At 71.9% G+C, this 55,649-nt stretch carries 57 protein-coding genes and 1 riboswitch (2 of these 58 cut by a window edge); of the genes, 20 read left to right on the forward strand and 37 right to left on the reverse strand.

What is annotated here, in order from left to right; all coding sequences use genetic code 11:
- Both FF100_RS01755 and FF100_RS01760 read left to right on the forward strand, forming a co-directional pair.
- Positions 1-794 carry the 3' portion of a tyrosine recombinase XerC gene (locus FF100_RS01755; protein WP_139033834.1) on the forward strand. Its footprint begins 184 nt before the window's first position, so only the last 794 of its 978 coding nucleotides appear in the window; the start codon falls outside the window, past its left edge; the stop codon is at positions 792-794.
- A 140-nt stretch (positions 795-934) separates the two neighbouring features.
- Positions 935-1,759: a response regulator gene (locus FF100_RS01760; protein WP_139033835.1), complete on the forward strand. Its 825-nt coding sequence runs from the start codon at positions 935-937 to the stop codon at positions 1,757-1,759.
- Positions 1,760-1,787: 28 nt separating this feature from the next.
- Here the strand turns inward: FF100_RS01760 and FF100_RS01765 are convergent, their stop codons facing one another.
- Together FF100_RS01765 and FF100_RS01770 are read right to left on the reverse strand one after the other, a co-directional pair.
- Positions 1,788-3,251, reverse strand: coding sequence for an MDR family MFS transporter (locus FF100_RS01765; protein ID WP_139033836.1), 1,464 nt, complete (start codon positions 3,249-3,251; stop codon positions 1,788-1,790).
- 125 nt (positions 3,252-3,376) lie between these two features.
- Positions 3,377-3,838: an Lrp/AsnC family transcriptional regulator gene (locus FF100_RS01770; RefSeq protein ID WP_048434174.1), complete on the reverse strand. Its 462-nt coding sequence runs from the start codon at positions 3,836-3,838 to the stop codon at positions 3,377-3,379.
- A gap of 144 nt (positions 3,839-3,982) precedes the next feature.
- On the opposite strand from FF100_RS01770, the gene FF100_RS01775 reads away from it, so the two are divergent.
- Together FF100_RS01775 and FF100_RS01780 are read left to right on the forward strand one after the other, a co-directional pair.
- Positions 3,983-4,228, forward strand: coding sequence for a DUF6356 family protein (locus FF100_RS01775; protein ID WP_139033837.1), 246 nt, complete (start codon positions 3,983-3,985; stop codon positions 4,226-4,228).
- 128 nt (positions 4,229-4,356) lie between these two features.
- Positions 4,357-5,358 carry an ABC transporter substrate-binding protein gene (locus tag FF100_RS01780; protein WP_139033838.1) on the forward strand — a complete coding sequence of 334 codons (1,002 nt, stop codon included), beginning with the start codon at positions 4,357-4,359 and terminating at the stop codon, positions 5,356-5,358.
- A 23-nt stretch (positions 5,359-5,381) separates the two neighbouring features.
- Here FF100_RS01780 and FF100_RS01785 read toward each other — a convergent pair whose 3' ends face one another.
- Complete coding sequence (locus tag FF100_RS01785) at positions 5,382-5,726, reverse strand: hypothetical protein (protein ID WP_139033839.1); 345 nt, start codon at positions 5,724-5,726, stop codon at positions 5,382-5,384.
- A 235-nt stretch (positions 5,727-5,961) separates the two neighbouring features.
- Positions 5,962-6,279, reverse strand: coding sequence for a hypothetical protein (locus FF100_RS01790; RefSeq protein ID WP_139033840.1), 318 nt, complete (start codon positions 6,277-6,279; stop codon positions 5,962-5,964).
- Between the two features lie 347 nt (positions 6,280-6,626).
- On the opposite strand from FF100_RS01790, the gene cysS reads away from it, so the two are divergent.
- Positions 6,627-8,006, forward strand: a complete 1,380-nt coding sequence (cysS, locus tag FF100_RS01795; RefSeq protein ID WP_139033841.1) for a cysteine--tRNA ligase — start codon at positions 6,627-6,629, stop codon at positions 8,004-8,006.
- 129 nt (positions 8,007-8,135) lie between these two features.
- Positions 8,136-8,342: a hypothetical protein gene (locus tag FF100_RS01800; protein ID WP_246101867.1), complete on the forward strand. Its 207-nt coding sequence runs from the start codon at positions 8,136-8,138 to the stop codon at positions 8,340-8,342.
- Positions 8,343-8,684: 342 nt separating this feature from the next.
- Here FF100_RS01800 and FF100_RS01805 read toward each other — a convergent pair whose 3' ends face one another.
- Positions 8,685-8,885 (reverse strand): DUF1737 domain-containing protein, encoded by a 201-nt coding sequence (locus FF100_RS01805; protein WP_139033843.1) that lies wholly within the window; start codon positions 8,883-8,885, stop codon positions 8,685-8,687.
- 106 nt (positions 8,886-8,991) lie between these two features.
- The gene (locus FF100_RS01810; protein ID WP_139033844.1) at positions 8,992-9,585 is read right to left on the reverse strand and encodes an LOG family protein; all 594 of its coding nucleotides are present in this window, start codon (positions 9,583-9,585) and stop codon (positions 8,992-8,994) included.
- A 219-nt stretch (positions 9,586-9,804) separates the two neighbouring features.
- Here FF100_RS01810 and FF100_RS01815 point away from each other — a divergent pair, with 219 nt between their 5' ends.
- The 5 genes from FF100_RS01815 (at position 9,805) to pssA (ending at position 17,784) form a co-directional block, all read left to right on the forward strand.
- Positions 9,805-11,271 (forward strand): LysM peptidoglycan-binding domain-containing protein, encoded by a 1,467-nt coding sequence (locus FF100_RS01815; RefSeq protein WP_139033845.1) that lies wholly within the window; start codon positions 9,805-9,807, stop codon positions 11,269-11,271.
- A gap of 316 nt (positions 11,272-11,587) precedes the next feature.
- Entirely contained in the window at positions 11,588-13,528 is a 1,941-nt protein-coding gene (locus FF100_RS01820) for an ABCB family ABC transporter ATP-binding protein/permease (RefSeq protein ID WP_246101868.1), read from the forward strand.
- Positions 13,529-13,858: 330 nt separating this feature from the next.
- Complete coding sequence (locus FF100_RS01825; protein WP_139033847.1) at positions 13,859-16,132, forward strand: fused MFS/spermidine synthase; 2,274 nt, start codon at positions 13,859-13,861, stop codon at positions 16,130-16,132.
- 84 nt (positions 16,133-16,216) lie between these two features.
- On the forward strand, positions 16,217-16,930 hold the full coding sequence (locus FF100_RS01830) for a phosphatidylserine decarboxylase (protein WP_139033848.1): 714 nt from the start codon (positions 16,217-16,219) through the stop codon (positions 16,928-16,930).
- A 17-nt stretch (positions 16,931-16,947) separates the two neighbouring features.
- Positions 16,948-17,784: a CDP-diacylglycerol--serine O-phosphatidyltransferase gene (gene pssA / locus FF100_RS01835; RefSeq protein ID WP_139033849.1), complete on the forward strand. Its 837-nt coding sequence runs from the start codon at positions 16,948-16,950 to the stop codon at positions 17,782-17,784.
- Between the two features lie 15 nt (positions 17,785-17,799).
- On the opposite strand, the gene tam is transcribed toward pssA, so the two are convergent.
- A complete protein-coding gene (gene tam / locus FF100_RS01840) occupies positions 17,800-18,573 on the reverse strand; it encodes a trans-aconitate 2-methyltransferase (protein ID WP_139033850.1) in 774 nt (257 codons plus the stop codon).
- A gap of 119 nt (positions 18,574-18,692) precedes the next feature.
- On the opposite strand from tam, the gene mscL reads away from it, so the two are divergent.
- Complete coding sequence (mscL, locus tag FF100_RS01845; RefSeq protein ID WP_139033851.1) at positions 18,693-19,103, forward strand: large conductance mechanosensitive channel protein MscL; 411 nt, start codon at positions 18,693-18,695, stop codon at positions 19,101-19,103.
- Positions 19,104-19,377: 274 nt separating this feature from the next.
- On the opposite strand, the gene FF100_RS01850 is transcribed toward mscL, so the two are convergent.
- From FF100_RS01850 to FF100_RS01930, 17 genes are all read right to left on the reverse strand, one after another.
- On the reverse strand, positions 19,378-19,632 hold the full coding sequence (locus tag FF100_RS01850; protein ID WP_139033852.1) for a hypothetical protein: 255 nt from the start codon (positions 19,630-19,632) through the stop codon (positions 19,378-19,380).
- 211 nt (positions 19,633-19,843) lie between these two features.
- Positions 19,844-20,254, reverse strand: coding sequence for a DUF1236 domain-containing protein (locus tag FF100_RS01855; protein ID WP_139033853.1), 411 nt, complete (start codon positions 20,252-20,254; stop codon positions 19,844-19,846).
- 150 nt (positions 20,255-20,404) lie between these two features.
- Positions 20,405-21,127, reverse strand: a complete 723-nt coding sequence (locus tag FF100_RS01860; protein ID WP_139033854.1) for a sigma-70 family RNA polymerase sigma factor — start codon at positions 21,125-21,127, stop codon at positions 20,405-20,407.
- Between the two features lie 158 nt (positions 21,128-21,285).
- Positions 21,286-22,077, reverse strand: a complete 792-nt coding sequence (locus FF100_RS01865; protein ID WP_139033855.1) for a class II glutamine amidotransferase — start codon at positions 22,075-22,077, stop codon at positions 21,286-21,288.
- 45 nt (positions 22,078-22,122) lie between these two features.
- Positions 22,123-22,422 carry a cytochrome C oxidase subunit IV family protein gene (locus FF100_RS01870; RefSeq protein ID WP_246101869.1) on the reverse strand — a complete coding sequence of 100 codons (300 nt, stop codon included), beginning with the start codon at positions 22,420-22,422 and terminating at the stop codon, positions 22,123-22,125.
- Between the two features lie 9 nt (positions 22,423-22,431).
- Positions 22,432-23,094 carry a cytochrome c oxidase subunit 3 gene (locus tag FF100_RS01875; protein ID WP_246101870.1) on the reverse strand — a complete coding sequence of 221 codons (663 nt, stop codon included), beginning with the start codon at positions 23,092-23,094 and terminating at the stop codon, positions 22,432-22,434.
- The gene (locus FF100_RS01880; protein WP_139033857.1) at positions 23,091-24,767 is read right to left on the reverse strand and encodes a cytochrome c oxidase subunit I; all 1,677 of its coding nucleotides are present in this window, start codon (positions 24,765-24,767) and stop codon (positions 23,091-23,093) included. Before FF100_RS01880 ends, FF100_RS01875 begins: the two co-directional genes overlap by 4 nt.
- Entirely contained in the window at positions 24,764-25,732 is a 969-nt protein-coding gene (gene coxB, locus FF100_RS01885; protein ID WP_139033858.1) for a cytochrome c oxidase subunit II, read from the reverse strand. The genes FF100_RS01880 and coxB overlap by 4 nt, the downstream gene beginning before the upstream one ends.
- The gene (locus FF100_RS01890; RefSeq protein ID WP_139033859.1) at positions 25,729-26,271 is read right to left on the reverse strand and encodes a hypothetical protein; all 543 of its coding nucleotides are present in this window, start codon (positions 26,269-26,271) and stop codon (positions 25,729-25,731) included. The genes coxB and FF100_RS01890 overlap by 4 nt, the downstream gene beginning before the upstream one ends.
- On the reverse strand, positions 26,268-27,326 hold the full coding sequence (locus tag FF100_RS01895; protein ID WP_139033860.1) for a hypothetical protein: 1,059 nt from the start codon (positions 27,324-27,326) through the stop codon (positions 26,268-26,270). Before FF100_RS01895 ends, FF100_RS01890 begins: the two co-directional genes overlap by 4 nt.
- Complete coding sequence (locus tag FF100_RS01900) at positions 27,323-27,874, reverse strand: c-type cytochrome (protein ID WP_205824728.1); 552 nt, start codon at positions 27,872-27,874, stop codon at positions 27,323-27,325. Before FF100_RS01900 ends, FF100_RS01895 begins: the two co-directional genes overlap by 4 nt.
- The gene (locus tag FF100_RS01905) at positions 27,871-29,865 is read right to left on the reverse strand and encodes a quinol:electron acceptor oxidoreductase subunit ActD (RefSeq protein ID WP_139033861.1); all 1,995 of its coding nucleotides are present in this window, start codon (positions 29,863-29,865) and stop codon (positions 27,871-27,873) included. The genes FF100_RS01900 and FF100_RS01905 overlap by 4 nt, the downstream gene beginning before the upstream one ends.
- Positions 29,862-32,837 carry a TAT-variant-translocated molybdopterin oxidoreductase gene (locus tag FF100_RS01910; RefSeq protein WP_139033862.1) on the reverse strand — a complete coding sequence of 992 codons (2,976 nt, stop codon included), beginning with the start codon at positions 32,835-32,837 and terminating at the stop codon, positions 29,862-29,864. Before FF100_RS01910 ends, FF100_RS01905 begins: the two co-directional genes overlap by 4 nt.
- Positions 32,834-33,493 (reverse strand): cytochrome c3 family protein, encoded by a 660-nt coding sequence (locus tag FF100_RS01915; RefSeq protein WP_139033863.1) that lies wholly within the window; start codon positions 33,491-33,493, stop codon positions 32,834-32,836. Before FF100_RS01915 ends, FF100_RS01910 begins: the two co-directional genes overlap by 4 nt.
- A gap of 247 nt (positions 33,494-33,740) precedes the next feature.
- Complete coding sequence (locus tag FF100_RS01920; protein ID WP_139033864.1) at positions 33,741-34,229, reverse strand: GNAT family N-acetyltransferase; 489 nt, start codon at positions 34,227-34,229, stop codon at positions 33,741-33,743.
- A gap of 11 nt (positions 34,230-34,240) precedes the next feature.
- Entirely contained in the window at positions 34,241-34,870 is a 630-nt protein-coding gene (locus FF100_RS01925; RefSeq protein ID WP_139033865.1) for a PRC-barrel domain-containing protein, read from the reverse strand.
- A gap of 62 nt (positions 34,871-34,932) precedes the next feature.
- Positions 34,933-35,289: a hypothetical protein gene (locus FF100_RS01930; protein ID WP_139033866.1), complete on the reverse strand. Its 357-nt coding sequence runs from the start codon at positions 35,287-35,289 to the stop codon at positions 34,933-34,935.
- A gap of 332 nt (positions 35,290-35,621) precedes the next feature.
- Here FF100_RS01930 and FF100_RS36850 point away from each other — a divergent pair, with 332 nt between their 5' ends.
- Complete coding sequence (locus tag FF100_RS36850) at positions 35,622-35,771, forward strand: hypothetical protein (protein ID WP_171070014.1); 150 nt, start codon at positions 35,622-35,624, stop codon at positions 35,769-35,771.
- 275 nt (positions 35,772-36,046) lie between these two features.
- On the opposite strand, the gene FF100_RS01935 is transcribed toward FF100_RS36850, so the two are convergent.
- Positions 36,047-36,892: a PIG-L deacetylase family protein gene (locus FF100_RS01935; protein WP_139033867.1), complete on the reverse strand. Its 846-nt coding sequence runs from the start codon at positions 36,890-36,892 to the stop codon at positions 36,047-36,049.
- Between the two features lie 5 nt (positions 36,893-36,897).
- Positions 36,898-37,827, reverse strand: a complete 930-nt coding sequence (locus tag FF100_RS01940) for a glycoside hydrolase 5 family protein (RefSeq protein WP_139033868.1) — start codon at positions 37,825-37,827, stop codon at positions 36,898-36,900.
- A 169-nt stretch (positions 37,828-37,996) separates the two neighbouring features.
- Here FF100_RS01940 and FF100_RS01945 point away from each other — a divergent pair, with 169 nt between their 5' ends.
- The 3 genes from FF100_RS01945 (at position 37,997) to FF100_RS01955 (ending at position 41,123) form a co-directional block, all read left to right on the forward strand.
- Positions 37,997-39,406 (forward strand): amidohydrolase, encoded by a 1,410-nt coding sequence (locus FF100_RS01945; RefSeq protein WP_139033869.1) that lies wholly within the window; start codon positions 37,997-37,999, stop codon positions 39,404-39,406.
- A gap of 172 nt (positions 39,407-39,578) precedes the next feature.
- On the forward strand, positions 39,579-40,352 hold the full coding sequence (locus FF100_RS01950; protein WP_139033870.1) for a ferredoxin--NADP reductase: 774 nt from the start codon (positions 39,579-39,581) through the stop codon (positions 40,350-40,352).
- A 48-nt stretch (positions 40,353-40,400) separates the two neighbouring features.
- Positions 40,401-41,123: an aspartate/glutamate racemase family protein gene (locus tag FF100_RS01955; RefSeq protein ID WP_139033871.1), complete on the forward strand. Its 723-nt coding sequence runs from the start codon at positions 40,401-40,403 to the stop codon at positions 41,121-41,123.
- 195 nt (positions 41,124-41,318) lie between these two features.
- On the opposite strand, the gene FF100_RS01960 is transcribed toward FF100_RS01955, so the two are convergent.
- Both FF100_RS01960 and FF100_RS01965 read right to left on the reverse strand, forming a co-directional pair.
- Positions 41,319-42,218 (reverse strand): polysaccharide deacetylase family protein, encoded by a 900-nt coding sequence (locus FF100_RS01960; RefSeq protein ID WP_139033872.1) that lies wholly within the window; start codon positions 42,216-42,218, stop codon positions 41,319-41,321.
- A gap of 10 nt (positions 42,219-42,228) precedes the next feature.
- On the reverse strand, positions 42,229-42,609 hold the full coding sequence (locus FF100_RS01965) for a hypothetical protein (protein WP_139033873.1): 381 nt from the start codon (positions 42,607-42,609) through the stop codon (positions 42,229-42,231).
- Positions 42,610-43,055: 446 nt separating this feature from the next.
- On the opposite strand from FF100_RS01965, the gene FF100_RS01970 reads away from it, so the two are divergent.
- The 3 genes from FF100_RS01970 to FF100_RS01980 all read left to right on the forward strand — a co-directional run bounded on the left by FF100_RS01970 (position 43,056) and on the right by FF100_RS01980 (position 46,623).
- On the forward strand, positions 43,056-43,667 hold the full coding sequence (locus tag FF100_RS01970) for a histidine phosphatase family protein (RefSeq protein ID WP_139033874.1): 612 nt from the start codon (positions 43,056-43,058) through the stop codon (positions 43,665-43,667).
- Positions 43,664-44,416: a TIGR04290 family methyltransferase gene (locus tag FF100_RS01975; protein WP_139033875.1), complete on the forward strand. Its 753-nt coding sequence runs from the start codon at positions 43,664-43,666 to the stop codon at positions 44,414-44,416. The genes FF100_RS01970 and FF100_RS01975 overlap by 4 nt, the downstream gene beginning before the upstream one ends.
- 107 nt (positions 44,417-44,523) lie before the next feature.
- The gene (locus FF100_RS01980; RefSeq protein WP_139033876.1) at positions 44,524-46,623 is read left to right on the forward strand and encodes an FUSC family protein; all 2,100 of its coding nucleotides are present in this window, start codon (positions 44,524-44,526) and stop codon (positions 46,621-46,623) included.
- A gap of 191 nt (positions 46,624-46,814) precedes the next feature.
- On the opposite strand, the gene FF100_RS01985 is transcribed toward FF100_RS01980, so the two are convergent.
- From FF100_RS01985 to FF100_RS02015, 7 genes are all read right to left on the reverse strand, one after another.
- Entirely contained in the window at positions 46,815-47,582 is a 768-nt protein-coding gene (locus FF100_RS01985) for an SDR family oxidoreductase (RefSeq protein WP_139033877.1), read from the reverse strand.
- The gene (locus FF100_RS01990; RefSeq protein ID WP_139033878.1) at positions 47,579-48,568 is read right to left on the reverse strand and encodes an ABC transporter substrate-binding protein; all 990 of its coding nucleotides are present in this window, start codon (positions 48,566-48,568) and stop codon (positions 47,579-47,581) included. Before FF100_RS01990 ends, FF100_RS01985 begins: the two co-directional genes overlap by 4 nt.
- 5 nt (positions 48,569-48,573) lie before the next feature.
- Positions 48,574-49,323, reverse strand: a complete 750-nt coding sequence (locus FF100_RS01995; RefSeq protein ID WP_139033879.1) for an ABC transporter permease — start codon at positions 49,321-49,323, stop codon at positions 48,574-48,576.
- Positions 49,320-50,090, reverse strand: coding sequence for an ABC transporter ATP-binding protein (locus FF100_RS02000; protein WP_139033880.1), 771 nt, complete (start codon positions 50,088-50,090; stop codon positions 49,320-49,322). Before FF100_RS02000 ends, FF100_RS01995 begins: the two co-directional genes overlap by 4 nt.
- On the reverse strand, positions 50,080-51,534 hold the full coding sequence (locus tag FF100_RS02005; RefSeq protein ID WP_139033881.1) for an acyl-CoA reductase: 1,455 nt from the start codon (positions 51,532-51,534) through the stop codon (positions 50,080-50,082). Before FF100_RS02005 ends, FF100_RS02000 begins: the two co-directional genes overlap by 11 nt.
- On the reverse strand, positions 51,531-52,661 hold the full coding sequence (locus tag FF100_RS02010) for a LuxE/PaaK family acyltransferase (protein ID WP_205824731.1): 1,131 nt from the start codon (positions 52,659-52,661) through the stop codon (positions 51,531-51,533). Before FF100_RS02010 ends, FF100_RS02005 begins: the two co-directional genes overlap by 4 nt.
- A gap of 50 nt (positions 52,662-52,711) precedes the next feature.
- Positions 52,712-52,810: riboswitch (TPP riboswitch) on the reverse strand.
- Positions 52,811-52,846: 36 nt separating this feature from the next.
- Complete coding sequence (locus tag FF100_RS02015; RefSeq protein ID WP_425463275.1) at positions 52,847-53,458, reverse strand: TetR/AcrR family transcriptional regulator; 612 nt, start codon at positions 53,456-53,458, stop codon at positions 52,847-52,849.
- Positions 53,459-53,547: 89 nt separating this feature from the next.
- Here FF100_RS02015 and FF100_RS02020 point away from each other — a divergent pair, with 89 nt between their 5' ends.
- Positions 53,548-53,952 carry a RidA family protein gene (locus FF100_RS02020; RefSeq protein ID WP_139033882.1) on the forward strand — a complete coding sequence of 135 codons (405 nt, stop codon included), beginning with the start codon at positions 53,548-53,550 and terminating at the stop codon, positions 53,950-53,952.
- A gap of 5 nt (positions 53,953-53,957) precedes the next feature.
- On the opposite strand, the gene FF100_RS02025 is transcribed toward FF100_RS02020, so the two are convergent.
- Positions 53,958-55,274, reverse strand: a complete 1,317-nt coding sequence (locus tag FF100_RS02025) for an AmpG family muropeptide MFS transporter (protein ID WP_139033883.1) — start codon at positions 55,272-55,274, stop codon at positions 53,958-53,960.
- Between the two features lie 105 nt (positions 55,275-55,379).
- On the reverse strand, positions 55,380-55,649 hold the end of the coding sequence (locus FF100_RS02030; protein ID WP_139033884.1) for a CobW family GTP-binding protein. The gene runs 771 nt beyond the window's last position; the window shows 270 of its 1,041 coding nt (coding positions 772-1,041); its start codon lies beyond the right edge, outside the window; its stop codon occupies positions 55,380-55,382.

A 55,649-nucleotide genomic window follows, 5' to 3' on the forward strand; every position in this document is an offset into this window, starting at 1 on the left:
AGAATCCCGACATCCCGTCCCTGATCGGGCTCAAGCCCCGCGACCTGCGCGCCTTCATGGCGGCCCGGCGCCAGGAGGGCGTGGGTGGGCGCAGCCTGATGCGGGCGCTCGCGGGCCTCCGCTCCTTCGCCCGTCACCTCGACCGCGAGGGCCATGGCAGCGTCGCGGCCCTCGCCGCCGTGCGCTCGCCCAAGGTCGAGCGGCGCCTGCCCCGCCCGCTGCCCGTCGCCGCCGCCGTGGCGATGGCGAGCCCCGACATCCGGGCCGGCGACGAGCGCCCGCCCTGGGTGCTGGCCCGGGACGCCGCGGTGCTGGCGCTGCTCTACGGCTCGGGCCTGCGCATCTCGGAGGCGCTCGGCCTCGCGCGCCGCGACGCGCCGGTCGACGGCATCGACGCGGTGACGGTGATCGGCAAGGGCCAGAAGACCCGCAGCGTGCCGGTGATTTCCCAGGTCCAAGCCGCGGTGGCCGAGTATCTGCGCCTGTGCCCCTACGGCCTGCCGCCCGAGGGGCCGCTCTTCGTCGGCGCCAAGGGCGGGCCGCTCTCGCCGCGCATCGTCCAGCTCGCCGTCGCCTCGATGCGCGGGGCGCTCGGGCTGCCCGACAGCGCGACGCCGCATGCCCTGCGTCATTCCTTCGCCACCCATCTGCTCGCCCGCCAAGGTGACCTGAGGGCGATACAGGAATTGCTCGGACATGCATCCCTCGCGACGACACAGGTTTACACCAAGGTCGATGCCGCTCGTCTGCTCGATGCGTTCGATTCTGCACATCCCCGGGCGCGTGCCTCGTGAACCGGGAGCAGCTCATCGTAATCCGGTGCTAATGTTTTCCAGTTAGGACTTTAACCCCCAGGTAGCCCGACCTGCGGCCTTGAACCGGAGGCCGGGCCGATCCTGACGTTGACCTGCGACTCGGACGAGGCACGATGCCGGTGAGCGACAAAGATGACCGCGGACCGGCCTCGGCCCTCGTCGCCGACCGCGATCCCGCCCTGCGCCGCAGCCTGGCGGCCCTGATCCGGGCGCACGATCCCTCGCTGCAGATCATCGAGGCGGAAACAAGCCGTGAGACCTGCGAGGCCTGCCTGATCCACCGGCCGGTCCTGGCCTTCGTCGGCCTGCAATTCGAGGACGCGACCGGCCCGGAGGCGGTCGCCCGGTTCAAGGCGCAAGGCTTCGTGGTGCCCTGCCTGATCCTGGTCGCGACGCAGATCTTTTCCCGCTGGACCGAGGTCTCGCAGCATCTCGATGCCCACGAGTTCCTGCGCCTGCCCCTCGACGAGGCCCATGTCGCCGGGCTGCTCCAGGCCCATGCCCGGCGGCGCCAGCCGACCCGCCTGCTCCTCGTCGACAGCGCCGCCCAGAGCCGCGCCCTGGTGCGCCGCATCCTGGCGACCTCGGGGTTCAACCTCGCGGTCGAGGAGATCGAGAGCGGCCCCCACGCCCTCAAGCTCGCCCGTCAGGCGGCCTGCGACGTCGCGCTGATCGATATCGGCCTGCGCGGCGGCGGGGGTGGGCTCGAACTCGCCTGCCAGATCCGCGAGGTGGCTCCCGGCACGCCGCTGGTGCTGATGACCGGGGGCGATGCCGCCAGCATGGCCCAGGCCTCGCGCCATTTCGGCATCGACTACGTGCTCAAGAAGCCGTTCTTCGCCCGCGACGTCGACCGGGTGCTCTACCACGTGCTCGGCCTGCGCCGGCCCTACCTGATCAACGCCACCACCGAGGCCCTGCCGGCCCAAGCCGCCGCGCGCTAGGACGCCGCCGCGTGCTCGGCCGGGCCGGTCACTCCGCCGGCACCTCGCGGGCGCGTCCGATCGCGACGTGCGGCACCAGCAGGGCGGTGGCGAAGGCCGCCGCGGAGATCACCAGCACGGCCCAGAAGGTCTGGTGCAGGGCGTGCTGGAGCACGAGGCGCACGGTCTCGACCTCCCCCGGCAGCCCGCCCGCGGCCAGCGCCTGCTGCAGCCCGTCGGCCGTGACGGGGCTGCCCGCGGCCGCGAGGCCGTGATTCAGCACCGCGCCGAACACCGTGGCGCCGAGCGTGCTGCCGAGGTTGCGCGAGAAGATGTTCGAGGCGGTGGCGCTGCCGCGCTGGGTCCAGGGCACGATCTCCTGGATCAGCATCAGGGCGGCGTTGCTGAGCAGCCCCATGCCGAAGCCCATGATCAGCGAGCCGGCCCCGGCCTGGGCCGGGTGGCTGCCGGGCTGCAGCGTCACGATCGCCAGCGCCCCGAGCGGCAGCAGCAGGCCGCCGGTGACCAGGATGCGGCGCAGGCCGAAGCGGTGGAGGTTGCGCGCCGCCAGCGTCGCGCCCATCGGCCAGCCGAGCACCATCACGGTGAGCGCCATGCCGGCGACGATCGGCGTCTGCCCGAGCACGCCCTGCACGTACATCGGCAGGAAGGTGGTGAGCCCGATCAGCGCCATGCCGGCGAGCAGCGAGGTGGCGTTGGCGGCGGCGATCGGCCGGCGCCGCCAGAGGGCGGCATCGATCACCGGTTCCGGCGCCCGGCGCTCCTGGAACGCCAGCAGCACGGCCGCGGCGAGACCGAGCGCGGCGGCGCCTGTCACGACCGGCCAGCGCGCCTCGCCGGCCTCGGTGAGCGCCACCATCAGGGCGGCGACCGTCACGGTGAACAGGGCCGCACCCTTGGCGTCGACCGGCCGGCGCTCGCGCCGCTCGCCCTCGTGCAGGAAGGCGACGAACAGCGTGGTCGCCACGAGCCCGACCGGCAGGTTGATCCAGAAGATCCACGACCACGAGGCGTGCGCGATGATGAAGCCGCCGGCCAGCGGCCCGACCACCGCCGAGACCGCCCAGACGCTGGCGAGAAAGCCCTGGATCCGCCCCCGCTCCTGGGCGCTGTAGAGGTCGCCCACGATGGTGAGGGAGACCGGCTGGATCGCGCCGGCGCCGATGCCCTGGATCAGCCGGAAGGCGATCATCGCCGGCATCGACCAGGCGAAGCCGCACAGGAGCGAGGCGGCGAGGAAGACCGCGATGCCGGCGAGCAGCACCGGCTTCCTCCCGTGGATGTCGGCGAGCTTGCCGAACACGATGGTGGCGGCGGTCTGGGTGAGGAGGAAGCCGGAGAAGACCCAGGCATAGAGCGACAGCCCGCCGAGCTCGCCGACGATGCCCGGCATCGCGGTCGAGATGATCGTCGCCTCGATCGCCACCATCGCCATCGCGGCCATCACGGCGGCGATCACGAGGGGACGGCGCGTCGTCCGGGAGGTCGTCATGGTCGCGGGCTTCGGGCAGGGGAGGGGGTGATCGGCGCAGCTAAACCGATCCGCCCGGAAAGCAACCGGCGCCCGGCGCAGGCCAGCCCCGCGCAAGAGCCGGACAAGCGCCGGCCACCCGTTTCTTACTCAGCGTAAGTCACCGGCAGGGCGGTCGTGTACTTGATCCGCTCCATCGCGAAGGCCGAACTGACGTCGTACAGGTCGACCGACTGGATCAACCGCTTGTAGACCCGGTCGTAGGCTGCGATGTCGGGTACGACGATGCGCAGCAGGTAATCGGTCTCGCCGCTCATGCGGTAGAACTCGACCACTTCGGGGATCGTCACCACCGCGGCGCAGAAGCGCTCGGCCCAGTCGGCGGTGTGGCGGTTGGTGCGCACCGACACGAACACCGTGACGCCCACCCGCATCCGGTCGGGATCGAGCAGCGCCACCCGGCGCTGGATCACCCCTTGCGCCTCCAGCTTCTGGATCCGCCGCCAGCACGGCGAGGCCGACAGGCCGACCCGCGCGGCGATCGCCTCCAGCGATTCGGCCGCGTTCTCCTGCAGGCACAACAGAATTTTTCGGTCGAACTCGTCCACGCGAAAATTTTCCAACCAACGGCGGCATGGCGCAAGACATTTGCGTGACCCTGCGATGATTCGAGAAAGTTCGCAATCCGGCTTCGCGGCTCCCGTGCGATCCTCAGCCCGTCCTTCAAGCCCATGAGAATCCCCGAGATCCCGATGTCGAAGCTGTCCTTCTCCGAGCACCCGGCCTCCGTCGGCGAGACCTACTTCGAGCATATGGGCGTCGCCACCGGCTTCGGCCTTCGCATGATCGCCGGGGGGCTGGCCTGCCTGGTGCACGGCTTCCTGCCCTTCGCCTTCACCTCGACCGGCTCGCGCACGGTCCTCAAGCTCCACGACCGCATGGTGGCGAACCGCGCGGCCCGGCACCGGTCCGAGGCGCCCGGCGCCGTCTCGGCCTGATCCCCCCTTCCTTCGTCGCGGCTTGACGTATCCGGAGCATTTCCGGACCCTGGTTCTCAACGGCCCGGCGGGCGCTCGCTGCCTCGAGCGTCCGGACACGGGCCGGGAAAACCAGGGAGCATTCGCCCATGCCGTTCCTCAGGCGCGCCGTCGGCGCGCTGGCCGTCGCCCTCGGCCTCGCCGCTTCTCCCGCGAACGCCGAGACCGGCGAGGTGCGCTTCACCCGCCAGCCCGGGCTGATCTACATGCCGATGGTGCTGGCCGAGCAGCAGCGTCTGGTCGAGAAGCACGTCGCGAGTGCCGGCCTCGGCGACGTCAAGGTGAGCTGGGTCACGCTGACCAGCGGCGGCGCTTCGGTCGACGCGCTGATCTCCGGCAACGTCGATTTCGTGACCAGCGGTGCCACCAACCTGCTCCTTGCCTGGGACCGCACCCGCGGCGAGGTGAAGGGGCTGGCGGCGTCGGCCGGCGCGCCGATGCTGCTCGTCACCCGCAACCCGGCGGTGAAGACGCTGGCCGACTTCTCGGCGAAGGACCGGATCGCGGTGCCGACCGTGAAGGTCTCGGCGCAGGCCGTGATGCTGCAGATCGCCGCCGAGCGCCAGCTCGGCGAGGCCGGCCGCAACAAGCTCGACCCGATCACCATCCAGCTCGGCCATCCCGACGCGGTCGGCGCGCTGTTGGGAGGCACCAGCGAGGTCAACAGCCACTTCTCGCTGCCGCCCTACCAGCAGATCGAGCTGAAGGATCCGAAGATCCACGTCGTCCTCAACTCCTACGACGTGGTCGGCGGTCCGCTCAGCAACGCCATCGTGTTCGGCCGCGGCAAGTTCATGGATCAGAACCCGAAGACCACCGCCGCGGTGCTCGCCGCCATCGAGGAGGCCAATGCGCTGATCCGCGACGACCCGAAGCGGGCGGCCGAGCTCTATCTCGGCGCCACCAAGGAGAAGTTCGAGCCCGACGAGCTCGTCGCGATGATGAAGCAGCCTGGCGTCGTGTTCTCGACCACGCCCTACGGCACGATGCTGCAGGCCGACCATCTGGCGAAGGCCGGTGTGCTGAAGAACCGGCCGAAGGAGTGGAAGGACTTCTTCTACAAGGCGGTGCATGGCCAGCCGGGCACGTGACTGAGCCGAGCGGGCATCCGGGCTCAGCGCGGCAGGATGTCCAGCCCGGCGCGGCCGAAGGTCAGCTCGCCGATGTCGCAATCGGCCACGCTGCGGCCCGGGAACGCGACGGCACCGGAGGCCGAGGCGCCCCCGGTGCCGTAGCCGTAGGCGGTGCGGCCCCAGCCGCTCGCCGCCCGCACCGGACGGGCACCCGGGCGCGGATACGGCCCGACGACGTCGTGGTCGAACGGGGTCCACATCCGGCAATCGTAGCCGGGCAGGCCGGCGATGACCGGGCCGACGGGAGCTGGCTCGCGGGTCCGCGGGCCGGCGGAGGCCAAGCCCGGCATCAGGACCGCGGCGAGGATGATAGCGTTTCGGATCATGCCCGATCTCCCGGCCGCCGCGGCTGTCGTCTCGTAGGGTCCGAGATAGGCGGATCCGCACGGTGCGCCAGCGGAGCGTGGCGGCGTTGGGCGAAGCGTGTCCGGGTAGTGTCGGCGATGTTCGGCCGGCGCCATCGCGGGCCGGCACGTCACCGACGCGTCCCGGGTCCCGCGATGCGGCCCCGGGGTGACGCGAGGGATGTCAGGTTCGCCGCGACGATCGCGGTCTGACAACTCAATCCCGGCAGGTGATCCGGATCGGGCGGTCCGAGGTCTTGACCGCCGGGGCGGCCTCGATCGCGCCGGTATACTCGTCCTGGGCGGCGATGCCGAAGGAGGCCGACTTGGCATAGCCCTGCGACTCGCACCAGGCATCCGCCACCACCTGGCCGCACTCGCCGCCGGTGGTCAGGCACTCGGCGACGCCGTAGCCGTCGCTCGACGGGATCAGGAAGGTCTTCTCCACGCCGGGCGTCTGCGATGCGGCCAGCGCCGGCACGGCGACGGAGACCAGGACACCGAGGGCGCTGAGGACGGCGAGGGTGCGACGCATGGGGCAAACCTTCTGAACGGAGCCGTCGGCATCCGGCTCCGGCCCGACACTGGGCGTGGGTGGTAAACAATCTCTCTACGCATCGTGCGAGCGGGGCGATTACGCAGGGTCCGGCCGGGGTTTGGCCCCGGCGGCGTCTGCCTTCTCGAATTGCTCACGGATTTGAGCTAACCCGGATCGGCCCGCCTGGGCGTCTCACCCGTGCAACAGGCGGCCGCCTCGGTCGCCGGCACGGACGGCGCCCGGGCCCTCAGCCGGACGGGACCGAGCCCGATCCGGCAACGACTTAGAACCTCGGCCGGAGCGCCCCGCGGCGACCTGGCCCGACCCCCTCCCGCAGGTGTTTCATGGCCTCGCTGTTGCGCCTCTACAACACGCTCTCCCGGGCCAAGGAGCCGCTCCGGCCGATCGATTCGGGCCGGGTGCGGATGTATGCCTGCGGCCCGACCGTCTACGACGCCGCCCATATCGGCAACGCCCGGCCCCTGATCGTCTTCGACCTGCTGTTCCGGCTTTTGCGCCACGTCTACGGCACGGGGGCGGTCACCTATGCCCGCAACGTCACGGACGTGGACGACAAGATCAACGCCCGGGCGGCTGAGCGCGGCATCACCATCCGCGAGCTGACCGACGGGACGCTGGCGCAGTTCCACGACGACATCCGCCGCCTCGGCATCCTGATGCCTCAGGACGTGAACGTTTCGGGCCTGCCCCCGGCGATGATCGAGCCGCGGGCGACCGACCACATCGTCGACATGACGGCGCTGATCGACCGGCTGGTGGCCGCCGGCCACGCCTACGTCGCCGAGGACCACGTGCTGTTCGACGTGCCCTCGATGCCCGATTACGGCGCCTTGTCGCGCCGTCCCCTCGACGAGATGGAGGCCGGCGCCCGGGTCGACGTCGCGCCCTACAAGCGCTCGCCCCTCGACTTCGTGCTGTGGAAGCCGTCGAAGCCGGGCGAGCCGTCTTGGGCCTCGCCCGGCGGGATCGCGGTGCCGGGGCGGCCGGGCTGGCACATCGAGTGCTCGGCGATGGCCTGGAAGCATCTTGGCGAGACCTTCGACATCCATGCCGGCGGCATCGATCTGGTGTTTCCCCACCACGAGAACGAGGTGGCGCAGTCGCGCTGCTGCTTCGGCACGCCGGTGATGGCCAACATCTGGCTCCACAACGGCTTCCTGCAGGTCGAGGGGGAGAAGATGTCGAAGTCCCTCGGCAACTTCGTCACCCTGCGCGAGGTGCTGGCGGACTGGCCCGGCGAGGTCGTGCGGCTGGCCATGCTGCGCACTCATTACCGCCAGCCGATCGACTGGACCCTGCGCGCCCTGGAGGAGGCGAGCCGCACCCTCGACCGCTGGTACGACGCCGCCGGCGACGCCGCCCCGGGCCCGGCGCCCGAGACGGTGCTCGAGCCGCTCCTCGACGACCTCAACACCCCGGCGGCTCTGGGCGAGGTCCATCGCCTCGCCGATCCGGCCTCGCTCAAGGCCGGCGCCGGCCTGCTCGGCTTGCTCGGCCAGACGAAGGCCGAGCGCGACCGGGCGGCGGTGGCCGCCTCCGGCGTCGACGCGGCGGCGGTGGAGGCGCTGATCGCCGAGCGCAAGGACGCCCGCGCCCGCAAGGACTGGGCCGAATCCGACCGGATCCGCGGCGCGCTGACGGCGCTCGGGGTCACGGTGAAGGACAACAAGGACGGGACGACGACCTGGACGGTGAACCCGTAGGGGAGGAGAGCGTGAGGACGATCGAGGAGGTTCTACGGCCGCCGACGCGCGCCGGCATTACGGGCCGCGCCTCCTCGATCTCCCCTTTTCGGCAGCCGCGCCCGGGGCGAGAGCGACGCCGATGTGGCGGTGGTCCTGGCTGATCGATTCTGGCGGATCATCGACGAGGCGCGCCGGCTGGCCGACCTCTCCGCCGACCGGCTGACCGAGTACGGCCTCGACATCCAGGCCCATCCGGTCCCGCGGAGCGCCTGGACCGATCCGGCCCTCCACCCCAACCCGGCCCTCGTCCGCGCGATGCGGCGGGATGCCAAGCGGACCGAGGGCTCCCGGTGACGGAGCTATGGATAAGAAGAAGCTCCGGCCGAGGCCAGAATCCTGCTTGCGACCGGGCGTCCAAACGGTGCCATCCGCCGCGCTTACTATGCCGCCGTCACGGCCGCCCGCGGGATTGCAGGATGTCCTCGGAGCATGGCATCGCTCCAGGCTTGATCGATCGGGAAGCCGGCCGCGGATTGCGGCATCTATCGGGCGAGCGCAGACTACGATGGGCCGCGCCTGACAGCCGAGGATGCCGACAAAGCCGTCGACTTTGCCGAACGCCTCCTCGCGCGACGTCGTCGGATTCCAGCCGCCCGGCCGGTGAACCATCGGTCTGATGGGACGCTTCGCCCAGCGTTACCCGGATGTCTCGACCACCGACGGCCACACCACCGCCTGCGCCACGATCACGTCCGTGCCGTTGAAGGTGCAGGACGGCGAGCCGTAGAGCTTGTAGCCGAGCGCCAGCGCCTCCGAGATCCGGCGGCAGAAATGGGCGTCGTCCTTGCCGGTGATCAGGCGGTAGGGAAGCATGTCGTTCGGGGGCTTCGTGTCCAAGGCAGGGTCCTCGCGAGTCTACGGACGTGTGTCAGGCACTCCGCGTCGGCCCAGGCTCCGCTGTCGCGGCCCTGGACCGACCGGAAGAGATGCGGAAGAGGCGGGCTTAGAACTTCTCGTCGATCAGCGCCTCGGCCTCCGGCCGCGGCTCCGCCACGCGGGTCGCGGCGCGCAGCATCGGCACCACCTGCCCGGGGTCCTCCGCGACGAGGTAGCTGAGATCCAGACCCTCGCGGATGAAGCCGGTGCGGCGCATGTGGTCGAGGAGGCCGAGGAACGGCGCCCAGAACTCCGCCACCGAGAGCAGCAGGATCGGCTTGGCGTGCTGGCCGAGCTGCGACCACGTCATCTGCTCGACCAGCTCCTCCAGGGTACCGATGCCGCCCGGCAGGGCCACGAAGGCGTCGGAGCGGTCGAACATCAGCTTCTTGCGGGTGTGCATGTCGGAGACGACGATGGTCTCCTGCACGTCGTCGAGCATCCGCTCGCGCGATTTCAGGAAGTCCGGGATGATGCCGGTGACGTGGCCGCCATGGTCGAGCACCGCCCGCGCCACCGTGCCCATCAGCCCGACATTGCCGCCGCCATAGACGAGCGCGATGCCGGCCTCCGCCAGATGGCGCCCCAGCGCCCGCGCCGCCGCCTCGAAGACCGGATCGGTGCCGAATCCCGAGCCGCAATACACGCAAACCGTCCGCATCGAGTCTCCGCACCGTTCGCAGCCGATACCGGCCGTTGCCACGCAAGTTTCCGGCCGAGCCGCGCGAGTCGCGCCGCGTGGTCTCGCCCCGCCAGTCCTGTTAATATGAGGGCGATGGCGCGGGCGTGTCGACCGGAGGCGAAAGGTCGCGCAGCCGGATGAGACGCCAGGAGACGGACGCCGAGACCGTGGGGGACCCGTGAGCGGGAGTGTTGCGCCATGACGACCGAGTTGCCGACCACCGAGTTGCGCCGGGGCCTCGTCCTCGCCTCCGTGGGCCTCGTCGCCGGGTTCGTGCTCATCGGCGTCGCGGCGAGCGGCACCCGGCTGTTCTCGCTGTCCGCGCCGGAGGATCCGCATCCGGCGACGGTTCATTCCTCGACCCCCGCCCCGACCCCCGCCCCGCCCCCTGCTGGCCCGACCCCTGCCGCCCCGGCCCCGCTCGCGGCCCTGCCGGCGGCGCCGCAGGCCACGAGGACCGAGCCGACCGGCATGCCGTCCTTCGACGTCATCCGGGTCGAGCCCGATGGGGCGAGCGTCGTTGCCGGGCGCGGCCGGCCCGGGGCCGAGATCGAGGTGCTGCGCGACGATGGGCCCTTCGCCCGCGCCAAGGCCGACGAATCCGGCAACTTCGCCGTGGTGCCCCCGGCCCTGCCGCCCGGCAGCCACGAGATCACCCTGCGCAGCACCGGGCCGGACGGCAGCACGGTGTCGGGCCCCGCCAGCGCCGTGGTGGTGGTGGCGCAGGACCGCCGCACCAAGCCCCTCGTCGCCGTGACGGCGCCCGGCCGGCCGACCGCGGTGCTGTCGCTGCCCGAGCCCGTCAAGCCCCCGGCAGGGGATGCCAAGCCGCCGGCAGGGGATACCAGGCTCGCGGCACGGGATCCGAAGCCGGATCTCAAATCGCCGGCCGACAACGCCAGGCCTCAGGGCAGGACCAGGGCCCAGGCCGCGGAGAGAGCCGACGCCAAGCCGGACGCCCCGCAGCCCGGCTCCGCGCCGGTCAAGGTCGTCGGCGTCGATGCCGAGGCGGGCGGGCGGCTCTACGTCACGGCGCAGGGAGCCCCGAAGGCGGACATGCGCCTCTACCTCAACGACACGCTGGTGGCGCCCGGGCAGGCGGGACCGGACGGGCGCGTCGCCTTCACGATCGGGCGCGGGGTCGCGCCCGGCGATTACCGGGTGCGGGTCGATCAGGTCGATCCCGCCTCCGGTGCGGTCAAGACCCGCGCCGAGACCGCCTTCGCGGTGCCGCCGAATCTCGGTGCGGCTCCCGCCGAGGTCCCGGGCCGTCCGTCCCCGACGCGCGCCGGCCCGGACCGGGCATCCGCGGCGCCTCCGAACGCCGGCGTTCCGGCCGCCTCCGTTGCCCCGGCCGCGACGGCCGCCGCCCCCGGACCGGCGCGGGCTCCGGGTGCGGAAGCGGCCCTCGCCGCCACCGATCCCGCCGCTACCGATCCCGGTACGGTCTTCGTGCCCGGCATCAGCACCGCGACGGTCACCCGCGGCGACAACCTGTGGAGCATCAGCCGCAAGACGTATGGCCGCGGCCTGCGCTACACCGTGATCTTCGACGCCAACCAGGGCCAGATCCGCGACCCCAACCGGATCTATCCGGGCCAGGTCTTCGTGCTGCCCGGCGACGCCCCGCTGGGCCAGCGGCCGGTGCCGGGGAGCCCGGGCTGACGGGGACGGGGTCCCCCACCCGCTGGATCGGCGTCGCGTAGATCGTCGGGGCCGCGCCACGTGTGACCGATCGCCCGGGCGTCGGGCCGCTCCACCACCCCCCGCACCGGCCGGGACGGCGCGGCGTCGCCGCTCTGGCCCGAGAGCCTGGTCCAGCCGCGCATCGCGCTGGAGCCGAGGCCGCTCCGGGCCTGGTCGCCCGCGAGCGCCCGCACCTTGCGGCGCCCGCGAAGCAGGCCCGGGCCGCGCCGAGCGCGCTGTCTCCCTGTCGCATCCTGGCCTATATGCGGCGCCGATCCCGTCCGGAACCGGTTCCTTGTCCATCACCCCGATCCCACCGGCCGAGCCCGAGCGGCCCGGCCTCGTCGCGACCTACCGCCGCCTCTGGCCCTATCTCTGGCCCCACGGCCGGCCCGACCTGCAGCGCCGGGTCTTCGTCGCCTTCGGCCTCCTGCTCGTCGCCAAGGTGGTCACCCTGGCGATGCCCTTCACCTTCAAGTGGGCGACCGACGCCCTGGTGGCGGTGGTCGGTGGCAAGGAGGAGACGGTCCCGACCGGGATCTGGGCCGTGCCGGCCCTGATGATTCTGCTCTATGCCGCGGCCCGGATCGCCATGTCGCTCCTGACCCAGGTCCGCGACGGGCTGTTCGCCAAGGTGGCGATGCACGCGGTCCGGCGGCTGGCGTTGCAGACCTTCCAGCACATGCACCAGCTGTCGCTGCGCTTTCATCTCGAGCGCAAGACCGGCGGCCTGACCCGGGTGCTCGAGCGCGGCCGCAACGGCATCGAGGAACTCTCGCGCCTGATGGTGCTGACGCTGGTGCCGACCATCGTCGAGTTCCTGCTGGTGCTCGGCACGCTCGCCTACGAGTTCAGCCTGTCCTACTCGCTCGTCGTGCTGGTGATGGTCGCGGCCTATCTCGGCTACACCTACAAGGCCACGGAGTGGCGCATCGCCATCCGCCGGCGGATGAACGACTCCGACACCGACGCCAACGCCAAGGCGGTCGATTCGCTGCTCAACTACGAGACGGTGAAGTATTTTGGGGCGTCGGAGCGTGAGACCGCCCGCTACGACCAGTCGATGGCCCGCTACGAGAAGGCCTCGACCCAGACCTACGTCTCGCTCGCGGTGCTGAACGCCGGCCAGGCGGTGATCTTCACGATCGGCATGGGCGTGGTGATGTGGCTGGCCGCGCGCGACATCATGGCCGGGCGGGCGACGATCGGCGGCTTCGTGCTGGTCAACACCATGCTGGTGCAGCTCTCGATGCCGCTCAACTTCATGGGCATGATCTATCGCGAGATCAAGCAGGCGCTGATCGACATCGACGACATGTTCAAGATCCTGCACCGCAACCCGGAGATCGCCGACCGCCCGGGCGCGGAGCCGCTCGCCGTCAGCGAGGCGGTGGTGCGGTTCGAGGACGTGCACTTCGCCTACGTGCCGGAGCGGCCGATCCTGCGCGGCATCAGCTTCACGGTGCCGGCGGGCCGCACCGTCGCGATCGTCGGGCCGTCGGGGGCCGGCAAGTCGACGCTGTCGCGCCTGCTGTTCCGGTTCTACGAGCCGCAAGCGGGGCGCATCACGATCGACGGGCAGGACATCGCGGCGGTGCAGCAGGATTCCCTGCGGGCCGCGATCGGCATGGTGCCGCAGGACACCGTGCTGTTCAACGACACGATCGGCTACAACGTCCGCTACGGCCGCTGGGAGGCCTCCGAGGAGGAGGTGCGGGAAGCGGCGCGGCTGGCCCAGATCGACCGCTTCATCTTCGCCCTGCCGGAGGGGTACGACACGCCGGTCGGCGAGCGCGGCCTGAAGCTGTCGGGCGGCGAGAAGCAGCGCGTCGCCATCGCCCGCACCATCCTGAAGGGCCCGCCGATCCTGGTCCTCGACGAGGCGACCTCGGCGCTCGATTCCTTCACCGAGCGCGAGATCCAGGACGCCCTCGACCGGGTGAGCCAGGGCCGCACCACCCTCGTCATCGCCCACCGCCTCTCGACGGTGGTCGGCGCCGACGAGATCATCGTCCTCGACCAGGGCCGCATCGCCGAGCGCGGCACCCACCTCGCGTTGCTGGCGGAAGGCGGCGTCTACGCGGCGATGTGGAACCGCCAGCGCGAGGCGGATGCCGCCCGCGAGGCGTTGAAGCGCGCGGAATCGCAGGAGGGCGAGAGCCTGCGCACGCATCTGGAGCCCGGGGAGGTCCCCGGCCCGGTCGCCAAGGCGCCGGAGCCGGCTGCGGTGTCGTGAGACGAGGCCCTCCTTCCCGTCTCGACGTCGTCCGGGGCCTTGCCGAAGGTGAGAGCCCGGGACCCCCGACCTGCGGGAGTTTCCGGAGACGGCGGGCCGCATTCCGCTTCATCCTGGATCTCGCCGGTTGTCGATCCCGGGTTGCGTGGCGCGGACCCGGGATGACGAGGGAAGGCTGCATCAGCCTGCGCGGCGCTCGAGCGAAGCCGGGCGCCGCATTGCGAGGGAACCGGTCGTCACGGTTCCCGCTCCGGTTCGCCGGGGCGCATGGTGGAACGGCATCTTAAACGGCCTGCGGCTAAGACGGGCTCGTCACCGCCGGACCGATCCATGTCGACCACCACGCTCCGCACGGTTCCCCGCCTCGGCCCGGTCCTCGCCCGCGCGCAGGTCCCGGCGGCGGCGGCGGCCCTGCTCCTGTCGGCGTTCCTGCTGTTCTCGGTCCAGCCGCTCTTCACCAAGATGGTGCTGCCGCGTCTCGGCGGCAGCCCGGCGACTTGGTCGGTCGCCCTGGTGGTGTTCCAGGCGCTCCTGCTCGGCGGCTACCTCTACGCCCACCTGCTGGCCCGGCGGCTCAAGCCCCGCACGGCGCTCGGGCTGCATCTCGGGCTGATGCTCGCCGCCGCCCTCTGCCTGCCGATCGGCCTGCCCGCGGGCTGGGGCGCCCCGCCGGAGGAGAACCAGGCGCTCTGGCTCGTCGGGCTGTTCGTCACGGCGGTCGGGCTGCCGTTCTTCGCGCTGTCGGCGAACGGCCCGCTGCTCCAGGCCTGGTTCGCCCGCTCGGGCCACGCCCGGGCCGGCGATCCCTACTTCCTCTATGCCGCCTCGAATATCGGCTCGTTCGCGGCCCTCGTCGCCTATCCGCTCCTGATCGAGCCCGTTCTGCCGCTGCGGGCGCAGGCCGACCTCTGGCTCGCCGGGTTCGTGCTGCTCGGCCTGCTCATCCTGGCCTCGGGTCTGGCATCCTCGGCGCCGGGACCGGTGGACGGGCCGCGCGAGGGGACCGCGCGCGCGGTGCCGGCCTCTGCGGCGCCCGGCTGGCGGCGTCGCGGCGCCTGGATCGGCCTCGCCCTGGTGCCGTCGGCCCTCCTGGTCTCGGTCACCGCCCATATCTCGACCGACGTCGCGGCGGCGCCCCTGCTGTGGGTGGTGCCGCTCGCGCTCTTCCTCCTCACCTTCGTGATCGCGTTCCGGGACGGGATGGGGCGGCCGGGCCGGACGCTGCTGCGCCTCCAGGTCTGGGGCACGGCGCTGGCGCTGGCGAGCTTCGTCGTCGGCCCGGGGCTGTGGGGCGGGCTCGCCCTCCATCTCGGCCTGTTCTTTGTCAGCGCCCTGATCTGCCACGCCACGCTCTACCACCTGCGCCCGGCTCCCGACCGGCTGACCGAGTTCTACGTCTGCGTCTCCCTCGGCGGGGTGCTGGGCGGCATCGCCTGCGGGCTCGTGGCGCCGCTCGTGTTCCCGCGGGTCGTGGAGTATCCGTTGCTGATCGTCGCCGCCCTGGCCTGCCGGCCGGGCTTCGTCTCCGGCGGCGCCCGTCCCTGGCTCGCCGCCGTGGCGCCGCTCGCGCTGGCGGGGGTGGCGGCCGCCGCCGTCATGGTGCTTGCCGGCACGCTCCTCGGGGTCGCGGCCCTGCCGCAAATCCTCGCGCTCGCCGGCGCGGGCCTGCTGGCGGCGAGCGGGCGCGACCCGCACCGCCTCGCCGTGGCGGGCGGGCTCGCCCTCGCCGCCTGCTTGGCGCTGATGCGGTCGGACGATGCCGTCAGCCTGCGCTCGTTCTTCGGCATCCACCGGATCGCCGAAACCCCGGACGGGCAGATGCGCCTCCTGATGCACGGCACCACCCTGCACGGGGCGATGCGGCTCGCGAACCCGGACGGCACCCGGGCGGAGGGGCTCCCCGAGCCCCTGGTCTACTACACCCAGGAGGGGGCGATCGGCACGGCGATCCGCTCGGTGCGGGCGGCGCGGGGCGGCTCGCTCGGCGCCGTCGCGGTGGTCGGGCTCGGCACCGGCAGCCTCGCCTGCCACCGGGCCGGGAACGAGGCCTGGCGCTTCTACGAGATCGACCCGGAGGTGTCCCGCATCGCCCGCGACCCCGCGCGCTTCCGCTTCCTGTCGGCCTGCGGGCCCGACATGCCGGTCGTGCTGGGCGACGCCCGCCTGACCCTGGCGGAGGCCCCGGGCGGGCTCGGGCTCCTGATGATCGATGCCTTCTCGTCCGACGCGATTCCCGCCCACCTCCTCACCCGCGAGGCCCTGGCGCTCTACCTCGCCAAGCTCGCGCCGGGCGGCGTGCTGGCGCTGCACATCACCAACCGCCACCTCGACCTGGCCCGCATCCTGGCGCGTGTCGGGGCGGAGTTCGGCCTGACGACGCTGGTCGCCCGGGAATCCTTCCCCTTCGATCCGGTGCGGTTTCGCGCCGCGACCACCGTCGCGGTGCTCGCCCGCGATCCCGCCGATCTGGGTGCGCTCCGCACCGACCCGGCCTGGGAGCGGATCGCCCCGGAGCGGGAGCGGCGGCCCTGGACCGACGATTTCTCCAACATCCTCCAGGCGATGGCCGACAAGCGGGCCGCCCCGCGTCGATCGGATGATTGACGTGGGCCCACGCGCCTGCCATCCGCGGGCGCTGGACCGGCGCGTGCGCAGCCGGCGCGAGGCCCGAGGACCATCCGAGGACGTATGACCGACCTGTTCGAGACGATCCGCCGCGTGCTGGTGCCGATCCACAAGGAGGGCTATCCCTTCATCGCGATCGGCATCGTGCTGACGGTGCTCGCCGGCACCTTCGTGCAGTTCCTCGGCTGGATCTTCCTGCTGCTGACGCTCTGGGTCTGCTACTTCTTCCGCGACCCCGAGCGGATCGTGCCGGTCGGCGACGGGCTGGTGATCTCGCCGGCCGACGGGCGGGTGAACCTGATCAGCACCGTGCTGCCGCCGGCCGAGCTCGACCTGCCCTCCGTGCCGATGCTGCGGATCTCGGTGTTCATGAACGTGTTCGACTGCCACGTGAACCGCGTGCCGGTGACGGGCCGCATCGATCAGGTTCACTACACCCCGGGCCTGTTCCTCAATGCCGAGCTCGACAAGGCGAGCGAGGACAACGAGCGCAACGGCCTGGTGATCGAGACCCGCCAGAACGGCGAGAGCGTGCGCATCGGCGTGGTGCAGATCGCCGGCCTCGTGGCTCGCCGCATCGTCGACTGGGTCAAGCCCGGCGACGACCTCACCGTCGGCGACCGGTTCGGCCTGATCCGCTTCGGCTCGCGGGTCGACGTCTACCTGCCGGCGGGCACCCGGGTGCTGGTCGGCCTCGGCCAGAAGGCGGTGGCGGGCGAGACCGTGCTCGCCGACCTGCGCGGGACCGGCCCGGTGCGGCAGTTCCGCCGCGTCTGACAGGGGAGGGACCCGGAATGGACGACCTCTTCCCGCCCTTCGCGCCCGAGCCCAACGAGCCCAAGCCACGCCGGTTCAAGCCGGTGCCGGTGCGGATGATCATCCCCAACATGATCACCCTGATGGCGGTCTGCCTCGGGCTCACCGCCGTGCGCCTCGCCTTCGAGGGCAAGTTCGAGCCGGCGGTGATCGCGATCGTCGCCGCCGCGGTGCTCGATGGCGTCGACGGCCGGGTGGCGCGCCTGCTCAAGGGCACCTCGCGCTTCGGTGCCGAGCTCGATTCGCTCGCCGATTTCGTCAATTTCGGCTGCGCCCCGGCGCTGATCCTCTACACCTTCGTGCTGCACAACCTGAAGTCGCTCGGCTGGATCGTCGCGCTGATCTTCGCCATCGCGATGGCCCTGCGGCTCGCCCGCTTCAACGTGATGCTGGACGATCCCAACCGGCCGGAATGGAAGAAGGACTTCTTCGTCGGCATGCCGGCCCCGGCCGGCGCGCTGACCGTGATGCTGCCGCTCTACCTGCACTTCCTCGGCTTCGAGATGGCGCCGAGCCTCGCCCCGGTGGCGCTGATCTACATGCTGGTGATCGCCCTCATGGTGATCTCCACGGTGCCGACCTTCTCGGGCAAGACCGTGGGCAAGCGGGTGCCGCGGGAATACGTGCTGCCGATCTTCGTCGTGACGGTCGCGGCGTTCGGGCTGCTGATCAGCTTCCCGTTCGAGATCCTGGCGCTGCTCAGCCTCGGCTATCTCTGCGCGATCCCGGTCGGCGCCAACCAGTACCGGCGCCGCGCCAAGCTCGACGCGGCGACGGCTCCCGCGACCCCGGGCGACGAAGCGTCGGCGGCGTGACGGGGCGGGCGGGCCTCAGGCCCGCCGCGCCACGATGAACAGCCGCGGGAACGGCAGCAGCACACGGCCGTCCTCCTGCATCGGATAGGCTTCCCTCAGGGCTGCCTCGTAGCGGGCGAGGTAGGCGGACTGTCCCTCCGCATCGAGGGGCGCCAGGAACGGCCGCAAGCCGGTCGAGCGCACCCAGTCGACGATGCCGCGGTGGCCGGGAAGCGGGTGGATGTAGGTGGTGCGCCACAGATCGACCGTGCAGCCCGCCCGCGACAGCCAGGTATCGTAGTCCTGGACGCGGCCGAGCGTGGTGCGGGCGCCCGCGGCGCCGGCCAAGGCCGCACGGAACGGTGGTTCCTCCGCCACCTCCCGCATCAGCCGATGCGACGGCTCGTCGAGGTTGTCCGGCATCTGCACGGCGAGGCAGCCGCCCGGCGCGAGGCCGCCGGCGAGGCGCGGCAGCAGGGTTTCGTGGTCGGGCAGCCAGTGCAGCACCGCATTGGCAACGATCAGGTCGGGGGGCGTCTCCGGCGCCCACGTGGCGATGTCGGCCTCGGCGAAGGCGACATCCGGCAGGGTACGGCGCGCCTCCTCCAGCATCGCCGGGGAGGAATCGAGGCCGGTCACCGCGGCATCGGGGAACCGCGTGACGATCAGCGCCGTGCTGTTGCCCGGCCCGCAGCCGAGATCGACGGCCCGGGCCGGCGCGGTCAATGGCACCCGCGCCAGCAGGTCGGCCGCCGGCCGGGTACGCTCGTCGGCGAATTTCAGGTACTGGCCCGCATCCCAATCCGCCATCGGACGACTCCCCGTCGCGCTTGTCCGCCCCAGCTTAGCCGGGATGGCGTCTCCCGCGCGATGGCGTGCCGCGCGGGACAGGACTGCCGTCACGGAAGCCTCTTTCGCGGAGATTCGCCTTGCTCGAGGAATTCAAGAAATTCGCCCTACGCGGCAACGTCGTCGACCTCGCGATCGGTGTGGTGATCGGCGCGGCCTTCGGCGCCATCGTCACCTCGCTGGTGCAGGACGTCATCATGCCGGTCGTGGGCGCGATCACCGGCGGGCTCGACTTCTCGAACTACTACCTGCCGCTATCCTCGAAGGTGCAGACCGGGCTGTCCTATGCCGAGGCCAAGAAGCAGGGCGCGGTGCTCGGCTACGGCCAGTTCGTCACCGTGGCGCTGAACTTCCTGATCGTCGCCTTCGTGCTGTTCCTGGTGATCCGGGGCATGAATCAGCTGGTACGCCGCGAGGAGGTGAAGAAGGAGGATCCGGCCGACGTGAAGATCCTGACGGAGATCCGGGACCTGCTGGCGGCGCGGCGGTGAGGACCTGGCCGCCGACCTCGTGACGGCGGCCGACGCCGTGGCCTCGGCTTCCACCTCACAGGGGTCAGCCCGGGGCCGCGGAGCGGAGCCCGGGATCCAGGAGCTCGGGATCCAGGAGCCCGGGATCTAGGAGCGCGGAGCGTTCAGGAGAGGGCGAGCAGCGCTCCGCTCGATCCTCTCGCGCCCGAACTCCCGGATTTCGCGCTCTCACCCTCGGCGAGCCCCGGAATGACCCGGACTGTGCTGGAACCATCGCGCAAGCGCCGCGAGATCGTCATCTCGTCCCCGGCAGGTCCTTCAGGATATCCTTCAACGCGTCCTCCACCGCCTCGCGGCCGGTATCGTGGGCCTTCAGGCGGCCTTCGAGGCGGCGCAGCTGCGGGGTGAATTCCGGCGGAAGCCCCGGATCGCCGAGGTAGTCCGGCTTCTCGGCCTGGGCGTTGTAGGCCGAGCGCAGCTGTTGCCCGAGGTGCTCGCGCACGGGCTCCGGCAGCGCGGCGTCGTGGTTCTCGTGCGGGTCGGCGGGCATCGCAATCCGTATCGTTGCAGGGTGGCGGCGCAGCGGGCGGGCCGCCGGCGCCCGTTCTTCAAGAGAACGGCGATCGCACCGAATTCGTTGCGAGATGTCGTGCCACGGCGGGACCGGATTTGCAGTCTCCGAACGCAAAAAGCCCCGGCACGAGGGCCGGGGCTCGAAGACAAGCCGGTGTCGCGCCACCCGATGGCGGCGCGGCTTCGACTTAGTCGATCACCTGCACGATGCGGCGGGTGCCCGGATCGACCAGCACGACCCGGTCGTTGACCACGGTGTAGCGGCGACCACGGATGCCGTACTCGGACGGGACCTCGTAGTAGCTCACGCCCGACGAGGGCAGCACGCCGCCGACGGCCACGTCGCCGTCCCAGTCATACGAGCGGTGCTGGCGCACGGCGTAGGAGCGGAAGCGCGGACGGTCATCGACACCGAGGAGGCCGCCGACCGCACCGGTCGCGGCGCCGACGGCACCGCCGACGATCGCGCCGACCGGGCCGGCCGCGGCAGCACCATCCTCGGCGCCGCGCTGGGCGCCGGGGATCAGGCCCTGGGCCTGGGCGGCCATCGGCAGCGACAGGGCGAGGGCGGCGGCGGCGAGAATGGTCTTGCTCTTCATCGAAGCGGTCTCCGTTTCGTCCAATCCACCCCGGTCGAGCAGGGCGGCTCTCGGGGGTGGTAACGTCGTGGCCGGCGAAACGGTTCAATCGATGCGAGCAGATTGTCGCGTAACCCCGCGGGAGTACTCCGAGGAGCCGCGGGGCCTGGATCAGGCGTCCTTCGGCATCGCCGACTGGATCAGTCGATCGGTGCCGAGGTCTTCCTCGTCGTAGCCCAGGAGCTCCGCCAGCCGGCCGCGGGCGCGGCTGACGCGGCTCTTCACGGTGCCGACCTTGCAGCCCATGATCGCCGCCGCCTCCTCGTAGGAGACGCCCTCGGCGCCGACGAGCACCAGGGCCTCGCGCTGGTCCGGCGGCAGCTTGGCGAGCGCGCTCTGCAGGTCCTCGACGTCGAGCCGGTCGCCCTGGTGCGGGGCGGTGGCCAGCCGCGCGGCGTAGGAGCCGTCCTGGTCCTCGACCTCGCGCACCCGCTTGCGGTGGTCGGAATAGAAGATGTTGCGCAGGATGGTGAACAGCCAGGCGTTCAGGTTGGTGCCGGCCTGGAACCGGGCCCGGTGCTGCCAGCCCTTCAGCAGCGTGTCCTGCACCAGGTCGTCGGCCCGGGCCGGGTTGCTGGTGAGCGAGAGCGCGAAGGCCCGCAGGGACGGCACCGCCTGCAGCAGCCCGTCGCGGAATTCCGGCAGGACGATCTCGCCCTGCGCCTTGAGCGCCGCCTCCAGGCGCGCGATCAGTTCGGCGAACCGGCTGTCGGGATCGGCGTTGCCCAGGGCCTCGTAGGTGGCCCGGAGCTGCGTGCCGAGATGCGACCGGATGCTGGCCGAGAGGCCGGGGCGCGCCTCGGCCGACGGGTTCGGGGCGGTGTCTCGCGTCATGGCTCTCGCGTCTGCCTGCCAGAGGAGGAAGATGGGCCCGGAGGCCGCGACCGGAAAGAGCGAGCTTAGCGAGAAACGGGCCGGGACCAAGAGGGCCGGCGCGTCGCGGGGCGTTTTCAGCCGCCGGGACTCAGGCCCCGCGAGGGAGCGTTCAAACGTCAGCCCCCGAGACTCGCCCCGGTCTCGTCGCCGTCCGGCACCCCGAGGCGGAAGGCCAGCACCTCGCCGGGGGCGAGATCGGTCCAGCTCTCGTCGCGGGTGAGGGGGCGGGTCGCCACCACGGTCACGATGTCGTCGGGCGTCGTCTCCTGCGCGAAATCGACCCGCCAATCCTCGTCGATCAGCGTCGCGGTGCCGAAGGGCGCCCGGCGGGTCAGGGTGCAGAGGCGCTTGCCGCAATGGGCGTAGAGGGTGCGGCTGTCGGAGAGCAGCATGTTGAACACCCCGAGCCCGTGCAGTTCGGCGCAGAGCTCCCGCACCGCCCCGTCGAGGCGCGTCGGCTTCGGCAGGCTGCCCCAGCGCTCCTCGAGCTTGCCCAGCATCCAGCAGAACGCGTGCTCGCTGTCCGTGGTGCCGACCGGGCGGAAGCGCCCGAGCTTGAGGCGCTTCACGCCCTTCAGCTGGCCGTTATGCGCGAAGGTGAAGGTGCGCCCCCACAATTCGCGGCTGAACGGGTGGGTGTTCTCCAGGGCCACCCGGCCGCGATTGGCCCGGCGGACATGGGCGATCACGATCCGGCTCTTGATCGGGTATTGCCGCAGGAGCCGGGCGATCTCCGAGCGGGCGCTCGGCTCCGGGTCGTGGAAGCTGCGGCAGCCGCGGCCTTCGTAGAACGAGATGCCCCAGCCGTCCTGATGCGGCCCGGTCTCGCCGCCGCGGCGCGCCAGGCCCGCGAAGCTGAAGCGGATATCGGTCGGGACGTTGGCGCTCATGCCGAGCAATTCGCACATGGCGGTGGTTATAGGGCCGGATCGGTGAGCGGGGAGTGAACGCACCTAACCTCGGGAGAGGTAATCCACCAGCGTCATGGTGAACAGGATCCCGACCCAGAAGAAGCCGATCCCGGCGAAGAGCTTGACCAGCGGCGGCTCGTGGCGGACCTCCATCGAGAACCACAGGATCGTCGCCACCATCGCGCCGGCGACCGCCAGCTCGACGATCCAGACATGGGCGAAGGGGAGGGTGGCCCCCAAGGCCACGGTGATCCCGAGCATCACCATGAGCGCCCCGGCCGTCAGGACCGGCTCGCGCATGTGCCGCCAGAGGAGACGGCGCTCGTCGCTTGTGCCGAACACGGGGCTCTCCTACCGGTTGAGCACGTAGAGGGTCGGGAAGGCGAGGATCCAGATCAGGTCGATGAAGTGCCAGTAGAGCCCGAAGATCTCGATCCGGTTCTGGTGCGCACTCAGGAAGCCCGGCCGGCTCGCCTGCCAGGTCATCACCAGCAGGATGGTGATGCCGGTCATCAGGTGCAGGCCGTGCAGGCTGGTCGCGACGTAGTACAGGTTCACGAACAGGCGCGAGGGCGGCGAATCCTTCAGCTCGTAGGGCCGGTCGGACAGGAACGGCATCATGTGTTCCTGGTAGTCGGCGTAGTACTCGTAGCCCTTGAGCAGCAGGAACACCGTGCCGAGGGCCGCGGTGGCGAGCATGAACCGGACCATGCCGCGCTGCCAGCCGAGCCGCGAGAGCTGGATCGCCCCCGACATGGTCAGGCTGGAGCCGATCAGCACCACGGTGTTGGTGGCGCCGATCCAGAATTTCAGGTGGCGCGCCGCCTCCTGGACCGCCTCCGGGTGGAGCAGGCGCAGGACGAGCGCCGTGAGGAACAGGCCGGCGAAGAGCAGGAGTTCGGTCAGCAGCCACGCCCACATGCCGAGCACGGCGGCGCGCTTCTGCTGCTCAACGCAAGCGAAGTGCGAGACGAGCTTGACGCCGACGGCTGTGTCGGTGGCTCCCGCGCTCACGAGTGCTGCCTCCCGGTCTCCTGGGCCTGGATCGGGTAGTCGTAGGGGATCTTCGGCGCCACCGGCTCGGTGACGAAGTTGTGCGCTGGCGGCGGTGAGGCCACCGTCCATTCGAGGCCGCGGGCGTCCCAGGGGTTGGCCGGCGCCCGCTTCCCGAACCAGATCGCGTAGACGAGGTAGACCATCGGGAAGATGTAGCCGACCGCCAGGATCGTCGAGCCCGCCGAGGACAGGATGTTGAGGAACTGGAATTCCGGCGGATAGACGTGGTAGCGCCGCGGCATCCCGAGGTAGCCGAGGATGAATTGCGGGAAGAACGTCACGTTGAAGCCGATGAAGATCAGGAAGGCCGAGATGCGGCCCCAGGCCTCGATGTACATCCGTCCGGTGATCTTCGGCCACCAGAAATGCAGGCCGCCAAGGAAGGCCAGTACCGTGCCGCCGACCATGATGTAGTGGAAATGCGCCACGACGAAGTAGGTGGCGTGGACGTGCTGGTTGATGGCCAGCGTCGCGAGATAGAGCCCGGTGAGGCCGCCGAGCACGAACAGTCCGATATAGCCCATGGCGTAGAGCATCGGCGTGTCGAGCTTGAGCGAACCCTTGTGGATCGTCGCGGTCCAGTTATAGACCTTGACCGCCGACGGCACCGCCACCGCGAAGCTGAGCACCGAGAACGCCACGCTGGCGAAGTCGCTCTGCCCGTTGACGAACATGTGGTGGCCCCAGACGAAGAAGGTCACCGAGGCGAGCCCGATCGCCGCATAGGCGACGAACTTGTAGCCGAACAGCTTCTTCTGGGCGAAGGCCGGGACGATCTCGGAGATCACCCCCATGCCCGGCAGCACCATGATGTAGACGGCCGGGTGCGAGTAGAACCAGAACAGGTGCTGGAACAGTACCGGGTCGCCGCCATAGGCCGGATCGAACACCCCGATATGGAAGGCGCGCTCGGCGATGAGCAGGATCAGCGCCACGGTGATGACCGGGGTGGCGAGCAGGAAGATCAGGCTGGTGGCGTAGTGGGTCCAGACGAAGATCGGCAGCCGGAACCAGGTCATGCCCGGCGCCCGCATGGTGTGGATCGTCACCACGAAGTTGAGGCCGGTGAGGATCGACGAGAAGCCGACGATCGTCACGCCGATCAGCGCCGGCACCACCCAGGTGTTCGAGAAGGCGGTGGAGAGCGGGGTGTAGAAGGTCCAGCCGGTATCGACGCCGCCCAACACCACGCTCGCCAGCGTGAACAGCGCGCCGGTCATGAACACGTACCAGGAGGCGAGGTTCAGCTTCGGGAAGGCGAGGTCCCGCGCGCCGATCATCAGCGGGATCAGGAAATTGCCGAAGGTGGCGGGGATGCTCGGAATCAGGAAGAACCACACCATCACGACCCCGTGGATCGTGAACAGCTTGTTGTAGGTGTCGTTGGTGAAGACCTGCCCGTCGGGAACGACCAGCGCCAGGCGCACCAGGCCCGCCGTGACGGCGCCGATGACGAAGAAGGCGGTGATGCTGGCGAGGTAGAGGAGCGCGATGCGCTTGTGGTCGGTGGTGAAGAACCACGAGCGCAGGGTGTGCTCGGCATGCAGGTAATCGGCCCCGTGGCCGGTGCGGGAATCCGGGGTGTGGGGGTCGCGCAGGGCCGGCCCGTCGGTGAGGGTGCCGCTCGTCATGGTGTGGCTTCCTGCTGCGCCGTCGCGCCTGAACTCTTCAGGTAGGCGACGAGACGGTCGAGATCGTCGGGCGGGATCACGTTGCGGAAGGCCGGCATCACCTGCTTGTAGTCGGCGGCGAGCTTCTGCCGGTTCGGATTCAGGATCTTGTCGCGGAGATAGGTCTCGTCGGCCGTCACCGTGCGGCCGTCGGCGAGCTTGACCTCGCGACCGTAGAGGCCGGCGAGGGAGGGCGCCCGCACCTTGGCGCCGGGATCGTGGCAGGACCCGCAGCCGTAGGATTCGTAGACGACGCGGCCGGCCCCGGCCTGGCCGCCCTGCTGGGCACCGCCATTCTGCAGCCAGGCGGCATAATCGGCCTGGGTCATCAGGGTCAGGGTACCGTCCATCTTCGAGTGGTCGGTGCCGCAATATTCCGAGCAGTAGAGCCGGTAGCTGCCGGTGCGGTCGGCCTTGAACCACAATTCGGTGTAGCGGTCCGGCAGCGTCGCCATCTGCATCCGCAGGGCCGGCAGGTAGAGATTGTGGATCACGTCCTGGCTGATCATCCGGATCTTGACCGGCTGGCCGATCGGCAGGTGCAGGTCGTTGATCTCGGACTGGCCGGTCGGGTGCTGGAACTTCCACATCCATTGCCGGCCGATCGCCTCGACCACCATGGCGTCGCCCGGGGCCTGCTTCGAGATGAAGAACAGCCGGGCGCCCCAGACGAAGAAGATCAGGGTGAGCAGGAACGGGATCAGCATCCAGCTGATCTCGATCAGCACGCTGCGGGTTCCGGTATGGCTGCGGTCGGCCGCCTCGCCCTGGCGGTAGCGGATCGCGAACCAGGTGATGGCGACGAAGACCGGCACCGTCAGGAGCAGGGTCAGGACCGTGAAGGCGAGGATCAGCCAGTCGGTCTCGACCGCGGTGGCGGAGGCCGCCGCGGGCCAGAGCTGGAGCGCGAGATCGGTCGGGTTCATCGAACGGGGGCTCCGCCGGCGGGCGGCAGGGATGCGGGGGCGGCAGGCTCGAGGGCGGAGGGCTCGAGGGCAGAGGGCTCGAGGGATTGGCCGACGATCAGGCGCATGGCGCGCTCGATCGGGATGCGGGCGCGCCCGTCGGGCAGGGGGGCGTAGGTGGTGAGGTCCGCCTTCTCCCGCGCCTCCAGCCGGGCGAGGTCCTCGTAGGGCGCGCCCTGGAGGTTGGGCGGCGGCGGCTGCACCTTCGCCGTCTGCTGCGGGGTGAGGCGCGGGGTGTCGGCGACGTGCCAGGCACCGAACAGGTGCATCATCAGCCCCACCGCGGTGATGGCGGCGGCGACCGAGGCGGCGAGGCCCGCGACCACGTAGGCGGTGCGGCGGACGTCGACATCCTCCGCCTCGAACCCCTCCGGGTTGTGCGGGCCGTCGTCGGGCTGGGCCGGCGGAGCCGGGCGCCTGAAGCCGGAGAGGCGCAGCAGGCCCGCCGCGGCGAGGGCCGGCAGCAGCGCGAAGGGGCCGGGCCGTGTGGTGTCGCTCACGAGACGCGTCCCCGCAGGCGGCGATCCACCGGGCCGTAGAGGCCGCCGGCGACGCCCACCACGCCGATCACCGCCAGCGCATCGGCCCAGGTGAAGCGGAAGGCGCCGCGGAAGCCCGGCGTGACGAGCCAGAACATCTCGGCCCCGTGCAGCAGGAGGATCAGGAGGGCGATGCCGGCGAGCAAAGCCGGCCGTCCGGCATTGCGGCGCGGCACCAGGACGAGGGCGGCGAGCACCATCACGCCGACGCCGAGCCACACCCCCAGGCGACCGAGCGCCCCGTCGCGGGCGAGGTACCAGCGCGCCTCCTCGGGCAGGTTGGCCGACCAGACCGTGAGATACTGCGCGGCGTGGACGAAGCCCCAGATCGCGAGCAGCACCAGAATCGGATCGGCGAAGGCGGCGGCGGTGCGCTGGTCGCGCCCCGGTCGGCCGGAGGAATCGCGGGCCGCGATCAGGGCCGCGGCCGAGACGGCGAGGCCGGCCTGGATCGTCATCACCAGGAGGCCGAAGGCCGTCGAGGCGAGGCCGGGATCGGCCGATTGCACCCAATCCTCCGCCGCCAGGGTGCCGGTGACCGTGGTGAGGATCAGGCCGAGGATGGCGCGGCTCCGGCGCTGCCCCGCCGCCGGGCTGCCTGCTTCCGCCGCCGGGCGCCGGAAGGTGTCGGCGAGCCAGAGCCAGACCGCCAGGTAGGCGAGGCTGCGCAGGATGAAGAAGGCGGGGGTGAACCACGCGCCCGCGAAGGCGGTGCGCGGGGGAGCCCCCCGGTCCCACGGATAGAGCCCATTGAGGCTGAGCAGCACCGGCAGCAGCAGCAGGCCGGCGATCGGCAGCAGGCCGAGCAGGCGACGCAGGGACGCCGCCATCGGGCCGGCGGCAAAGCCCGCGAGTTCGAGCCCCATCAGCAGCGGCAGCGCGCCCGCCGGCAGGGCCACCAGCACCAGCCAGGCCGCGAGGTAGGACGGCATCACCGGGGTGCCGGAGGCGCCGGCGAGCGCGCAGATCCCGAGAGCCGCCACGCCGAGCACGAGGGAGATCGGGCGCCGGCTCATCGTCTGTCTCCCGGCCGGGCGGCGCGGCTCGCGGCCGCGACCGCGGCCTGGTCCTCCGCCGGCAGGCTCGCCAGCGTGACCCCCTGGCTTAGCTGGAGCGCGCGGATATACGCGACGATGGCCCAGCGGTCGGCCGGCGGCACCTGGGCGCCGTAGGAGAGCATGTTGCCTTTGCCGTTGCTGATCACGTCGTAGAAATGTTGCGCTGGCGCCGCGCGCAGGCGCGCCTCGCCGAGCGCGGGCGGGCGCGGATAGCCGCGCTGCACGATCATGCCGTCGCCGAGCCCGGCGGCGCCGTGGCAGGGGGTGCAGAACACCTCGTAGCGCTCCTGGCCCCGCGCCAGCAGGGCGGGGGTCGCGGAGGCCGGCTGCGGCACCGGCCGGTCCGGCGCCGCCCGGGCGACGGTGCCGGGGGCGGGCAGGCGCATCGTCTGTCCCTTCGGGAAGAACGGGTTCGCGTCCCAGGTCTTGGACTTGGGCTGGCTCACCATGTTGGCCTGGTCGCAGGCGGCGAGCGCGAGCGGGAACAGGAGGAGGAGGCGCTTCACAGCGGCACCCTCCGGACCATCAGGGGCCGTCCCTCGGGCAGCCGCGCCAGGGCCTGCTCGATCCGGGCCGGATCGAAGCGCGGGCCGGCCGCCTCGAGGGTGAGGAAGAAGCGGTCCTCGCTCGCGCGGACGAACCCCGGGATCGCGAAGGCCGGATGGTTGAGCCGCGGCAGGCGGTTCTGGAACAGCAAGGCCAGCACGGTCGCCAGCCCGCCGCAGAGCGTGCCGAACGACACGCTCGGCACCAGGAAGGACTGCCAGGAGAAGCGGGGTCGTCCGCCGACATCGAACACGTAATCGAAGCCGGTGGCGTAGAGGCACAGGGCCATGAAGGCGGCAAAGCCGGCGAGCGCCGCCCCGAGGGCGAGGAGCGGCAGGATCCCGGCCGGGCGCCCGAGGAGGTCGGCGGCGCGGCTCATCGGGACCGGACCGTAGGTCTCGATCCGGGCGCCGAAATCGCGCGCCTTCAGCGCCTGCACCGCCGTTGCGAGGTCGCCGGCCTCGTCGAACTCGGCGCTGACGCCCCAGAGCGGCGCCTCCGCGGTCTCGGCGAGCGTCGGGGCCGGCCCGCCGCTCGGCCGCCCGTCCGGATGGCTCTCGGCGAAGCGCTTGGTCTCGGCGATCGACACCATCGGCAGGGTGCGCAAGCCGAGAAGCAGCAGGGCCAGGAACAGCCCGATCGAGCCGGCCAGCGTCGCCAGACCCCACGCGCCCATGGAATAGGGATGGGCGGAGGAGGGCAGGAAGTCGTGGCTGAGCGTCACGACCAGCAGCATGAAATGGTCGCCGAAGCTGCCGATCGCGGCGGCGAGGCCGACGAGCGCCACGACGAGGCCGGAGCGGCGGAGCTTCGAGACCCAGAACAGCTGCACCGGCAGCAGCGCGAAGACCACGATGAGCCAGAACGCCCAGGCATGCGTGCCCGAGAGGCGCCGCACCAGCACCGCCCGGTCATAGGCGTCGCCGTGCAGGAGGCTGGAGAAGATCTCCGTGGCGTAGCAGTAGGTCGAGGCGAGGCCCAAACCCAGCATCAGCCGCGCCAGCAGGGCGATGTGGCGGTCGGTGATCAGCGCCTCGAGCCCGAGGGCGCGACGCACCAGCACCGTCAGCGCCGCCGTGACGCCGACGCCCGAGAGCAGCGAGGCGGCGAGGAACGTGACCGGCAGGAGCGTGTCGTGCCAGCCCGGCAGCACCGAGCCGGACAGCATCACCGAGGCGCCGGTCTGGAGCGAGACGACGAGGACGAGGGCCAGCCCCGAGAGGGTGCGGGTGGCGAGGAGCCAGCGCTCCCAATGCGTCGAGGCCCCGCGCCAGCCGAGCGCCAGGAGGCCGTAGGCCTGCGCCTTCAGGAGCGTCGATCGCCGGCGCCGGCCGCGCCCCTCGTCGGTCTCCCGGATCTCGCCCTGCACCGCCTCGAAGGCGCGGTCGCGCAGGGCGGCGAAATCGGGCAGCAGGCCGACATACCACAGGCCGAGGCACACCCCCAGGAAGCTGATGATGTCGATCGCGTCCCAGACCAGCGGCGAGCGGAATTGCGGCCACAGCGCCAGGGTGTTGGGGTAGGGCAGGGTCCAGTAGAACACCCAGGGCCGCCCGAGATGGATGATCGGGTAGAGGGCGGCGGCCGCCGCGGCCAGGATCGCCGTGGTCTCGGCGATGCGGTCTATCCCGGAGCGCCAGGCCGCGCCGGAGAGCCGCAAGGTCGCGGAGGTCAGCAGCGCCCCGCAGGCGATGCCGATCCACCAATCGTAGGCGACGATGTCGAGCGCCCAGACGACCGGGTTGTTGTTGTGCCAGATGCCGACGCCGTTGAGGAGCAGCCAGGCCAAGGCCGCGGCGAACACGCCCAGCAGCCCGCAGGCCCCCGCGAAGGCGATCCACCACGCCCGCGACCGGGTGCGGGCGGAGGCGCCGGTGACCGCGCGGCCGATCGAGGCGAAGTCTTCGTCGGCGCCGAGCAGGCCGGCGCGGGGATTCAGGGCGCCGCTCACAGCGTCCTCCCGGGCTTCACGGAGGCATCCTCGACCAGCCGGGCGAGGTAGGTGGTGCGCGGCTTGGTGTTGAGCTCGGCGAGCAAACCGTAATTGCGCGGATCGGCGGCGGCGGCCGCGACCCGGCTGCCGGAATCGCGCAGGTCGCCGAAGGTGATCGCCCGGGTCGGGCAGGCGCCCTGGCAGGCGGTCTCGACCGCGCCGTCGGGGATCGGGGCGTGGTCGCCCTTGGTCGAATCGATGCGCGCCGCCGCGATGCGCTGGACGCAGTAGGTGCATTTCTCCATCACGCCGCGGGCCCGGACGGTGACCTCCGGGTTGCGCTGCTGCTGCTGCACCGGCGCCATGTCGCCGGAATAGTCGAGGTAGTTGAAGCGCCGGACCTTGTACGGGCAGTAGCTCGAACAGGCCCGCGTCCCGACGCAGCGGTTGTAGACCATGAGGTTCAGCCCCTCGCGGTCGTGGACCGTGGCCTCGACCGGGCAGCCGACCTCGCACGGCGCCTGCTCGCAATGCATGCACGGCACCGGCATGAAGTGGGTCTTCGGGGCGTCGATCCCGCCCTCGTAGTAGCGGTCGATCCGCAGCCAGTGCAGCCAGCGGCCGAGGGCCACCTCCTCCTTGCCGACCACCGGGATGTTGTTCTCGGACTGGCAGGCGGTGACGCAGGCGTTGCAGCCGATGCAGGCATCGAGGTCGATCACCATGCCCCAGGCGCGCTCGGTCGCGTAGCGCCCGCTGGCTGAGGTCGGGGCCGGAGGATACAGCGAGGGCAGGGCCTCGCGGGAGGCGACCGGGGCCGTGGCGCCGACCGCCTGCACGCGCACGAAGTCGTGCCCCTCCATGGTGCCGTGATCCTGCGTCGTCACCGGCGCCGCCTTGCGGCCGGTGGCGGCGAGCGTCGCCTCGGCGAGGCGCCAAGGCGTGGCGCTGCTCCGCATCGGATAGGCGTCGTAGCCGATCCCGTCGGCCAGTTGCTCCGGCGTCCGGCGGCCGTAGCCGAGGCCGACGGTGATGGCATGGTCGGCCTGGCCCGGCTGGATCCAGACCGGTCCCTCGATCCGCCGGCCCTCGGCCTCCAGGGTGACGACGTCGCCCTGCTTGAGATCCTCGCGCTCGGCGAGCATCGGGCTCACCGCGATCGCGTTGCCCCAGACCAGCTTGGTCAGCGGCTTCGGCAGTTCCTGCAGCCAGGCGAGGTTGGCGAGGCTCCCGTCCCACACCGTGGGGTCGGGCCGGAACAGCACCTCGACCCGCCGGGCCGGGCCGGCCGGCGAGGCCGCGGGGCGGGGCGGGGCGGCCGGCGCCGCCAGCGGCGTGCCGGTGGTCTCGGGCGCAAACGCGGTGTCGGCGAGGAAGCCGGCCTGCAGGAAGGCGTCGCGCCGGGCCTGCCACCCGGCATCATCCTCGCCCAGCCGGCGCCAGTGGGCGTCGAACAGGGCGCGGCCGTCCTTGGCCTCGGCATCGGTGAGGATCGACAGGATCTCCGGCACCGACCGGCCGTCATAGAGCGGGCGGATCGTCGGCTGGATCAGCGTCACCGTCCCGTCGAGGGAGCGGGCATCGCCCCACGCCTCGAGCGGGTGGGCGAGCGGCAGGTTCCAGTCGCAGTGGAAGGCGGTCTCGTCCTGGTAGAGCCCGGCATGGATCTTGAGCGGCACCCGGCCCAAGGCCTCCAGGAAGCCGAGGTCGCCCGGGGCGTCGTAGACCGGGTTGACGTCGAGCATCACCAGGACCTGCACCTCGCCCCGGCGCATCGCGTCAGTGAGGGCCGACAGGGGCTCTGCGTCGAGAACCGGGACCGGCGCGGTGTGGAAGACGGTGCGGCCGGCATTGCCCAACGCCGCGTTCAGCCGGTGGACCTGGGCCAGCAGTTCCGGCCCTCCTTGCGCGCCGGCGAGCACGATGCCGTTGCCCCGCGCCGCGTTCAGCGCCGAGAAGGCCTGGTCGCGCCAGGACGCGGCCGGGCCGGCTTGCATCGACGGCGCGCCGCCCCCGGCCTGGGCCAGGAGGTCGCGCACGATCCCGTCCAGCCCGTCCGAGCCGAGGCTGAGCGGCGCATCGGCCTTGGCCGAGGTCAGGCTCGGGCTCGGGCCGGCATGGTGGAGGGCGAGGAGCCGCCCCTCGGCGGCAGCCTTGCGGCGGGCGTCGATCCAGTCCCGCGCTTGGCCGACCTGGCCCGGGCCGGGATCGAGCAGGTCGCCGTCGAGGGAAACGACGACCTTGGCCTGGTCGAAGCGCCAGCGGGTCTCGAGCGGGCGGCCATGGGCGAGCCGGGTGCCCTCGTAGAGCGCGTCCCGCCCGACCGGGGCGGAGACGTGCCAGCGCATCGCCGGAAAATCCCGGCGCATGGCGGAGATGTGCGCCGCGAGCGACGGCGAGGTCACCGGACCGGTGAGGAGGTGCAGCCCCCGCCCGCCATTCGTCGCCTTGAGCGCCGCGAAGCGCCCGGTCATCGCGGCGCGGAACGCCTGCCACGCGCTCGGCCGGCCGAGATGTTGCGGGGTCTGGAGCCGGAACGGGTCGTAGAGCCCGAGCACCGAGGCCTGCCCGAACACGTCGGTGCCGCCGCGGCTCCACGGGTGCTCGGCATTGCCCTCGATCTTGAGCGGGCGGCCGTTGCGGGTGGTGACGGTGATGCCGTTGGCGAACCCGTCGGTCAGCGCCGCCGAGGCGTAGGCGAGGGGCGCCCCCAGGACGATCCGCTCGGGCTGGCGGACGTAGGGAACCTCCTCCTTGCGGCCGTCCGGCTGGCCGCAGGCGGCGAGCCCGCTCATCGCGAACGAGGCGGCCATCAGCTTGAGGAAGCCGCGCCGGTCGGGCGCGGCGGCGAGCCGCGCCGCGGCCGGGTACTCGGTGTCGAGGAAGGCCCGGAACTCGGGCGAATCCGCCACCGCGTCGAGGCTGCGCCAGAAGGCCGGGCCGTCGCCGGCGGCGAGGCGGGCGCGGAGCGCGCCGATGTCGTCACTCATCGGTGGCAGATCCCGCATTCGGTCAGCCGCTCGCCGCCGCGGATATGGTACTGGTGCACCAGTTCCGGCCCGAGCGTGGCCTGGTTGGCCGGCGGGGTCCAGGTCATGTTGAGGATCTGGTCCTTCGGCCGCACGTATTTCTCGGGGTTGCGGTGGCAATCGAGGCAGAAGCTCATCTCGAAGGCATTGGCCCGGTAGGTGAGCTGCATGTCGGTGACGCTGCCGTGGCAGGTCGAGCAGCCGATGCCGTTGGTCACGTGGACCGCGTGATTGTAGTAGACGTAGCCCGGCAGCTTGTTGAGGCGGGTCCAGACCAGCGGCTGATCCTTGGCGTAGCTGGCGCGCACCGGCTCCAGCATGTCCGAGCCGGACCAGATCTGCGTGTGGCAGGTCATGCAGGTATGGGTCGGCGGGATGCCGGCGGTGGCCTGGGTCTCGACCGTGGTGTGGCAGTAGCGGCAATCGATCTTCAGCTCGCCCGCATGGTGCTTGTGGCTGAACGGCACCGGCTGGGCCGGCGCCACCCCGACGCCCGTGACGTAGGAGGAACGCACCAGCCCGGCCCCCACCACCGGCAGGGCCGCCAGGCAGGCGGCGCCGGTGAGCAGGGCGAGGCGCAGGAGGGCGTCGGCGCCCGGGGCGAAGAGCTGACGCACGGGTTCAGGCCTCGCCTCGGAGAGGGGCCGGACGCCCCTCGGCCGGGCGTCCCTGGCCCGAGACGACTGTCATGTGTCGCACGCCGTTCTCGCTCTGCCGTGGCCGCCCTGTTCGGAACGATGCCAAGCTAGGTGGCGCAGGGCTCGGCCATGGCCAGAGGTGGCGTGAGGATGAAAACCGGGTGCGACAGCGTGGTCGCGATCCGGTGGCCGCCGATCCCCGTGCGGCTGCGGTGCCGCTCCCGCCTCATGAGGGGTCGGGAACCGCCCTCACCATCAGGGCCGCCCGGGCGCCGTAGCCCGGGGGTGCGGCCTGCGGGACCGCCTGGAAGCCGTGGCGGCGCCAGAATCCGGCGGCATCCCCGACCGCGACCAGCACCGCCTCGGGCAGGCGGCGGCGCGCCGCCTCACCGAGCATCAGCCCGACGATCGCGGCGGCGGCGCCGCGCCCCCTGGCCCGCGGGTCCAGCGCGACGTCGTGGATGCACCAGGCCTCCGCCGGCTCGGGCAGGGCGCCCACCAGCGTGTCGAGATCCGGCACCGACCGCGCCCGCCAGGGATGGCCGACGGCGTAGCCGACGAGCCCGTCCTCCGCCGCGAGGGCGAAGCAGCCCTCGGGGCACAGGGACAGGCGCTCGGCCATCACCGCGTCGTCCTCCGGGTAGTCCGGGTGGATGCGCGCGGCGAGGTGGGAGGCGGCGGGAAGGTCCGGCGCCCGTAACGGGCGCCAGCGCAAGGACAGCTCGCTCAGCGGGCGGCCTCGTACTTGAAGTCCGGCGCGGCCTGGAGCTGCGCCTTGGTCAGCCGCACCTCGGCCTCCGCCACCGTGCCGTCGCCGGTCGCCAGCACCGTGGCGCGGCCTCGCGCCGGGTCCGGGGCCGCGACCGAGCCGGTGGCGTCGTCGACGGTCCCGCTGCGCTTGGCCGGCACGGCGGCGAGCGCCTGGTCGGTCACGGCGGCGCCCGGCATGGTCTGCGGGCCGGCCGTCGCCGCGGCGGCGTCGCTCGGCGCCCGGTCCGGCGTGGTGTGGGAGGGCGGCGCCGCGGCGGCGGCGGCCCGCCCGGTGTTCCAGGCGAGCGCGTCGAACGGCACCGCGACCGATTTCTGGCCGATGCCGAGGAAGCCGCCGACGCCGATCACCACCGCGCGCACCCGGCCGTCCTCGGTGAGCAGCACGTCCTCGATCTCGCCGACCCGGACGTGGTCCATCCCGATCACCTTGACGCCGACGAGCTTCGAGGCCCGGAGGCTGCCGGGCTCCGGCCGGGTGAGGAAGCCCGCCGCGGGATTGGCGGGCGGCGCCGGCTGCTGGGCGAGGGCGGGGGCGGCGGCCAACATGGCGGCGAGGGGCAGCAGGGTGCGCAAGGCGGCGCGCATGGTGAATCTCCGGCGATTTCTGAAAGGGCGTCAGGCACTCAACGGGGCCGGGGCGAAGCGGTTCACCAGCGCAGCCGGTCGATCACGCCGCCGAGCGTCGCCTTCGCCTTCATGGCGGCGTTGAGCGCCCAATCCCGGGCCCGGGCGACCGCCCCGCGCGTGGCGCGGGCGCGGATGTCCGCCTCCTGTGCCGCCAGCATCGCGTGGACATAGGTGTCCTCCTGCGCCTTGCAGGCGGCGAGCGCCGCGCGTTGGGCCGCCCGCCGCTCCAGGCCGAGGGGCTGGCCGGCAAAGGCCTGGCGCACGCAGGCGTGCCAGCGCGCCTCAAGATCGGCGAGGCCGGTCTCCGCGGCCGCCGGCGCGCCGGCAAGAGCCAGCGCGAGCGGCGCCAGGCCCATGGAGGCCCACCGCAAAGTCACCGGTGCGATCCCTGCGACATGTCCTACGAGAACTCCCAAAACCGGTCGGCCGGCGCGGTGCCTCGAGGAGAACGCAAGATCTCCGGCAAAGTCGCGGCCGGGATCGACTTTGTGCGCTGGCGCACATCGGGCGCCGGACCCCGGCGGCTGGCGAGTGACGAATGTTGACATTCATCACTCGTCCGGTAGGTTGATCGACATGCGGCCGGGCCGGCCGCGATCCTGGGTTGAGCTCCGCCCCCTCGCTCCGCCAAGGCTCGTCGATCGGCCCGGCCGTACCCGTTTCCGCCCTCCGGCTTTACGCGGAGCGGCGCCTCTGGCATCGGCCTGCCATGTCGCTGCGTGCCTGCCTCGTCCTCGCCCTGCTCACCGGCCTCGCCGGCCTGGGGCTCCGCCTTGCGGTCCCGGTCACGCCGGTCGATCAGGATTACCGCGACGTCATCGCATATTATCGCGCGATGCCGGCGGGGACGGGGCACTAAAAGGCGACCAGGCATTCCGGAATAAAGCACGCCTCCCCTCTCCCGTGTGGGAGAGGGGTCGGGGGTGAGGGTGACACGCTTGCGTGTGAAGCTGTGATCGTCGTGCTGGCAGCTCGACGCTGGATGCTGGACCCAGAACCGTGTCACCCTCGCGCGATCTTCGATCGCCCCTACCCCTCTCCCACACCTTGCAGCGAGACCGGGCAAGCCCGGCATCGCCTGGAGAGGGGATCCCGCGACTGCGAATGACGACGATCCGTCAAGTCGTCAGCGAGTTATCGAGCCGTGGGCCCGATCTCCCGCCCCGCCGCTTCCGCCAGCTCCCGGAACCGCGCGCCGTCGAGCCCCAGCCCCCACGCCTCGTAGAGCAGCCGCCCGCCATTCGGCAGCGCGCCGAAATCGTAGTCCGGCGCCTCGCGAAACCGCTCCAGCGCGATCGGAAACTGGTTCAGGGTCGCGGCCTGGCTGGCATGGGCGGCGAACAGCGCGGCCTTGAACGCGCAATCCTCGGGGTCGAGGTGGAGCGCGATCGCCCGCCGCGGCGGCTCCGCCGGCAGGAAGCTGCCGGCGTCGAGCCCGTCCGGGCCGGCATGGTAGAACGGCATCTCGATGACCACGAGGCGATCCGGCCCGAGGAGCCGGCGGGCGCCCTGCAGGCCGAGCGCCACGGCGTCGTGGTCCGGGTGGCCGCCCTCGTAGGCGTGGGTCAGCGCCACCGTGATGCCGCGCTCGGCGAACAGCGCGGCGAGGCGCCGGGCGAGGGCGGCGATGCTCTCCGCCACGCCCTGGTCGGGCTGGCCGAGGGCGATGCGCCGCGCCGGGTCGATGCCGGCCAGCGTCAGCGCCGCGTCGCGCTCGGCATTCCGTGCCGCCGCGTAGGAGGCGGCGTCCGGAAAGCCGCGGCGCGCGGCGTCCCGCCCGTCGCGGGGCGCACCGTCGGTGACGTGAATCACGGTGAGGCCGGCGAGGCGCGGCAGCTGGGCGCCGCAGCCGATGCTCTCGTCGTCCGGGTGCGCCACCACGAGCGCGGCGTCATGCGCCGCGACCGGCCCGCAGGCCGGGTCGGCGAGGGCCGCGAGGAACCTTTCGGCGGCCGGCGAGGTCGGGGCGATCCGGGTCATCGGCCTCAGATCGCCGGCTGGGGGCCGAGGGCCGGCCCGGGCCGGATCATCCCGGCATAGCGCCGGACCATCGCCGCGCAGAATTCGGCGAATTCCTCCTTCACCTGCGGCGGGCTGGTGTGGTGGGGGGCGATGCCCCGGTGCTCGGGGGTGAAGCAGAAGGTCACGGTCACGTCGAACTCCGCCAGGGCCTCCATCTGCCGGTCGAACCAGTCGAGGGCGTTCGGCCGGAACGAGTCGGCCCAGGACAGGCCGGTGCGGAGATACGTCACCCCGAGCCGCCGCATCCAGGCCACCGCCTCGTCGAGGCGGTGATCCTGATAATGGAACCACTGGCACAGGCCCAGGGCCGGGGTGTGGCGGGCGAAGTGCTCCAGCGCGGGCTTCGGCGTGCCGTCCTCGCGCAGGAGCCCCATGTAGAAGTGCCGGTAATAGGACGAGCCCTCCGCCTCCCGGTGCCGGGTGGTGGCGCCCCAGGCCTGCGGCAGGTCGTAGAGGCTGTACCAGTGGATCCGCGGCGCCCGGCCGACCAGCAGTTCGGCGGTGCGGTCGACCCCGAAGACCTGCACCTCCTCGGCGCCGAAGGTCGAGACGCCGACTTCCGTCACCCAGATCGGCTTGTCCGTCACCGCCCGGATCTCCGCGATCTTCTCCGGCCATTCGTGGATCTGCCACAGGTTCCAGTCGAGCGGGAAACCGTGCACCGCCACCACGTCGACGTGGTCGAGGGCGCGGCGGCCGTCGAGCAGGCGGATGAAGGTCGGGTCGATCGGCGAGATGCCGCCCAGCACGGTCGGCAGGTGCGGGGCCTCCGCCTTGATGGCCCGGGCCGCGCAATCCAGGGTGTCGGCGAACAGCGACCAGCCCGGATCGATCTCGGGATCCCAGTGCGACTTGTTGTTGGGCTCGTTCCAGATCATCGCCGCTTCGATCATGCGGACCTCGGGCTCACACAGGCGGGGGGTATGATGGGCCCGTCATGGAGGCATGGCGGGCGCGGTGCAAGCGGTCCGCGGCCCCTTGGCCTGCCGGCCGGACCGGGTCTATCCTTGCGTCAGATCCTCGGTCCTGCGGCGAGCGGGCCGGGAGGGGAGGCCGGTCGACATGCTTCGTATCGGGTTGCGCGCGGCGCGCGGGTTCCGGGCGGACGATCCCGCCGAGGAGGGCGTCGTGCTGGGGCGGCGGGCGCTGCTCAAGAGGGCATGCACCTGCGCCGCCATGGCCTTCCTGCCGCGAGCCGCCGCGGCGCAGGCCGGGGGCGCGGCGGCGCCCGTCCGGCCCGTCCACGGCGACCTCGACGCGGCGGCGCGCGAGGTCGAGGCGGCGATGATCGCCTGGCGGCGCGACATCCACGCCAATCCGGAACTCGGCAACCGCGAGCACCGCACCGCCGCCCTGGTGGCCAAGCACCTGCGGGGACTCGGCTACGAGGTGCGCGAGGGCGTCGGCCGCACCGGCGTGGTCGCGGTGCTCACGGGCGGGGGCGGGCCCGGCCCGGTCGTGGCGCTCAGGGCCGACATGGACGCGCTGCCGGTGCGCGAGGAGGTCGACCTGCCCTTCGCCTCGAAGGCCCGGGCCGCCTGGGGCGGTCAGGAGGTCGGCGTGATGCACGCCTGCGGCCACGATTGCCACGTGGCGATCCTGATGGCGGCGGCCCAGGTGCTCTCGGCCCGGCGCGACCGCCTGCCCGGCGCGATCAAGCTGCTGTTCCAGCCCGCCGAGGAGGGCACGGTCGGGGAGGGCGTCTGCGGCGCCCGCCTGATGGTGGACGAGGGCGCGATGCGCGACCCGAAGCCCGACATGGTGTTCGGCCTGCACGTCTCGAGCGCGCTGCCGGTGGGCAGCGTCGGCTACCGGCCCGGCAACGCCATGGCGGGCGCCGACCGCTTCCAGATCAAGGTGACCGGGCGCCAGACCCACGGCGCGATGCCGTGGAACGGCGTCGACCCGATCGTGATCGGCTCGACCATCGTCACCACGCTCCAGACCGTGGTCAGCCGCGAGACCGACGTGGCGCGCAGCCCCGCGGTGCTCAGCGTCGGCATCTTCAAGGGGGGATTGCGCAACAACATCATCCCGGAGACCGCGGAACTTGAGGGCACGCTCCGGACCTTCAGCGAGGCGCAGCGCGCCACCGCCAAGCGCCGGGTGACCGAGATCGCCCAGTTGATCGCGAGCGGCATGAACGGCAAGGCCGAGGTGACCTGGGACGAGAACGGCTATCCCCCGCTCCAGAACGACGCCAAGCTCACCGCCGCCTGCGCCCCGACGCTGACGCGCCTCTTCGGCGAGCATGCCCGGCTCGTCGACCCCGCCATGGCGAGCGAGGACTTCCCATATTTCGCGCGTGAGGCGCCGGGCTTCTTCTACTTCGTCGGCATCACGGCGCCGGGCACTGACCCAGCGAAGGCGGCGCCCAACCACTCGCCGCGCTTCCGGGTCGACGAGGCCGGACTGATGACGGGCCTGCGCGCCACCCTGCACCTCGTGGCGGACGCGACCGGGATGGCGTGAGGCCTTGATTCCTGGAAGCATTCCGAAGAACAGCCCGTTGTCCCTGCGGCGTGACGGCCACGCAGACCCCGCTTGTGCGGCGACGCCTTGACGGCGATGCCGCACCTGCGAGATGACCGCTCCCAAACCCAGAACCGTCGATCCGTCGAACGCCTTCAGGATTCCTGGCACGATGAGCAACTTCAACGAGGAGCGCGTCCTGTCCGTCCATCACTGGACCGACTCGCTCTTCAGCTTCCGCACCACCCGCGACCCGTCGTTCCGCTTCCGCAACGGCGAGTTCACGATGATCGGCCTCAAGGGCGAGGGCAAGCCGCTGCTGCGCGCCTACAGCGTGGTCAGCGCCAACTACGAGGAAGAGCTGGAGTTCTTCTCCATCAAGGTGGCCAACGGCCCGCTCACCTCGAAGCTGCAGCACCTCAAGGTCGGCGACCCGATCGTGGTCAGCCGCAAGGCGACCGGCACCCTGGTGCTCGACAACCTGATGCCCGGCCGCAACCTCTACCTGCTCGGCACCGGCACCGGCCTCGCCCCGTTCCTGGCGATCATCAAGGACCCGGAGACCTACGAGCGCTTCGAGAAGGTCGTGCTCGTCCATGGCTGCCGCCAGGTCCAGGAGCTCGCCTACGGCGAGACGATCACCGAGACGCTGCCGAACCACGAGCTGATCGGCGAGATGGTCCGCGACCAGCTGATCTACTACCCGACGGTGACCCGCGAGCCGTTCCGCAACCGCGGCCGGATCACCGACCTGATGACCTCGGGCAAGCTCTTCTCCGATATCGGCCTGCCGATGATGTCGCGCGAGGCCGACCGCTTCATGCTCTGCGGCAGCCCCGACATGATCCGCGACACCCGCGACCTGCTCGCCGGTGCGGACTACGTCGAGGGCAACCACGGCGAGGCCGGGCACTACGTCATCGAGAAGGCCTTCGTCGAGAAGTAGCCGTGTGATACGCGGGAGGTGCCGGGAGACCTGCGGGGAGACCTGACCGTGCGCATCCTGCTGATCAATCCCAACACCACGGCCGCCGTCACCGAGCAGGCGGCGGCCCATGTCCGGCGCCTGATCCCGGTCGAGATCGTGCCGGTCACCGGCCGCTTCGGCGCCCGCTATATCGCCAGCCGCGCCGCCGCCGCCATCGCCGGCCACGCCGCCCTCGACGCGCTCGCGGCCCATGTCGCGGGGTGCGATGCGGTCTACCTCGCCTGTTTCGGCGATCCGGGGCTTCTGGCGCTGAAGGAAGTCTCGCCGGTGCCGGTCGTCGGCATGGCGGAGGGCGCTTTGCACCTTGCCTGCACCCGCGGGCGCCGCGTCGGCATCGTCACCGGCGGCGTCCTGTGGAAGCCGATGCTGACCGAATTCGTGGCGATGCTCGGCCTCTCCGAGCGCCTCGCCGGCATCCGCACCGTCGCCCCCACCGGCGGCGAGATCGCCCGCGATCCCGATGCCGCCATCGGCCGCCTGGCCGCCGCCTGCCGCGACTGCGCCGAGATCGACGGCGCCGACGTGGTGGTGCTCGGCGGCGCGGCGCTCGCGGGCCTCGCCGAGCGGGTGCAGCCCGGCGTGCCGGTGCCGGTGATCTGCTCGGTCGAGGCCGGGGCGCGGGCGGTCATCGCCGCCGCGGGGCTCGCCGGGGCGCGGCCGGTGCTGCCGGCGACCGAGAGCGTCGGGCTGTCGGAGGAGCTGGCGGGGCTGCTGCGGGTTCGGAATTAGACGCAGGATCCCCTCTCCCATGTGGGAGAGGGGTAGGGGTGAGGGTGATACGCTTCCGTGCGAAGCAATAAGCGTCGTGCTGGCAGCGGAACGGTCGAAACTCGACTCAGGACCGTAGCACCCTCACCCCTGACCCCTCTCCCACACGGGAGAGGGGATCCCGCGCTTTACCGTGACCGTGAGTGTCCCCGGCCGTCACCCCGGCACCATCCCCTCCGGCAGCCCGATCGCGTGATCCGCGATGTCGCCCGCCCGGGTGATCCACACCTCGTCCCGATGTTGCGCGATATGCGCCAGCGCCCGCCGCAGCGGTCGCAGGCGGTGCGGCTGGCCGACGAGATAGGGGTGGAGGGCGATGCCCATCACCAGGGGCGCGGCGGACGACGCGGTCCGCATCTCCTCGAAGGTGTCGACGATCATCTCGGCGAACTGCGCCCCCGAATCCTTGCGCCCGACGATCGACGGGATGTCGTTCAGCTCCTGCGGGTAGGGCACCGAGAGGATGCGCCCGCCGCCGCGGGTCGAAAACCAGGTCGGCTGGTCGTCGTGGCACCAGTCGAGGAGGTAGCGGTAGCCGGCCTCCGCCAGCAGGTCCGGGGTCGTGCGGCTCTGCGAGATCCAGGGGCCGAGCCAGCCCCCCGGGGCCTTGCCCTCCTCCCGCGTCAGGATCGCGGTGGCCTCGGCGATCAGCCGCCGCTCCTCGTCCTCCGGCAGGGTGCCCTGGCGCTCGGCATTGGTGCGGCCGTGCCCCACGACCTCGTCGCCGCGGAGGCGGAAGACGTCCATCAGGCCGGGACACTCGGCGTAGATGCGGCTGTTGACCAGGATCGAGGCCGGCAGGGCGAGCTCGTCGAACAGCTCGGCGAGGCGAAACACCCCGACGCGGTTGCCCCAGTCGCGCCAGGCATAATTCAGCACGTCGGGCTGCGGCCCCCCCGGCGCCAGCTCGGCCCCGAGGCCGCCGCCGAACGCGAAGCACTCGATATTGAGCGCGACGTAGACCGCGAGCCGTGTCCCGCCCGGCCACGCATAGGTGGGTCGGTGCGGCAGCGGGCTGTAGGCGTAGCGCCCATGCGGGCGGGTCTCGTCGCTCATGAATGTCCCCTTACTGCTGCGCGGGCGGGGGCGCGTCGGCCGGCAGGAGGATGCCCGGCACGACACTCCCCTCGGGGCCGTACTCCCCGGCCACCGCCCGGCAGGCGGCGTCCCGGTTCTGCATCATCTGGTTCGACATCAGGGTGAAGATCGTCTGCACCTTGGCGCCGAACGGGCCGCGGGGCGGGCGCACGTCCTCGATCGTCACCTGGTAGCGTGCCAGCAGCGCCTCGAACGGCGCCGTGCCGATGCGGTAGCCGCAGACATTGGCCGCCGCGAACACGTAGGCCGCCGTCTCCAGCGCCCGCGGCGGCGGCGCGTTGCGGATGCCCTGCGCGGCGGCCGGCCCGCAGGCGAGGGCGAGGGCGGCGAGGAGCAGGGTCGGGCGCATGGCGGGGATCCTCCGGACGGTGCCGCACGGTCTGACTGCCGGGCTTTTCGGCACGCCCGCGAGATAGCGCGGCCCGCCCGAGGCGCCAGGGGGACGAAAGGCCGGAACCTGCCTCCTCCCCACCCCTTTCCCGGACGGCCGAGGCGATCGCGGACGGCGATCCGGGAGCCAGCCCGAGGAGACGCGAAACGTCCTTGTGTCTGCAACCTGCAGCATTCTGCGCCGCGGCGCGGCAAGTCTTGCGTCCGGGCCCCGGATCTCCCCTCGCTGGCGCTCCAGGCGTGCGGGAAGGCGCGTGGGCCTTGTCGCGCGGGGATCTTGCCGTTGGTCTGGCGGGGCATCGCAAGCCGCCCTTCGAAAAAACTGCCCACCAGTATCGCTCCGGCCCATGGCCGCCCCTGGACCCGGACCTATCTCGCCCCGGACAGGGCGGGCGACGAGGACGCATGACCACGACCTTCTTCCTGGTGCGGCACGCCGCGCACGACCGGCTCGGCCGCGTCCTGTGCGGGCGGATGCCCGGGGTGACGCTCGGGCGCGAGGGGAGGGCGCAGGCGGCGGCTCTGGCCGAGCGCTTGGCCGGTGAAGGGCTGGCAGCCGTCTATGCCTCGCCGCTCGAACGGGCGCAGGAGACCGCCGCCCCGCTGAGCGCCCGGACGGGGCTCCCGCTCCAGACCCTGCCGGCCCTGAACGAGATCGATTTCGGCGCCTGGGCCGGGCGGGACTTCGAGGCCCTGCACGGCGACCCGGTCTGGACCGGCTGGAACCAGGCCCGCCACGTCACCCGGCCGCCGGGCGGCGAGACGGCGCTGGAGGCGCAAGCCCGCGCGCTGCGCGGCCTCGAGGACCTGCGGCATCGCCACGGCGCGGCCCGCCTCGCCCTCGTCAGCCACGCCGACGTGATCAAGCTCGTCATCGCCCACGCCCTCGGGCTCGGCGCCGACGCGATGCAGCGCTTCGAGGTCGGCCCGGCCTCGGTGAGCGTGCTGGTCGTCGGCGACTGGGGCGCCAAGGTCGAGAGCCTGAACGAGCGCGTCGTCCCGAAGGAGCCGGCATGACCGACGAGAGCTTGCGCAAGAGAGCCGAGGCCCTGGGGCCCTGGTTCCACAACATCGAGATCGCGCCCGGCGTGTTCACCGCGCCCGACCACTTCCTCGGCGACTACCCGATGGTGAAGTGGCGCGGCTTCGCCGACGCCGTGCCGGCGGACCTCACGGGGAAGACGGTGCTCGACATCGGCTGCAATGCCGGCTTCTACGCCGTCGAGATGAAGCGGCGCGGCGCCGCCCGGGTGCTCGGGATCGACGAGGACGAGCGCTACCTGAGCCAAGCCCGCTTCGTCGCCGCGGCGCTGGGCGCCGAGATCGAGTTCCGCACCCTCTCGGTCTACGACGTCGGGGCGCTGGGCGAGCGGTTCGACGTCGTGCTGTTCATGGGCGTGCTCTACCACCTGCGCCATCCGCTCCTCGCCCTCGACCTGATCCACACCCACGTCGCCGGCGACCTGATGGTGTTCCAGTCGATGCAGCGGGGCGCGAAGACCGTGGCGCCGGTCGCAGACGACTACGATTTCTTCGAGACCGGCCATTTCGACGATCCGGGCTACCCGAAGCTGCACTTCATCGAGCGGAACTATGCCGGCGACCCGACCAACTGGTGGGCACCCAACCGCGCCGGCACCGAGGCGATGCTGCGGGCCGCAGGCTTCCGCATCGAGGCGCATCCGGAGGAGGAGGTCTATCTCTGCCGCCGGACCGCGACCCCGGCCGATTGCCGGCCGGTCTACCCGGCGCGGCCGCCGGCTTGAGCGGTACACGGGGCTGATGCGCGTCCTATAACGGGCGCAAGGGCACGCGGCTTGCCACGCTTGCGGTGCCCTCGAAGGACCCGCGCGCCCGTGACCCCTCCCGCCCGATGAAGCTCACGATCCGCCGCGGTACCCTGCGCGAGCCGGGCCCCGACCTCGCCCGGCTGCCGGTGGCGCCGGACCTCACCGGCATCAACATCGCCGAGGGCCTGCGGGCCGCGGTCGCCTTCGCGAGCATCGTCCTGCTCGATCTCTGGCTGCACTGGCCGCCGCTCCTCATCATGGCGCTCGCGGCCAACCTCACCTGCTTCTGCGACATCGGCGGGCCGATCCGGCCGCGCCTGCGGGCGCTTCTCGCCTTCGCGGGCCTCGGCGGCCTGTTCTGGGGCGCCTTCGGGGTGATGGAGGGCCATGGGCCGGCCCTGGTGCTGCCGGTGGCGCTCGTCGTCATCTTCGGCTGCACCTTCGCGCGGGTCTGGGGCGTGCCGGCCCAGACCGTCGGCAACGTCCTGGTGGTGGTGCTGTGCCTCGCCCTCGACCGGGCGCTCAGCGTCGAGCAGGCCCTGGTCGTCACCGGCATGTTCTGGGCCGGGGGGCTGTGGGCCGCCTTCCTCACCCTGGTGGTGTGGCGGCTCCATCCCTACCGGCCGGCGCATGCGGCGATCGGGGGCGTCTGGCGCGGGCTCTCGCGCCTCGCCCGCGACCTGCGCCGGCTCTCGACCGATCCGGACAGCGCCAGCCTCCACGATACAGGGCTGGCGGTCTGGGAGGCCCATGCCCGGGGTCACCGCCGGGCGGTGCGCGACGCGATCGAGGCCGCCCGCACCCTGGTGCTCGACCTCGCCCGCAGCCGCGCCCGGCTCTCGGAGCGCAACGCCCGGGCGCTGATCCGGCTCGAGGCGGCCGAGCAGCTGTTCGGCGTGATGATTGCCCTGTCGGACTACCTGGAGCGGGCCACGCCGGCGCAGCGGGCGGAGGCCGCCAGGCTCCTGCGCCTGCTGCCGCCGATGCTGAAGATCTTGAGCCGGGCGATCCGCCGCGACCGCCCGGTGGACCTCAGGCGCATCGAGCGGGCGCTTGCCCGGGCGAAGCCCGCTCCCGACGCCGATCCCGCCTTCCGGCGGATGGCCGGGCGCATCCTCGACCGGGTGCGGATCGGCGCCAAGCTGTCGGGGCCGGAGGACCTGGCCGGCAGCGGGGGACTTGCCGGCGCGCCGGCCCCGCCCTGGCGCGAGACCGTGCTGCAGCCCTTGCGCGCCAACCTGACCTGGTCCTCGGCCAATCTCCGTCACGCCGTGCGGGCGACCGTGGTGGCGGTGCCGGCGCTCGCCGTCACCTTCTGGTGGCCCGGCCCGTTCACCCACTGGCTCACCATCACCGTGGTGCTGACGATGCAGCCCTTCTATGCCGCCACCTGGCAGCGGGCGCTGGAGCGCATCGGCGGCACGGTGCTGGGCGGCGTGATCGGGGCGGTGCTCGCCTTCTACGCCACGTCGCCGGTCATCCTCGCCCTGATGATGGTGCCGCTAAGCGTGATCGGCTTCGCCGCCCGCGGCGTCAGCTACGGCACCTTCATCGCCTGCCTGACGCCGCTCATCGTGGTGCTGGTGGAGCTGGTCGAGCCCGGGCATTCGTCCTGGGAGATCGTCGGGATGCGGGCCCTGTTCACGGTGCTCGGCGGCGTCGTGGCGGTGCTGGCCGGCCTGCTGCTCTGGCCGCTCTGGGAGCCCGGCCGGGTGCGCGACGCGCTGCGGACCGCGCTCCAGACCCATGCCCGCTACGCCGAGGCCGTGGTGGCCGAGCGCCTCGGCGAGGGCCCGGTGGCGGCGGCCGAGACCGCCGCCCGGGCGGCGGGGCTCGCCAGCAACAACCTGGAAGCGGCCCTGTCCCGCGCCCTGCAGGAGCCGCGCCGCCGCGGCCATTCCCGCATCGAGGCCGCGATGGTCGCCGACGCCACCCTGCGCCGCATGGCCGGCCGTCTGGCGATCCTGCGCCACGAGCCGGAGCCTGCGGAGACCGAGGCCGTGACGTGGCGGGCCTGGCGGGAGTGGCTGGCCGGAGCGCTCGCCGCGACCGCCTCCGGCGACCGGCTGCCGCCGAAGCCCGAGGGGGCGGAGTCGGCGGCCTTCGGGCGCATCGCGGCGCAGGTCGAGTTGCTGGCCGCGACGCTGAAGCGGGCGGGGATCGGCGGGCGGGAGGCGGCGTGAGGGCGGGTTCGATCCACTCTGGCAGAACAGGTGCGATGGCCGCCTAATCCTTAGGAGTACAGGGAGAGCACATCTCCCCTCTCCCACACCTTGCAGCGATGCCGGGCAAGCCCGGCATCGCCTGGAGAGGGGATCCCGCGCTATACTGTCTTGGTGGATATAAGATGGAAGCAGCGCGTCCAACCTTCATCTCACCCCATCACCAGCCCGCCATCCACGTACAAGACCTGCCCGGTGACGAAACGGCTGTCGTCGCCCGCCAGGAACAGCACCGGCCCGGCCACGTCCTCCGGCGTCGCGAGGCGGCGCAACGGGGTCTGGGCGATCAGCGCCTCGCGCACCGCTTCCGGCGTGTCCCGGCTCGCCTCGGTCGGGGTGACGAGGCCCGGCGCGACGCAGTTCACCCGCACGCCGACCGGTCCGAGCTCGGCCGCGAGGTTGCGGCTGAAGCCGACCAGCGCCGCCTTGGCGGTGGTGTAGTCGTGATACGGAATGCTCGGCCGTGCGACGAGGTCGCTCGCGAGGTTGACGATGCTTCCGCCGCTGCGCCGGGTCAGGAGCGGCAGCATCGCCTGGACGACCGTGTAGGTCGCCCGGACCGCGCCGTCGAACTGGCGCTGATAGGCCTCCCACGGCACGTCGCGGAAGCGCGGACGGCGGTCGGGATCGAAGCGGTAGGGCGCGAAGGCGTTGTTGACGACCGCGTCGAGCCGGCCGACCTCCTCGGCGATCCTGTCCGCCAGCCCCGCCACCGCATGGGCCTCGGTCACGTCGGCGGCGACCGTCAGCGCCTGGCCGCCGAGCGCCCGGCACCGCTCGGCCACGTCTTGCGCGGCGGCGTGGCTCTCGCGGTAGTTCACGATCACCAGGCCGCCCTCGGCGGCGAACGCCGTGGCGATCGCCGCGCCGATGCCGCGGCTCGCCCCCGTGACCAGGATGGCGCGGTCGCGGAACCTCACCGCGCGTCCTCCTTGGCCGGGATCAGGTCGCTCTTCACCACCTGGACCATGTCGAGCGTCTTGCCGATCAGGCCGAGCTGGCGGAACTGGTCGGCGCCCTGCTGCAGGATCGCCGGATCGAAATGGCCGAGGCCCTCGCGCTCGGTGGTCGGCGACACGCTCGACAGGTTGCGCAAGGCGATGACCTCGCGGTTGATCGCCTCGTCGCGGCCGTTGATCGCCCGGGTGACGGCGAGCCGCGCCGCCTCGTCGGGCTTGGCGATCATCCAGGCGGCGGAATCGCGGTAGGCGGCGAGGAAGCGCTTCAGCAGCGGCTTCTTCGCCTCGTAATCTTTTCGCGAGACCACGAAGATGTCGCTCGGCAGGTTGAGGTGGTCGCGCACCTCGATCACGTCGACCTCGCCGAGGCCCTTGGCGCGGCCGACGAGCAGCCCGGTATCGGTGGCCGCCGTCGCGTCGACCTGGCCCTGGATCAGGGGGGCGAAGTTGAGGAGGCCGGTCACCTCCACCGTCACGTCGCTCTCCTTGAGGCCGGCGCTCGCGAGCAGCAGCAGGAGGTGCTGGCGCGTGCCGCTCGCCAGGCTGTAGACGCCGACGCGCTTGCCCCTGAGATCGGCGGCCGTGCGGATGCCGCTTCTCTTGGGCGAGACGACGTTGAACACGTTCTGCGGGTAGATATTGTAGATCGCGACCAGATCCGCGCCCTTGTCGAGGGCGAGGTAGAGCGAGGCCGGATCGGTGAAGGCGATGTCGGCCTGGCCGGCCAGCAGCGCCTGGATCGCCGAGCCGCCGCCATTGCCCGGCACGTAGTCGAGGGCGATGCCGCGGGCCTTGAACAGGCCGTGATCGGGCTCGGCGAGCAGGTTGGTGATCTCGCTGATCGGCTGGCTCCAGCCCCCGACGGTGAATTTTTCGAGGGCCTGCGCGAAGGCCGGGGAGCCGAGCCACGTCAGCGCGAGAACGAGGAGCAGGCGTAGGGACGGCATCGTGTTCAACCTCTCGCGTAGCGTTTCAGGATCAGGGCTTCGACTCCCCGCGCGGCCTCGTAGACGGCCATGCCGAGGGCGGTGATCACCACGAACAACGCCACGATCAGGCTCGAATCCATCACGCTCTGCGCGGCGATGATCGAGGCGCCGAGGCCCTGGCGCCCGCCGACGAACTCGCCCACCACCGCGCCGACCAGCGCCAGCACGATGGCGACGCGGAACCCCGCCAGGATCACCGGCAAAGCCGAGGGCAGCTTCAGGCGCAGCAGCGTCCGGACCCGGCCCGCGCCGAGCATCCGGAACAGCTCGCGCTGGCCGGGATCGACCTGGGTCAGCCCGGTCAGGGTGTTCTCGAACAGCGGAAAGAAGCAGATCAGCGCGGTGATCACCACGGTCGGCGTCAGGCCGAAGCCGAACCACAGGATCAGCAGGGGGCCGAGCGCCAGCTTCGGCACCAGCTGGCTCGCCAGCACGTAGGGGCGCAGGACCCGGTGGAGCGCCGGCCACTCGGCGAGCAGGATGCCGGCGCCGAGGCCGAGGATCGTGCCGGCCAGGAGACCGAGCGCCATCTCCGTCGCGGTGACGCGCAGGTGCGGCCACAGCCGGCCGGAGACGATCTCGCCCCACAGCGTCTCGGCCACGGCGGAGGGCGGCGGCAGGACGAGGGGAGAGACGGCGCCCGACCGGCACCACGCCTCCCAGGCGGCGACGAGCCCGGCGAGCAGCAGGGCGGAGGCGAGGCGCGTCCTCACGCGGCCCGCCCGATCGCGGCGGAATCCATGATCCCGCGCAAGGACCGGCAGACGGCCCCGAAGGCGGGCTCGTAGCGGATGCCTGGGGGACGCGGCCGGGTCAGCGGCACCGCACCCTCGTGGATCAGGCGGCCTTCCGCCATCACGCCGACCCGGTCGCCGAGATAGACGGCCTCCGCGATGTCGTGGGTGACGAACAGGGCGGCGGTGCCGCTGGAGGCGCAGAGGCGCAGGAGGTCGTCCTGCAACTCCTCGCGGGTCAGCGCGTCGAGGGCGGCGAAGGGCTCGTCGAGGAGCAGCAGGTCCGGGCGGCCGACCAGCGCGCGGGCCAGCGCGACCCGGCTCTGCTGCCCGCCCGACAGGGCGCCGGGCCGGCGCTCCGCCAGCGCCCCGAGGCCCATCGCCGTCAGGAGGTCGCGGGCGGCGTCCCGGTCGGGGGCTTGCGGCCGGCGCCTGAGCGAGACCGGCAGCAGGACGTTGTCGAGGGCCGAGAGCCAGCCGAGCAGGGTCGGGGCCTGGAACACGAAGCCGACCCGCGGCGACGGCCCGGCGAGCGCCACGCCGTCGATCCGCACGATCCCGTCGTCCGGCGCCAGCAGCCCGGCGGCGAGCTTGAGCAGGGTGGTCTTGCCGCAGCCGCTGCGGCCGAGCAGGCAGTGGATCGCCCCGCGGGGAAGCCTCCAGTCGACCCCCGCGACGGTGTCGGCCGCGTCGCCCGGGAAGCGGTAGCGCACGCCCTCGAGCGACAGGAACGCGTCAGTCGGCATAGGGCGCGAAGCCTTCCGCCGCCGCCTCGGCGCCGGCCTCGATCTCCGTCACCGTGACGAGGTCGAGCAGGCTGAAGCGGCCGTCATGGTGCCAGCCGGCCTCCGGTGCGGTCATGCGGCCGATGGCCGAGATCCGGGTGACGCCGACGGCGGCGAGGTCGTCGGCGAGCGCCACGAGCCGCGCGGGCGCGGCGGCGATGCCGGCGGTCTGGAGATAGGCCCGGTGGGGGGCGACCAGGGCCGGCACCTCGGCGAGGTCGTCGACCGCCACCACGGCGAGGCTGCGGTTGAGGCCGGACGGGCTCAAGGTCGCGGGTCGGTCGAGCAGGACGACGCTCCAGGGATCGGCCGGGTCGCCGAGGAGGCTGGCGCAGCCATCCAGCGCCCGCATCTCGTGGCCGCTGCGCCAGGCGGCGATGGCCGAGGATTCGGCCTGATCGAGCCGTCGGCGCGGGTGTCGGCTCGCCAGGGCGGCGAGGGCGTGGGCGAGGTGACGGGCGAACTCGTCCGGCGCGGTCGCGCCGCCGCGCTCGACGAACAGCATCTGCGGCGCGTAGCAGCCCTGCTGCTCGTAGCGCACCATGTCGTGGGCAGCGAGCTGCGCCAGGGGACCGGCGCGGCGGCTGTCCAGCGCCTCGCGGCCGACCATCGCGAAGCCGATGCGGTGGCCGTGCGGCAGGAAGCGGGTCGTCACAGGCAGCTTGGCACGGAGCGCCGCCAGGGTGTCGTTGCCGCCATAGGCCATGACGCAATCCGCCGCCGTGAGATACGCGGCTTCCGCCCCGCCCGCGCCGCCCTTCCACCAGGTGATCGCCAGGCACTCGCCGAGTTCGGGGTCGGCCTCGGCGATGAGGTGCGCGAACCATCCGGCGGTCAGCGGCTCGGCCGAAGCGAGCTTGCCGACCGTGCCGGCCTTGACCAGCAGGCCGGCGACGAGGCTCCATAGCGGCAGGGCCGGGACGTTGCCGGCCCAGACATGGAGCAGCAGGTCGGGCCCCCGGGCCCGGACGAGCCCGCCCTTCACCGCCGGCTGGAAACCGTCGAGCACGCCGGGATTCGAAAAGTCCTCGGCGAGGAAGCGCAGCAGCTGCGGCTTGCGGAAGGTCTTGAGATAGCTCGTCAGGCCGAGCCGCACGGTCTCGCGGTCGTAGCCGGTGACGACCGGCAGCAGGGCCTCGGCCTTGCGGCGCAGGGGGTGGGCGCGGTCGAGCAGGCAGGCGCTCGCCCGGTCGATGGCCGCGACGATGCGGGCGGTCTCCATCCGCCGCAAGGTCTCGCGGGCGCGGGTGCGGACATGGGCGCACAGGGCGCTCGCCTGCGCGTCGCTCAAGTCCGGCAGCGCCACCGCGACGGTCTCGCCCCAGGCGCGGTGCTCGACGACGCGCCGGCCGACCGCCTCCGAGAAGATGTCCGGCAGGTGGCCGGCCTGCTCGACCGCGCTCATCCCTGTGCGGCGGCCAGGAACTCGGCGACCGCCACCGAGCAGCCGCGCGAGGCCGAGCCCTCGACCCGGCCGAGCAGCCGGAAGCCGCCGGGCACGATCACCCCGGCATCCTCGGTCAGGATCGCCGAGACCGAATTGAAATGGGCGAGGTCGTGGTGGACCAGAACGCCGGTCTCGCCCTCAGGGACATCCGCGCCGGTGAGCGGATCGACGACGCGGCTGCGGATCCAGTGCGGGCCGGACTTCACCGGTGGGCAGACGGCGTTGCCGTCGTCGTAGAACTGGGTGCTCAGTTCGGTCATGCCGTACATGTTGAGGCAGGACTCGCGCGGCACGCCGAAGGCCTCCGACAATGCATCGTAGAACGCATCGGGCTCGATCTCCCGCGACTGGCCCTTGAAGCCGCCGGTATCGAAGAGAAAGCTGCCCGGCGGCAGGGCGAAGCGACGGCCCTGCGCGGCGAGCGCATCCATGACCGGGACGAAGGCGTAGGTCGCGCCCAGCAGCGCGGTGGGCTCGCCCGAGGCCTCGGCCTCCGAGAGCGCGGCGAGCAGCGCGTCGAGGTCGAGGCCGCCGGGGCCGACGAAGACCGCGCTGTCCGGCGTGCCGAACCGATCCTTCGCCAGGGCGAGGTAATGGGCGAGGGAGGAGTTCGGCAGGGCCGCCTCGTCCGGGAACAGGATCCCCATCCTGATCCGCTCGCGCCCCCGCATGATCCGGGCGGCGAAGCCGCTGAGCATCGAGGCGTCGTAGACCGCGAGCGTCGGGTGGTAGCTGCGGCCGTGCCCGCTCCCGGTCGTGCCGCTCGTCATGAACACCCGCTCGGCCGCGTCCGGCGGACAGCAGCTCAAGGTGAGGTCCTTGAACGCCTTGATCGGCACCGCCGGGATGTCGCGCCAGCGCCGCACCGTGAGCGGCGTGCGCCCGCGCTGTTGCGCGAAGCGGCGATAGGGCGCGTTGTGGGTGAACTGGTAGGCGAAGACCCGCAGAGCGACCGCCTCGAACTCGGCGTCGGTCGCCCCCGGCCGGCCGATGACAGCGAGCAGGGCATCGACGATCTCGGCTTGCGACATGACGGCCACCTCGCGCCCGCCTCGGGCGACGGCCAGGCCGTGAGCGGAGATCATGCGCGATCAAGACGGCGTCGTCGGCCGTGAAGGCCCGTGCCGGTCCCGCATCCCTACGCCGGCATGACCCGGATCAGGTTCATAGGGTCACCGCGGCGCCCGGACGGATCCGGACCGGCGGAATCTCAGCCCCCTCGCGAGGCTCCCCTGGGAGCCGGGGAGAGTGGGGGGCGCGGGGCTGAGTGTCAAGTTGGGCGCGCCAGCCCCTCGGCGAGCCGCCGGAACGCGTCGAGGGCCTTGGAAAGGACCGCCCCCGGCTCGTCCGAGGCCGCGACCCAGAGGGCGGCGTGGAGCGAGGCGCCGTTGAGGAGCCGCGCGGCCGCTTCCGGATCGACCGGCGGGATCGCCCCGTCCGCGACGAGGGCCCGGATGCGCCGGGTCGTCTCGGCGAGGCAGGCATTCTGGCTCGGCCAGCGCGAGGGATCGCCGAGTACCGCCGGGCCGTCGAGGAGCAGGATGCGCTGGATCTCCGGCTCCAGCGCCATCTCGACATAGGCCCGGTACTCGTCGAGGAGCCCGCGCCACGGCGTCGACGCCCGCTCGCCGACGGCCCGCAGCCGCGCCGCCATCTCGGCGTCGATCTGGTCGATGACCGCCTGGAGCAACCCCTTCTTGTCGCCGAAATTGTGGTAGAGCGCGCCCCGCGTCAGCCCCGCCGCCGCGGTGAGATCGTCCATCGACGCCGCCGCGTAGCCCTTGGCCGCGAAGGCCTCCCTGGCGGCCCGGACGAGCTTCCCCCTCGTCTCCTCCATCATCTGCGCACGCTTGCCCGCCACCCGACATGTCCTCTCTGGCATACGCATCGTATGTGAATTGACATACGGCGCGTATCCATGTTCATTCGCATACGGTCCGTATATCAACTCACGGGCCGCAGGAGCAATCCATGGTACGGTCGAAGCGCGACGCGGTCTTCCCGCCCGGACGGCAGGCCCTCTACGACAAGCACCGCTACTCGGCGGCGATCCGCTCCGGCGATCTGCTGTTCGTCTCCGGGCAGGTCGGCAGCCGGGAGGACGGCTCGCCCGAGCCGGATTTCGAGGCACAGGTCGCCCGGGCCTTCGCCCGGCTCGCCTCGGTGCTGGAGGCGGCCGGCTGCACCTTCGACGACGTCGTCGACGTGACCACCTTCCACACCGATCCGGAATCGCAGTTCGACGCGGTGATGCGGGTGCGGGACTCCGTGATCGGCGCGGCGCCCTACCCGAACTGGACCGCCGTCGGCGTGACCTGGCTCGCCGGGTTCGACTTCGAGATCAAGGCGATCGCCCGGATCCCGGCCGCCGCCTGACCGGGTCAGGACTTCGCCGCCGCCCCGTCGGGGAGGCCGGCCTTGACCCGGACGTAGAAGGCCAGCAGCGCCACCGGCACGCCGATCAGCGAGGTCAGGACGAAGAACCAGGGAAAGCCCGTCCGCTCGACGATGAAGCCGGAAAACCCCGCCAGCACGCTGCCCGGAAAGGCGCAGAGCGAGGTGAGGAGCCCGAACTGGCTCGCCGCGTGCTCGGTCGAGGCGAGGCTCGACATGTAGGTGATCAGCACCACCGAGGCGAAGGCGTAGGCGAACCCGTCGATGCCGACGGTGATCGCGAAGGTCCAGAACGCCTGGCCACCGTCGCCGCCATGGGCGGCGAGGTAGGCCAGGCTCAGATGCGAGGCCGAGGCCGCGATGGTGCCGACGAGGAGGCTCGGCAGCATGCCGATCCGCGGGATGAGGGCGCCGGCCAGGAAGGTGCCGCCGAGCCCGATCCAGAACCCAAACAGCTTGGTGACGGTGGCGATGTCGGTGTTGGAGAAGCCCTGGTGCTTGAACAGCGGCACCGCCATCGCGGTCGCGATGTAGCCGGGCATGCGGAATCCCGCGACCAGCAGGAGGATCGCCGGCGCCATCGGGCCGAGCCGGCGCAGGAGGTCGCGGATCGGTGCCCAGACCGTCTCGACGAGGCCGGCCCGCGGCGGCGGGGCCTCCCGGTCCGAGGGCGGCTCGGGGGCGAGCACGGCCGCGACCATCCCCACCGACATCAGCGCGCCCATGGCGAGATAGGCGCCGCGCCAGCCGATCCTGTCGGCCAGCAGCAGCGCGCCGGCCCCCGCCGCGAGGTTGCCGATCCGCCAGCCGATCTCGGTCCAGGACGACAGCACGGCCTGCGTCTCGGGCGGCCGCACGCTGGTGATGCGCCAGCCGTCGATGACGAGGTCGAGGGTCGCGCCGGCAAACCCCAAGGCCACCGAGAATGCGATCGTCCAGGCGAGCCAGTGCGCGGGATCGCCGAAGGCGATGCCGGCGAGCATCGCCATCACGCCGAGTTGCGCCGCGACGATCCAGCCGCGCCGCCGGCCGAGCCATCGCCCGAGCAGCGGCGGGTCGGTGCGGTCGAGGAACGGCGCCCACAGGAACTTGAACTTGTAGGCCAGGGTCATCTCACTCAGGATCCCGATCGTGGCGATCGAGATGCCGGCGTCAGAGAGCCAGGCGGCCTGCGTCCCGTAGACGAGCAGGAACGGGATGCCGGAGGTGAAGCCGAGCCCGAGGGCCGGCGCGATCCGCCGGTCGGTGAACAGGGCCGACCAGAACGGCGTGCTCGCGGGGGATGTGGCGGCCGGTGCGGTCATGCTCGGTCGGGCTCGCGGGAGGGCGGCGCTACGGCTCAGGTCGGGACATCCTGCCATAACCGGCCCGCGTGATCGCCGTTCCGCGGGGGCGGAACGCGTCACACGTCAATCGCGCACGGCTTCCGCCCGCGGCACCCCGGCCCCCGCCCGCCCGAACGGCGTCTCCGCCACCCGTGGCGCGAACCGGAACAGGCCGGCGGGCGCGACCGCCTCCAGTTCTCCCGCTGCCAGGTCGCGGGCGATCACCACCACGAAGGACGCCGCCTCCTCGCCGGGCCGGCCGAAGGGCCGCGGGCGGGAGAACAGCGTGCCGACGCTCTCGACCAGCAGCGGGCGGTCCGCTTCGACGACCTGCACCAGGCCCTTGAGGCGCAG

Source organism: Methylobacterium terricola, from assembly GCF_006151805.1.
GTDB lineage: Bacteria > Pseudomonadota > Alphaproteobacteria > Rhizobiales > Beijerinckiaceae > Methylobacterium > Methylobacterium terricola.

Coding starts and splice junctions, on each gene's coding strand:
- FF100_RS01765 (WP_139033836.1), bottom strand. CDS start 3,251: ATGACGACCTCCCGGACGACGCGCCGTCCCCTCGTGATCGCCGCCGTG.
- FF100_RS01775 (WP_139033837.1), top strand. CDS start 3,983: ATGTCGAAGCTGTCCTTCTCCGAGCACCCGGCCTCCGTCGGCGAGACC.
- FF100_RS01780 (WP_139033838.1), top strand. CDS start 4,357: ATGCCGTTCCTCAGGCGCGCCGTCGGCGCGCTGGCCGTCGCCCTCGGC.
- FF100_RS01785 (WP_139033839.1), bottom strand. CDS start 5,726: ATGATCCGAAACGCTATCATCCTCGCCGCGGTCCTGATGCCGGGCTTG.
- FF100_RS01790 (WP_139033840.1), bottom strand. CDS start 6,279: ATGCGTCGCACCCTCGCCGTCCTCAGCGCCCTCGGTGTCCTGGTCTCC.
- cysS (WP_139033841.1), top strand. CDS start 6,627: ATGGCCTCGCTGTTGCGCCTCTACAACACGCTCTCCCGGGCCAAGGAG.
- FF100_RS01810 (WP_139033844.1), bottom strand. CDS start 9,585: ATGCGGACGGTTTGCGTGTATTGCGGCTCGGGATTCGGCACCGATCCG.
- FF100_RS01815 (WP_139033845.1), top strand. CDS start 9,805: ATGACGACCGAGTTGCCGACCACCGAGTTGCGCCGGGGCCTCGTCCTC.
- FF100_RS01825 (WP_139033847.1), top strand. CDS start 13,859: ATGTCGACCACCACGCTCCGCACGGTTCCCCGCCTCGGCCCGGTCCTC.
- FF100_RS01830 (WP_139033848.1), top strand. CDS start 16,217: ATGACCGACCTGTTCGAGACGATCCGCCGCGTGCTGGTGCCGATCCAC.
- pssA (WP_139033849.1), top strand. CDS start 16,948: ATGGACGACCTCTTCCCGCCCTTCGCGCCCGAGCCCAACGAGCCCAAG.
- tam (WP_139033850.1), bottom strand. CDS start 18,573: ATGGCGGATTGGGATGCGGGCCAGTACCTGAAATTCGCCGACGAGCGT.
- FF100_RS01850 (WP_139033852.1), bottom strand. CDS start 19,632: ATGCCCGCCGACCCGCACGAGAACCACGACGCCGCGCTGCCGGAGCCC.
- FF100_RS01855 (WP_139033853.1), bottom strand. CDS start 20,254: ATGAAGAGCAAGACCATTCTCGCCGCCGCCGCCCTCGCCCTGTCGCTG.
- FF100_RS01860 (WP_139033854.1), bottom strand. CDS start 21,127: ATGACGCGAGACACCGCCCCGAACCCGTCGGCCGAGGCGCGCCCCGGC.
- FF100_RS01865 (WP_139033855.1), bottom strand. CDS start 22,077: ATGTGCGAATTGCTCGGCATGAGCGCCAACGTCCCGACCGATATCCGC.
- FF100_RS01880 (WP_139033857.1), bottom strand. CDS start 24,767: ATGACGAGCGGCACCCTCACCGACGGGCCGGCCCTGCGCGACCCCCAC.
- coxB (WP_139033858.1), bottom strand. CDS start 25,732: ATGAACCCGACCGATCTCGCGCTCCAGCTCTGGCCCGCGGCGGCCTCC.
- FF100_RS01895 (WP_139033860.1), bottom strand. CDS start 27,326: ATGAGCCGGCGCCCGATCTCCCTCGTGCTCGGCGTGGCGGCTCTCGGG.
- FF100_RS01910 (WP_139033862.1), bottom strand. CDS start 32,837: ATGAGTGACGACATCGGCGCGCTCCGCGCCCGCCTCGCCGCCGGCGAC.
- FF100_RS01925 (WP_139033865.1), bottom strand. CDS start 34,870: ATGCGCGCCGCCTTGCGCACCCTGCTGCCCCTCGCCGCCATGTTGGCC.
- FF100_RS36850 (WP_171070014.1), top strand. CDS start 35,622: ATGTCGCTGCGTGCCTGCCTCGTCCTCGCCCTGCTCACCGGCCTCGCC.
- FF100_RS01935 (WP_139033867.1), bottom strand. CDS start 36,892: ATGACCCGGATCGCCCCGACCTCGCCGGCCGCCGAAAGGTTCCTCGCG.
- FF100_RS01940 (WP_139033868.1), bottom strand. CDS start 37,827: ATGATCGAAGCGGCGATGATCTGGAACGAGCCCAACAACAAGTCGCAC.
- FF100_RS01945 (WP_139033869.1), top strand. CDS start 37,997: ATGCTTCGTATCGGGTTGCGCGCGGCGCGCGGGTTCCGGGCGGACGAT.
- FF100_RS01950 (WP_139033870.1), top strand. CDS start 39,579: ATGAGCAACTTCAACGAGGAGCGCGTCCTGTCCGTCCATCACTGGACC.
- FF100_RS01960 (WP_139033872.1), bottom strand. CDS start 42,218: ATGAGCGACGAGACCCGCCCGCATGGGCGCTACGCCTACAGCCCGCTG.
- FF100_RS01965 (WP_139033873.1), bottom strand. CDS start 42,609: ATGCGCCCGACCCTGCTCCTCGCCGCCCTCGCCCTCGCCTGCGGGCCG.
- FF100_RS01970 (WP_139033874.1), top strand. CDS start 43,056: ATGACCACGACCTTCTTCCTGGTGCGGCACGCCGCGCACGACCGGCTC.
- FF100_RS01975 (WP_139033875.1), top strand. CDS start 43,664: ATGACCGACGAGAGCTTGCGCAAGAGAGCCGAGGCCCTGGGGCCCTGG.
- FF100_RS01980 (WP_139033876.1), top strand. CDS start 44,524: ATGAAGCTCACGATCCGCCGCGGTACCCTGCGCGAGCCGGGCCCCGAC.
- FF100_RS01990 (WP_139033878.1), bottom strand. CDS start 48,568: ATGCCGTCCCTACGCCTGCTCCTCGTTCTCGCGCTGACGTGGCTCGGC.
- FF100_RS02000 (WP_139033880.1), bottom strand. CDS start 50,090: ATGCCGACTGACGCGTTCCTGTCGCTCGAGGGCGTGCGCTACCGCTTC.
- FF100_RS02005 (WP_139033881.1), bottom strand. CDS start 51,534: ATGAGCGCGGTCGAGCAGGCCGGCCACCTGCCGGACATCTTCTCGGAG.
- FF100_RS02010 (WP_205824731.1), bottom strand. CDS start 52,661: ATGATCTCCGCTCACGGCCTGGCCGTCGCCCGAGGCGGGCGCGAGGTG.
- FF100_RS02015 (WP_425463275.1), bottom strand. CDS start 53,458: ATGCCAGAGAGGACATGTCGGGTGGCGGGCAAGCGTGCGCAGATGATG.
- FF100_RS02020 (WP_139033882.1), top strand. CDS start 53,548: ATGGTACGGTCGAAGCGCGACGCGGTCTTCCCGCCCGGACGGCAGGCC.
- FF100_RS02025 (WP_139033883.1), bottom strand. CDS start 55,274: ATGACCGCACCGGCCGCCACATCCCCCGCGAGCACGCCGTTCTGGTCG.